Origin of the sequence: Mycobacterium sp. DL592 (assembly GCF_011694515.1) — a bacterium.
GTDB lineage: Bacteria > Actinomycetota > Actinomycetes > Mycobacteriales > Mycobacteriaceae > Mycobacterium.
Genome location: NZ_CP050192.1, coordinates 1,127,063 through 1,183,365, shown reverse-complemented (window position 1 = coordinate 1,183,365; position 56,303 = coordinate 1,127,063). Strand labels below are relative to the sequence as shown.

Below are 56,303 nucleotides of genomic sequence, written 5' to 3'. Positions count from 1 at the left end.
CTGGCCATCAGATCGGCCGGTCCGAGCACCAGCGCCTGCACCCGGCGTGCGGCCGCGATCGCGTCGATGTTGCGCAGTCCCCTGGCGTCCTCGATCTGGGCGTCGACGCCGATGCGGCCGACGGGCAGACCGTGGGTGCGTTCGAGCTGGGTCAGCAACAGGTCCAGGGCGTGCACGTGGCTGGCGTCGGTCACCTTCGGCAAGACGATCACGTCGAGGTGCGCGCCGGCTGCCGACACCACGTCGATGACGTCGGTGTAGGTCCACGGTGTGGTCCAGTCGTTCACGCGAACCCCGCGCAGCTGACCCGACCAGCCGGGCCCGGCCAGCGCCGCGGCAACCTGGGTGCGCGCCTGCGCCTTGGCATCTGGTGCAACGGCATCCTCGAGGTCCAGGAACACCTCGTCGGCGGCCAACCCCTTGGCTTTCTCGATCATCTTCAGGTTGCTCCCGGGAACCGAAAGGCACGTTCTACGGGGTCGATACGCGTTATCCACGCCTACACTCCTACTCTTTGAGGCATGGCGTCGGTGAACAGGGTGTACGCGGCGCGGCTCGGAGGCATGGTGGTCCTCGGGCCCGACGGGGAATCGCTCGGGCGCGTGCGGGATGTCCTGATCAGTATGAGCATTGTGCGCCAACAACCCCGCGTGCTCGGCTTGGTCGTCGAATTGCTCACGCGCCGAAGGATTTTCGTTCCGATTCTGCGTGTCACCGCGATCGAGCCCAATGCTGTGACGCTCACCACCGGCAACGTGTCGCTGCGCCGATTCGCCCAGCGCCCCGGCGAGGTGCTGGTGCTGGGCCAGGTCCTCGACACCAGGGTCCGGGTCAATGATCCCGAGCTGCCGCAGCTGGCCACGGTCGACGTGGTGGTCGTCGACCTGGGCATCGAGCAGACCCGCACCCGCGACTGGGTGGTGACCCGGGTCGCGGTGCGCAGCATGCGCCGGCTCGGCCGTCGCTCCACGGTCCAGGTGGTGGACTGGCAGAACGTCCAGGGGCTCACCCCGTCGGCGCTGGCGATGCCCGGCCAGGGGGTGGCCCAGCTGCTGCACCAGTTCGAAGGCCAGCGCCCCATCGCGGTGGCCGACGCGATCCGCGACCTGCCGGCCAAACGCCGCACCGAGGTGATCAACGCCCTCGACGACGAGCGGCTGGCCGACATCCTGCAGGAGCTGCCCGAGGACGACCAGACCGTGTTGCTCAAGCAGCTGGACACCGAGCGCGCCGCCGACGTGCTCGAGGCCATGGACCCCGACGACGCGGCGGACCTTCTCGGTGTGATGAACCCGACCGAGGCCGAAGTGCTGCTGCGCCGGATGGACCCCGAGGACTCCGAGCCGGTGCGCCGCCTGCTCGCCCACTCGCCGGACACCGCAGGCGGTCTGATGACCTCCGAGCCGGTGGTGCTGGCCCCCGACACCACCGTCGCCGAAGCACTGGCCCGGGTCCGCGACCCCGACCTGACGCCGGCCCTGTCGTCGCTGGTGTTCGTCGTGCGTCCGCCGACCGCCACCCCCACCGGGCGCTACCTGGGCTGCGTGCATCTGCAGGCGCTGCTACGAGAGCCGCCGGCCAACCTGGTCAGCGGCATCCTCGACTCCGACCTGCCCAGCCTCACGCCGACCACCCCGCTCGGCGCGCTGACCCGCTACTTCGCCGCCTACAACCTGGTCTGCGGTCCCGTGGTCGACGAGGAGAACCATCTGCTCGGCGCGGTGACCGTCGACGACGTGCTCGATCATCTGCTGCCCCACGACTGGCGCGACGACTATGAGGAGCCGCACTTTCCCGACCAGCTGGCCGGTGCGGAGCGCGAGCTGTGAGCGAGCTCTCGGCACGCCAGCGCCTCGACACCCCGCGCACCGGGCGGCGGCTGGGCTTCACCGTCGACCCGGAAGCCGTCGGCCGGTTCAGCGAGTCGATCGCCCGGTTCCTGGGCACCGGCCGCTACCTGGCCTGGCAGACCATCCTCGTCATCGTCTGGATCGGGCTGAATCTGTTCGCCGTGAGCCTGCGGTGGGACCCCTACCCCTTCATCCTGCTCAACCTTGCCTTCTCCACCCAGGCGGCCTACGCCGCGCCGCTGATCCTGCTGGCGCAGAACCGGCAGGAGAACCGCGACAAGGTGTCGTTGGAAGAAGACCGCCGGCGAGCCCAGCAGACGAAGGCCGATACCGAGTTCCTGGCCCGGGAGCTGGCCGCGTTGCGCCTGGCCGTCGGCGAAGTCGCCACCCGCGACTACCTCAGGCGCGAACTCGAGGAGATCCGGGAGTTGCTGGAAACGCTGCAGGCGGACAACGGTGGCAAGCTCAAAAAGGACAAAGCGAAGAAAGCCAGGCCGGCGATCGAGTCCGACCACGAGGAACCTGGTTCGTGACCAAGGTGACCATTGGATACCACTGTGGTCACGAAGGTATGTATGGTGACTTGGTTCACAGGCACGGATTTTTTCTCGCGAAGGACGGGCGAGTCTGTTGAGGACGGAAGAGTGGGCATAGGCAACCGCGTGGGCCGGATGGTGCGGACCCCCGTTTTCGGTATCGCGATGCTTACGCCGATCGTCCTCGCCGGCGCCGTGGGCGCCGCCCCCGGCCGCCAGAGCGCACCCGTCTACGGCGCCGATGTGACCCCGCTGGCCGCCGTGTCCCCGTCGCAGCAGGACACCTCCGGCGTCACCGTCGTCGCACTGACGAAGCAGCCCAGCAACTTCCGGGTCGCCGAGGCCACCGTGTCCGCACCGCCGCCGTCGATCGTGGTGAACTCCCCTGGCGCCATGCGGATTCCGGCGGTCGCGCTGGCCGCCTACCGCAACGCCGAGGCGATGATGGCCAAGGCCGCACCCGCCTGCGGCATCAGCTGGAACCTGCTCGCCGGGATCGGCCGCATTGAGTCCATGCATGCCAATGGCGGCGCCACCGACTCACACGGCACGGCCGTCACCCCGATCTACGGGCCGGCGCTGGACGGCACGCTGCCCGGCAACGAGGTGATCGTGCAGACCGTGCAGGCCGGGCGGGCGGAATACGCGCGGGCGATGGGCCCGATGCAGTTCCTGCCGGGCACGTGGTCGAGGTACGCCTCCGACGGCGACGGCGACGGCAAGGCCGACCCGCAGAACATCTACGACGCGGCCCTGGCTGCCGCGCGCTACCTGTGCAGCGGCGGACTGAACCTGCGCAACCAGTCGCAGGTGCTCACCGCGATCCTGCGCTACAACAACTCGATGGCCTACGCGCAGAACGTGATGGGCTGGGCCGGCGCGTACGCCACCGGCGTCGAACCCGTGGCGCTGCCGCCGATCGTCGGACCCGTCCCGGCCCTGGCCGATGCGCACCTGGAGAACCCGGAGGGCCTGGGCCCCGGTATGCCGCTCAACGCGATCGGCCTGCCGTCGTCGGATCCGCTGGCCCAGATGCCGTTGGTCAACTTCGGCAACACCGAGACCGCCGGCCAGCTGGTCACCGGCCCGCTGCCCGGACCTGCAGGCATGCTGCCCGGACAGGCCCCGTGCCAGGTGATCTGCATGGGTCCTGCGATCGCCACCCCGGCACCGGAGGCAGCCTCCCAGGTCCCCGCCGAAGCACCGCAGCCCTGGCAGCCGCCGTGGCTGCTGCCGCCACCGGCACCGGCTCCGGCTGCCGAGCCTGCGGCACCGCTGCCGCCGACGTTCGGGGCGCCGCCCGGACCGGCCGCCTGACCAACGGCTGGTCGCGCGACCTAGACTCGGCCTCGATGTCTGCAGAACTTGAAACCGCCGTCCGCGCTGCCCTCGGCAAGGTGATCGACCCGGAACTACGCCGCCCCATCACCGAACTCAACATGGTCAAGAGCGTCACGGCCGGCGCCGACGGCGCGGTGCACGTCGAGGTCTACCTGACCACCTCAGCCTGCCCGAAGAAGACCGAGATCACCGAGCAGGTGCGCCGGGCTGTCGCTGATGTGCCGGGCACCGGTGCGGTCACCATCACCCTCGACGTGATGAACGATGAGCAGCGCACCGAACTGCGCAAGATGCTGCGCGGCGATGCCGCCGAACCGGTGATCCCGTTCGCCCAGCCGGGCTCGTTGACCCGCGTCTACGCGGTGGCCTCAGGCAAGGGCGGGGTGGGCAAGTCCAGCGTGACGGTCAACCTGGCGGCGGCGATGGCCGCCCGCGGTCTGTCGGTCGGTGTGCTCGACGCCGACATCTACGGCCACTCGATCCCGCGGATGCTGGGCACCGACGAACGGCCCACCCAGGTCGAGTCGATGATCCTGCCGCCGATCGCCCACGACGTGAAGCTGATCTCGATCGCCCAGTTCACCCAGGGCAACGCGCCGGTCGTGTGGCGCGGGCCGATGCTGCACCGGGCGCTGCAGCAGTTCCTCGCCGACGTCTACTGGGGCGACCTGGACGTGCTGCTGCTGGACCTGCCGCCGGGCACCGGCGACGTGGCGATCTCGGTGGCGCAGCTGATCCCGGGCGCAGAGATCGTCGTCGTCACCACCCCGCAGCTGGCCGCCGCCGAGGTCGCCGAGCGGGCCGGTGCGATCGCTCTACAGACCCGCCAGCGCATCGTCGGCGTGGTCGAGAACATGTCCGGGCTACTGCTGCCCGACGGCACCACCATGCAGATCTTCGGTGAGGGCGGCGGCCGTCAGGTCGCCGAGCGCCTGTCCCGCGCGGTCGGCGCGGATGTGCCTCTGCTGGGCCAGGTTCCGCTCGATCCCGCCCTGGTCGCCGCCGGCGACTCCGGTGTGCCGCTGGTGCTTTCGGCGCCGGACTCGGCGGCCGGCAAGGAGCTTCGCGGTATCGCCGACAAGCTCTCGGCGCGCCGCCGCGGACTGGCCGGGATGTCGCTGGGCCTGGACACCACCCGCCGCGGCTGATCGCAGACTCGGCGAGCCTCAGGTGGCGTCGGCGTCGAACGGCGCAGGCGTACCGGGCGGCAGCGGCTCAGGCCTGGGAGGCATCGCCGCCGGCGGCGGTGCGCTGTGCGGCTTCTCCCCCGCCGGGGTGTCGGTAGGCGGCTGGAAGGCCTCGGTGAGCCAGGAGTCGTCGCCGTCGAGCAGGTGTTTGGTCAGCGCAGCGCGCGGTGTCATCCCCCGCAGCTTCTGCAGCTCACTGAGCGGCTGACGCAGATCGTCGAATTCCGGGCCGAGGTCGTCGCGCAGCTGGCTGGTGGCTCCACTGATGTACTCGCGCGCCTGGCGAAGTGTGTTCGACGTCCATCTGATGGCGCCGGGCAACCGCTCGGGGCCGAGGATCACCAGACCCACGACCACGAGCAGCAGCATCTCGCCCCACCCGACATTGGCGAACATGGCGTCAGTTGTCCGGCGCCGGGTTCACCGTCAGCACGACCTTGCGGCCGTCGCGCATGACCTCGATCGGGGCGTCCTGGCCGATCTTGAGCTGACGCACCGCGACCACGAACTCGTCGGCGTCGGCCACCTTGCGGTTGCCGACCTTGACCACCACGTCGTTCTCCAGGATGCCGGCCTTCTCGGCGGGTCCGCCCGCCTTGACGTTGGCCACCTGGGCACCCTGGGCGAGGTCGTTGCTCACCGAACGCGCCGACAGCCCCAGCGTCGGGTGCGTGATCTTGCCGTCCTTGATCAGCGTCTCGACGGTCTGCTTGACCTCATTGACCGGGATGGCGAAGCCCAGACCACTTGCACTGTCCGACAACGACTTTCCGGCCGTGTTGATGCCGATCACCTCGGAGTTCATGTTGATCAGCGGGCCACCGGAGTTGCCGTGGTTGATCGAGGCGTCGGTCTGGATGGCGTCGATCACGGTGTCGGTGTCGGAGCCTTCGCCGGACAGCGGGACCGGCCGGTGCAGGGCGCTGATGATGCCGGAGGTGACGGTGCTGCGCAGGCCGAGCGGAGCGCCCGCGGCGATCACTTCGTCGCCGACGTGGACCTTGTCGGAGTCACCGAACTTGGCGACGGTCAGGTTGTCGACGTTGTCGACCTTCAGCACGGCGAGATCGGTCTTGGGATCGCGGCCGACGAGGTTGGCGGGCACCACCTTGCCGTCGTTGAACACCACCGTCGTCTTGAACTTGCCCGGGTTCTGGGCGGCGTCGGAGATGACGTGGTTGTTGGTGACGATGTAGCCGCGGCCGTCGACGACGACGCCGGAGCCCTGAGCACCCTCGTCGGCGCTGACCGACTCGATGGTGACGACGGAGTCGGCCACCGACGCAGCGACCTTCGCGAACCGGCCGACGGGCACTTCACTGTTGCTGTCGGTGGACAGGGTGACCTTCGAGGTGGTGAACGCCTCGACGACCTCGGCCGTCTTACGTCCGACCCAGCCGCCGACCAGACCGATCAGCAGGGCGGTGATGCCCAGGATGGCCAGCGCGACATAGGACACCCGGCCGCCGAAGAGGACGTCGCGCACCCCGAGCTTGCCGGTCGGACCGGAGACCGCGACAGGCACCGGCTTCTCGACGGCCGGCGTGCCCAGCGCCGCGGGGGCATTCGGATCGCGCCACGGATCGTCAGGCTCTTCGGGACCCTCGGGACCGGCGTTGAGGGCGCCGGCGTCGGCGGGATGGCGCTGCAGCGACTCACCGCCGGGGAAGGGCCGGGAGAACGCCTCCTGCAGGACCGGGTCGGACGGCTTGTTCGTCGGCGTGAAGTCGACGTCACCGCGGTACTTGGCGGGGCGCAGCTCCTCGGCTACGAACGAACCGTCGACGCCCTTGGGCCGGCCGAAGGTACTGGTGGCCTGTGGATCGACCGGAGGACGCGAGATCGGGCGCGGGGCCAGGCGGGGGCTGCTGCCGGAACTGTCCTGATTGGGGCTCAAGTTCAACCTCTATCCAGGCGCTCAGAAGAGAACGCGTGCTACGGGACCGAGCACCTCGCTGCTCGCTGTCACATCCACCCTACCGGCGCTTACGACGGTCACGAGGCGTGCCGTCAGCTAACTGCTCGGCGAGTCCCGGCGGGGGCGGCGGGTCGTCGGGTGCGGAATGTGGAATCTGTGACAGCAGGCCCAACAAGCTGGTGGGAGTGCTGATCGGGCAGGAATCCCGCAGCGCCTCCCTGGCCTGGCTCTGGCCGTCGACCTCGGCGGCACACTGCGGACACAGCGACAGGTGATGCGCGGCGCGCAGATAGGACTTCATCCGCAGCTCGCCGTCGACATACGCGGCGATCGCCTCGGTCGACAGGTGCTCGGTGGAGCCGAACTGGCGCGGGGCGCCGACCGGGGCATCGCTCTGCGACGCGAACTGGGCGGGTAGCCAGGAGAAGGCCCGACGGAACATGTGTCCACGGTCGACCATCACCGGCTCCTCTCCATGGGTCGCGTCGAAGTTTCGCGGCGCTAGGTCGAATGTAGCGCGCGAACCCGTGAATGACATGCCGTGACGACCACTTCGGGCGGCTGTCCCGGTGTGCCGGCGCCGCGGACCGGTCAAGCCGATTCGGCGGTGAAGTCGCTGATGCTCCGCTGACCGGAGTGAGTGGCCAGGTAATCCCGCAGCGCCTGGCGGCCGCGGTGGATGCGGCTGCGCACGGTACCGAGCTTCACACCGAGGGTGGCACCGATCTCTTCGTAGGACAGACCTTCGATATCGCACAAGACCACCGCGGCGCGGAACTCCGGCGGCAGCGAGTCCAGCGCGTTCTGCAGGTCAGGGCCCAGTCGTGAGTCGTGGTAGATCTGCTCGGGGTTGGGCTCGTCGGCCGGCACCCGGTCGTAGTCCTCCGGCAGCGCCTCCATGCGGATGCGGCCGCGGCGACGGACCATGTCCAGGAACAGGTTGGTGGTGATGCGGTGCAGCCAGCCCTCGAAGGTGCCCGGCTGATAGTTCTGGACCGAGCGGAACACCCGGATGAAGGTCTCCTGCGTCAGGTCCTCGGCGTCCTGCTGGTTACCCGACAGGCGGTAGGCCAGGCGGTAGACCCGGTCGGCGTGCTGACGTACCAGCTCGTCCCAGGACGGCATGGCCGCCCTGTCACCCGTTGCGTCGAACACCGCGGTGCCCTGCAAGTCGTCGGACGGTTCAACCCACTCGGCATCAGCGAGCTGCTCCAGATGAGCCATGCTCGTGGGGGCCGTCAATGTGGTGGCCGTGGGATCCTCCTGGTTGATCTGCGATAACGGCTGTGTGCCGTCAAACGCATCATGCGTCACAACACGAGCGCCCTCGGGCGTATTCCCCGACCAGCGTTCCCGGTGTTCCATGCCCGCTACCGTTCCCCATCGCGGTGTGGGGAGGATGTGAGCAAACTGAGCTAGCTATGAGAAATACTTTCGTTACCTTTTGTGCGCTGGGCCGATGCCCGCACCTTCGAGGTTCCTGTGTGCCCACCAGCATCGGCGTGTCGGAGATCGCGTCGGCGCCGGTCCCCGGACCGGGCGCGCCTGCCCGCGTGGGGAACGAGTTGGCCCTACGCTGCTGAGAATGGCCACCACCGACGACAATTCAGGCCAGCGGGAGCCGAGCCAGGCCGATCGGATTCTCGCGCATGCCGAGGGATCGATCTCCGAGGACGTCATCGTCGCGGCCGCCCGGGAGCGGGCCGTCGACGCCGGCGCGGGCGCGGTGACACCGGCCGTCGGCGCACTGCTGAGTGTGCTGGCCCGACTGTCGGGCGGCAAAGCCGTCGTGGAGGTAGGCACCGGCGCCGGGGTCAGCGGGCTGTGGCTGCTCTCGGGCATGCGCGAGGACGGCGTGCTCACGACGATCGATATCGAACCTGAGCACCAGCGCATCGCCAAGCAGGCATTCTCCGAGGGCGGCATCGGCCCGTCGCGGACCCGGCTGATCGCCGGGCGAGCCCAGGACGTGCTGACCCGGCTGGCCGATGCGTCCTACGACCTGGTGTTCATCGACGCCGCCCCGAGCGACCAGGCTGATTTCGTGGCCGAGGGCATCCGGTTGCTGCGCTCCGGCGGCGTGATCGTTCTCCACCGGGCCGCACTGGGCGGCCGGGCCGGCGATCCGGCGGCCAACGACGCCGAGGTCTCCGCGGTACGCGAGGCCGCCCGGCTGATCGCCGAGGACGAGCGGCTGACACCCGTGCTGGTGCCGCTGGGCGACGGCATCCTGATCGCCGCGCGCGACTAGTTCCCTTTCTCTCTCCGGCGAGCGTGCGCTGGCTGCACGCTGCGTCGGCGTGTCTGCGTGCCGACACGCACGCTCGCGACGGATACCCCTTGACCGCTGATTGAACAAGTGTTTAGCGTACTGAACATGCGTTCAGCAGACTTGACCGCCGCCTCCCGAATCCGGGATGCCGCCATCGAGTTGTTCGGCTCTCGCGGGTTCGACGTCGGAGTACGTGCGATCGCAGAGGCCGCCGGGGTCAGCCCCGGGCTGGTGATCCACCACTTCGGTTCCAAGGACGGACTGCGCAAGGCCTGCGACGACTACGTCGCCGAAGAGATCCGCAGCGACAAGTCACAGGCCATCCAGAGCACCGACGCGGCCAGCTGGCTGGCACAGGTCGCCGAGATCGAGTCGTACGCGCCGCTGATGGCCTACCTGGTGCGCAGTATGCAGACCGGCGGGGAACTGGCCCGCCACCTGTGGAACACGATGATCGCCAACGTCGAGAGCTATCTGGACGACGGGGTGCGGGCCGGGACCATCCGGCCCAGCCGGGACCCCGCCGGGCGCGCCAAATACCTGGCCATGGCCGGCGGCGGGGCGTTCCTGCTCTACCTGCAGCTGCACGACAACCCGACGGATCTGCGCGCCGTACTGCGCGACTACAGCAACGACATGATGATGCCCGCCCTCGAGGTCTTCACCGAGGGCCTGCTGACCGACTCCACGATGTTGGAAGCCTTTGCCGCACAAGAAGATCTGGTTTCACCCCCCGCAGGAGACAGCGATGGCGACACCCCGCACTGACAACGCCGTGGAAATCCACGGTTTGGTCAAGACGTTCGGCCACACCCGGGCACTCGACGGCCTGGACCTGGTGGTCCGGCCCGGCTCGGTCACCGGATTCCTCGGTCCCAACGGCGCCGGCAAATCGACGACCATCCGGGTGCTGCTGGGCATGTTGCGCGCCGAGGGCGGCAGCGTGCACCTGCTGGGCCGCGACCCGTGGCGCGACGCCGTCGAACTGCACCGGCGGGTCGCCTACGTCCCCGGCGACGTGACCCTGTGGCCCAACCTCACCGGGGCGCAGTCCATCGACTTCCTGTGCGGGCTGCGCGGCGGGGCCGACGCGCGCCGCCGCGACGAGCTGATCAAACGCTTCGAACTCGATCCGCACAAGAAGGCCCGCACCTACTCCAAGGGCAACCGCCAAAAGGTCGCCCTGGTGGCGGCGTTCGCCACCGATGCCGACATCTACATCCTCGACGAGCCGACCTCGGGTCTGGACCCGTTGATGGAGCAGGCTTTTGCGCACTGCGTCCAGGAGGTCGCCGCGCGCGGTGCGGCGGTGCTGCTGTCCAGTCACATCCTCGCCGAGGTGGAAAAGCTGTGCGACAAAGTAACCATCATCCGCGCGGGACGCACCGTGCAGTCCGGCTCACTGGCCCAGTTGCGGCACCTGATGCGGACCACCGTGACGGCCCGCACCCGCGGGGACGCCACCGATATGCGCGGCTGGCCGGGGATACACGACGCGCAGTTCCGCGATGGGCAGATCCGATTCTCGGTCGAGCGTGAGCAGTTGGACCCGACGATGGCACGGCTGACCCGGCTGGGCATCCTCGACCTGACCGTGACGCCTGCCTCCCTGGAAGACCTCTTCCTGCGCGAATATCAAGGCGCGCAACGATGAACGCGCCCGTGGCCGTCGGCCGCCACCACGCCGAACCGGCGTCATCGCTGTCCGGGGTGGCCGCACTGCTGCGTTTCGCACTGCGCCGCGACCGAGTGCGGCTGTCGGTATGGATCGCGGCGCTCACCCTGATGATGGTGTACGCCCCCAACGGCATCAAACTGGCCTACCCGGAAGAGGCGCAACGACAGGCCCGCGTCAACCTGCTCAAGACCCCGGCCGGAATCATGCTGGGCGGCCCCATGTTCGGCGGCAACGAGACCGACCTGGGTGCCATGATGGCCAACGAGCTCATGCTGACGCTCATCATCGCGGCCTCGATCCTGGCCATCCTCACCGTCATCCGCCACACCCGCGCCGAGGAGGAGAACGGCGCCGCCGAGCTGATCCTGTCCTCGCCGGTGGGCCGTCACGCCCGCACCGCGGCCGCGCTGATCCTGATGGGCGCGGTCAACCTGACACTGGCCGTGACGATGACAGCCGCCATGGCGGCAGTGCCGGCAGCGGGGTTCGCCGTCGTCGACACCGCCGCGATGTGCCTCGGTGTCACCGCGGTCGCCACGGTCTTCGGAGCGACAGCCGCGCTGACCGCCCAGCTGTGGCGCCAGGCCCGCACCGCCACCGCGGCGGCCATGGCAGCGCTGGGCGCCGCGGTGCTGATCCGCGGCGCCGGAGACGTGATCGACAACTCGGGCAGCACGCTGAGCTGGTGCTCCCCCATCGCCTGGGCCCAGCAGATGCGGGCATTCGTGGCACTGCGCTGGTGGCCGCTGGGCCTTGTCCTGTTACTGATCGCCGGATTGGTCTGTGCCGCAGTCGTGTTCGAGAGCCGACGGCAGTACGACGACGCCGTGCTGGCATCGGTGAACGAGCATCCCGGCGCCCGGCCGGTCGGCGGGGTGTTCGGCCTGCAGTTGCTGACTCACCGCGGGTTGACGATCGGCTGGTCGGTGAGCCTGCTGGTGGCGGGCGCAGTCTTCGGTTCGATGACCAAGTCACTGCTCGAGGCCGCGCGCGGCAACGAGTTGATCGCCCGGGTGCTCTCGGCGCAGGGCACCGACGGGGTGTATACGACGATGACGCAATTCCTGGCCGCAGCGACGACGGCGTATGTGGTGACGGTGGTGGCCGGGCTGAGCCGCGACGAGCAGTCGGGGCTGGGCGAGGCGGTGCTGGCCGGTGCGGTGTCGCGCTGGGTGTGGCTGTTGTCGGCGGTCGGCGCGGCCGTCACCGGGGCGGCGGTGCTGCTCGCGTTCGCCGGGCTGGGCAACGGGCTGGGTGCGGGGCTCACTCTGGGCGAGCCGCAGACGATCCTGCGGCTGACACTGGCCGCGCTGGCGTTCCTGCCTGCGATGGCAGTGGTGGCGTCGATCGCCGCGCTGGGGGTGGCGCTGCGCCGCCCCGGTCTGGGCTGGGTCGCTGTCACGTTCGTGGCGGCGGCGCTCTATCTGGGTGCACTGCTGCGGCTGCCGCACTGGCTGATCGAGGCCTCACCGGTGGGGCGGACCACCGCGCCGTCCTCGGTTTCGGTTGCGGCACTGGGAGTTATGAGCGCGATTGCCGTCATGCTCACACTGAGCGCGGGGTGGCTCTACCGCCGCCGCGATGCCGTCTAGGAGTTGACCATGCCGAACACACTGCGGGTGACACTGTCGTCGCTGGCCAGCCTGGCCGGGTTCATGGTGCTGCTGTTCGTGCCCGCGGGCACGCTGCACTACTGGCAGGGGTGGCTGTTCCTGGGCGTGTTCGCGGTGGTCTCGCTGGTTCCGACGCTCTACCTGGGGCAGCTCGATCCCGCCAACGTCGAGCGCCGCATGCATGCCGGGCCCAAGGCGGAGACCCGCACGGTCCAGAAGCTCGTAGTGGTGGGAATCCTGGCGTGTTTCACCGGCATGCTCGTGGTGTCCGGCGTCGACCACCGGTTCGGCTGGTCCGATATGCCCGCCGCTCTGTCGGTGCTGGGCGCTGTGCTGGTGACCGTCGGGTTGGGCGTGGCCATGCTGGTGGTCGTCCAAAACCATTACGCGGCAGCCACTATCACCGTCGAAGACAATCAGCCGCTGGTCACCACGGGGCTCTACGGAATCGTGCGGCACCCGATGTACTCGGCCAGCGTGGTGATGATGCTCGGGATACCGCTGGCGCTGGGCTCCTACTGGGCACTGCTGATCGTGCCCGCGGTCCTGGCGCTGCTGGTGATCCGCATCGCCGACGAGGAGAACATGCTGCGCGAGGAGCTGGCCGGCTACCGCGACTACATGGCCGCGGTCCGCTACCGATTGATACCGCTGGCCTGGTGAGCCGTCTAGGGTGAACCTCGTGACAGGGCCCGTGGACACACCATGGCGGCGGCACGGCAGGCTGCGGTACGCCGCTACCCGATTACGCAGCGCGATACGCCCGCCGGTGACCGTGACCGACCCACCCCCCGACATCGTCGTCGAGCGCGACGTCGCGGTGCCGACCCGCGACGGAACTGTGCTGCGCGCCAACGTCTTCCGCCCACCTGGTGACAAGCCCCGGCCGGTGCTGCTGTGTGCCCACCCGTACGGCAAGGACGACCTCCCCCGTCGCAAGCGGGGCAGGTGGACGTTCTCGGCGCAGTATCGCGCACTGCGCCAGCCGAGTCCGGTGACCTTCTCGGCGTACACCTCGTGGGAAGCGCCCGATCCGGCGTGGTGGGTGGCGCAGGGATTCGCGGTGGTCAACGCCGACCTACGCGGCTGCGGCACCGCAGGCGGCACCGGCAAGCTGCTGAGCCCGCAGGAGGCCGAAGACACCTACGACATCGTGCAGTGGGCCGCCGAACAATCCTGGAGCGACGGCAAGGTGACGATGTCAGGGGTTTCGTACCTGGCCATCAGCCAGTACGCCGTGGCCGCCCTGCGCCCGCCCGCACTCAAGGCGATCATCCCCTGGGAGGGATTCACCGACGTCTACCGCGATCTCGCGTTCCCGGGCGGTGTGCGGGAGAAGGGCTTCATCAGGATCTGGGCGGCCGGGATCAGACGCACCACCCGGCAGAGCTACGACATCATCGCGATGGGTGACCAGCATCCGCTGCGCGACGAGTTCTGGCAGTCCCTGGTGCCCGACCTGTCGGCCATCACCGTGCCGATGCTGGTGTGCGGCAGCTTCTCCGACCACAACCTGCACAGCCGCGGCTCGATCCGCGCCTTCGCGCAGACCAGTTCGCGGTTCGCCCATCTCTACACCCACCGCGGCGGCAAGTGGGCTACCTACTACTCGGCAACCGCCAGGGCAGCGCAGCTGGCGTTCCTGCGTGCCGCACTGGACGGCACTGAATCCGAAAGACCGCCGCGCACAGTGCGATTGGAGGTGCGTGAGGATCGCGAGACCGTCGCCTCGGTCCGCGAGGAACTCAGCTGGCCGCTGGAGCGCACGGACTGGCGCCGGCTGCACCTCGCCGGGTCCGGCGAACTGAGCACCGAGGTGCCCGGTGGTCCGGGCAGCGTCGAGTTCGCCGTCCGCTCACGGGCCGCCGCGTTCACCTGGACCGTGCCGCAGGACACCGAGATCAGCGGACCGATGGCGGCGCGGCTGTGGGTGGAGGTCTGCGATGCACCAGACGCGGACCTGTTCGTCGGCGTCGAGAAGCTGCGCGACGGCCGGGTCGTCGACTTCGAGGGTTCCTACGGATACGGCCGCGACCGGGTCAGCACCGGCTGGCAGCGCGTGTCACTGCGGGCGCTGGACGCCGAGCAGTCCCGCCCCTGGCTGCCGGTGCCCGCCTGCACCGAACCGCAGCCCGTCTCCCCCGGACAGGTCGTCGCCGTCGATGTCGCCCTGGTGGACTCGGCCACCCTGTTCCGGGCCGGCGAGCAGCTGCGGCTGGTGGTGGCCGGGCGCTGGCTGGCACCGCGCAATCCGCTGACCGGACAGTTCCCCGCGAACTACCCCACATCCAAGCGTGGACGCATCGTCCTGCACTGGGGGCCGTCCTACGACGCGCACCTGTTGGTACCCGTCATCCCGGGCTGAGACTCGCTACGACAGGAGCAGAAGTGCGGCCGTGACGAGCATGACCGCCGCCGTGGCGCCGTGGACTCCCCAGGCGGTGGTCTTGGCGCCGCCGTTGCCGAGCACGATCGCAGCATCGGCGATCGGAATGATCGTGGCCGCCAACAACACCCAGCCGACCAGGTGGGCCGACCCGGCGATCATCAGGATGACGACGATCAGCCCCGAGGCGATATCGCGGACTCCCTTGACACTCAGGTAGGCGTTTCCGGGCGGCTGATCCTGAGCCCAGGCAACCCCGTAGCCGGCTGCGGCGACTCGGGGTGCAAGCAGGAATCGAGCACCGATGACGATGATTGCCGCCGCGATCACACTGGCGAGCGCATAGCCGACGACGATGGTGGACATGTCGAATCTCCTTGAATCGCTATTGAATCGGTGAACACGCAGCGGGGTCGAGCAGTACTGCCTCGACCGTGACGATGCCGTCGGCGGTGAAACCGGCCATGTCGGCGGCGAACTCGGGACTCGCCATGAAGTCGCGTGTGACGCGTTCGGGGTCGGCGCCGGGCGGATACCTGACCAATGCGGCGAGACGATGCTCCCCGCCGGATCGCTGCGTCCAGACGCCGACGGTTTCCACGCCGTAGGCGGCCAACGAGGTCAGGTGGCGGGGCCAGTGAACTGTCGCATACTGCTGCAACGCTTCCGGCGACCGCAGGGTATAGGTCCTGAGTTCGAACATGTGAATCACCGTTCCTCTCCGATCAGTGCTAGCAACGCTAACCCCGGATCGCAGCCGGGTCAATAGCATTGCTAGTGTCACTAGCAATGCTATAGTTCGGCATGGCCATCGAGGATCGCCGGGAACGGGAGCGGGCCGCCCGCCGACAGCTGATCGTCACCACGGCGCGCACCCTGGCCGAGGCCGAAGGCTGGGATGCGGTCACCACCCGTCGGCTGGCCACCGAGATCGAATACAGCCAGCCGGTTCTGTACAAACACTTCACCGGCATGGAACACATCGCCGACGCGGTCGCCGTCGAGGGGTTCGGGGAACTCGCCGATGCCATGCGGACCGCCCGCACCGGGGCCGTCGAACCCAGCGCCTCGCTGACCCGAATTGCCCACGCGTACCTAGACTTTGCCCGCGACAACCCGGCCGTGTACGACGCCATGTTCACCCGCCCGACCACGTTCGGCTTCGCGGCCGACGACACCCCGGCCCAACCGGCGGCGGCCTTCGCCGAACTGCGTCAAGCGGTCGCTCATACCGCAGGCGAACACGATGCCGACACTCTCACCGAAGTGTTCTGGGCCGCCCTGCACGGGCTAGTCACTCTCAGCCGCACCGGGCGATTACGGCCCAGCCACCATGAAGACCGTCTCGAAATTCTGATCAGTCGAGTCACCGGCAGCCAGCCGGCAGCCCACGCCGACTGAAACCATCGGCGGCGATGCGCCCCGCACGTCATCCTGTACTGGTGAACGTCCCGCGACGCGCGTCCGCCGGCGCCCGTCGACCCGGCCCGAGGAGGCCCGCGTGGAGTTGATGACCGGATTCGGGCTGGCCAGCGCCGCCGGGCTGAACGCCTACATCCCGCTGCTGGCGATGGGGCTGCTGGGCCGCTTCACCAACCTGGTCAACCTGCCGCACGGCTGGGCCTGGCTCGAGAACGGCTGGGTCATCGGCATCGTCGCGGTGCTGCTGCTCGTCGAGATCGTCGCCGACAAGGTCCCGGCACTGGATTCGGTCAACGACGCCGTGCAGACCTTCGTGCGGCCCACCGCGGGTGGCATCGTGTTCGGCTCGGGCACCGCGGCGCAGACCGCGGCCGTCACCGACCCGGGCGAATTCGCCCGCACCGGACAGTGGGTGCCGATCGCCATCGGTGTCGTCACCGCGTTGGTGGTGCACCTGACCAAGACGGCGGTCCGGCCGGCCGCCAACGTGGCCACCGCCGGGGTGGCCGCACCGGTGCTGAGCACCATCGAGGACGTCACCAGCGTCGGGCTGGTGTTCATCGCGATCCTGCTCCCGGCGCTCGTGCTCGTGGTGCTGATCGCACTCGCGTGGGGCGCGTTCACACTGCTGCGAAAACGGCGCCGCAAGAAGCGCGCCCGCGCCGGGACCGACACCTGACGGTGCTCACAGACCGAGGTGGATCTGCACCCCGCGCGCACGAAGCTGACCGAAGCTGTAGCTGAACTCCCCGCGGTGGCCCACCGAGATGACGTAGCGGTCCTGGCCCTCGGTGATGGTGAAGCTGAACGAGAACGTGCACGTGGCGGTGTCGCCCTTACCCGCGCCGAGCGCCGTGGTGGCCAGGATCTCGCCCTTGCCGTTCTTCACGGTCACCGCGGTGCTGGGGCCGACGTCGGCGTATCCACCCGCCCCCGAACACGAACCCCCGTCAGTGCTGATCGCCTGTGTGCCCATGCTGTCGGTGAGCACGAAAACCCCTGGCACCGTTGCTGATTCCAGAACACGGAAGCCCTTGTTGAACTGGGGGCAGAACGCGTCGACCGCGATCTTGTCGGCCGGTAGCCCCTGCTGCGGGCCACCGTCGTCGAGCGCACGACACACCGCACGGCCATGGGCGATGGCATTGGCCTCGGAGCTGAACTCGTTGCTCAGGTCGGCGCTCTTGAGCGCCTCGAGATAGCCGACTTCCGGTGGCGGCGGCGATGTGTGGCGACCCGTCCACAACACCCACTCGACCGCGGCCACCATGACGATGATCGCGGTGGTCGCCCCGGTCGCCAGCCACGTAGAACGCACACTGGATCGGGCGGCAGGCAGTTCGACGTAGTCCGGCAGCATCGCACCGCCGACCGGATCCGTCGACTGGGCCCGGCCGTTGCGCACCCGGTTGGTCGGCCGGCCGGTGACGTAGTAGCGGCCCTCATGCCGCGCGGTCGGGTCCGGCCGCCAACCGGTCGGCGGTGTGGGCGCGTGCAGACCGCCGCAGCGCGCACACGTGCCACTGGCATCCAGGGGCGACTGGCAGTACGGACAGGCCGGCGGCCCACCCTCGGCGGAGCGGCGACGGCGCCAGCGGATCATCGTGTACCGCGCTGCCGCAACGGGCTAGATCCAGACGCCCTTGCCGACGGCGACGATGCCGCCGGAGCTGACCGCGAACCGCTCACGGTCCTTCTCCAGATCGACACCGACCATCTCGCCGGGGCCGACGACGACGTTCTTGTCCAGGATCGCCTTGCGAACCACCGCGCCGCGGCCCACCCGCACGCCCGGCATCAGCACGGAGCCTTCGACGATCGCGCCGTCGTCGATCACGACATTGCTCGACAACACCGAGTTACGCACCGAGGCCGCCGAGATGATGCTGCCCGCGCCGACGACCGACTCCTGCGCGGAGCCGCCGTTGACGAACTTCGCCGGTGCCAGGTTGTCCGACTCACCCCGGATCGGCCAGCGCTTGTTGTACAGGTTGAACACCGGATGCACCGACACCAGATCCATGTGGGCGTCGTAGAACGCGTCCAGCGTCCCGACGTCGCGCCAGTAGCCGTGGTCGCGTTCGGTGGCGCCGGGCACTTCGTTGTTCTTGAAGTCGTAGACCGCGGCCATCCCGTCGGACACCAGGCGCGGGATGATGTCGCCGCCCATGTCGTGATCGGAATGGTCGTCGTCGGCGTCGGCGCGGATGGCGTCGATGAGCACCTTGGTGGTGAAGATGTAGTTGCCCATCGAGACGAACGTCTGCTCCGGGTCATCCGGCGTGCCCGGCGGGTCGGCCGGTTTCTCGACGAACTCCTTGATGCGCCCGGACTCGTCGGCGTCGATGCAGCCGAACGCGTGCGCCTCGGCCCGCGGCACCCGGATGCCGGCAACCGTTGCGCCGGCACCGCTCTCGATGTGGAAGTGCAGCATCTGCTCGGGGTCCATCCGGTACACGTGGTCGGCACCGAACACCACGATGTAGTCGGGGTCCTCGTCGTAGATGAGGTTCATCGACTGATAGATCGCATCGGCCGAGCCGGTGTACCAGCGCGGGCCGAGCCGCTGCTGGGCGGGCACCGGGGTGATGTACTCGCCGGCCAGACCTGAGAGCCGCCAGTTCTGCGAGATGTGGCGGTCCAGCGAATGCGACTTGTACTGGGTGAGCACGCAGATACGCAGGTACCGGGCATTGACCAGATTGGAGAGCACGAAGTCGATGAGGCGGTAGGCACCGCCGAAGGGAACCGCAGGCTTGGCTCGGTCAGCGGTCAGCGGGTACAGACGTTTGCCCTCCCCGCCGGCAAGGACGATGCCCAGCACGTGTGGCAATTCCCTCATGATGCAAACCTAATGGCAGCTGCCGTAGACGGCTAGGCCATTGGCACTTTTGCGCGCCGGTGTCGCGCCGGTGTCGCGCGGAAAGACAGACTTCCGCTCAGCCTCAACCACGTTGACCACAAAGCTGCAATCGCGCGCCGGGCCTACTACGGTCGGTTCCATGCGGGTGGCGATGATGACTCGGGAGTACCCACCCGAGGTTTACGGCGGGGCCGGAGTGCACGTGACAGAGCTCGTCGCGCAGCTGCGGCGGCTCTGCGAAGTCGATGTGCACTGCATGGGAGCCCCTCGCGCAGGGGTTTTCGTACACCAGCCCGACCCCGCCCTGCGGGGCGCCAACGCCGCGCTGTCGACGCTGTCGGCGGATCTGGTGATGGCCAACGCCGCGGCGGAGGCGACGGTGGCGCATTCGCACACCTGGTACACCGGCATGGCCGGCCACATCGCCTCGCTGCTGTACGGCATTCCGCATGTGCTGACCGCACATTCGCTCGAACCGCTGCGGCCGTGGAAGGCCGAACAGCTCGGCGGCGGCTACCGGGTTTCACTCTGGGTGGAGCGAACCGCCGTCGAGGCCGCCGACGCGGTGATCGCGGTGAGTTCGGGAATGCGCGAGGACGTGCTGTCGGTGTACCCGGGCCTGGATCCCAACCGGGTGCACGTCGTCAAGAACGGCATCGACGCCGACGTCTGGTACCCGGCACCGCCCGAGAGCGGCGAGTCGGTGCTCGCCGAGCTCGGTGTCGACCCGTCGCGTCCGATGGTGGCGTTCGTCGGCCGCATCACCCGCCAGAAGGGTGTGCCGCACCTGATCGCCGCCGCGCACCGCTTCGACCCCGAGGTACAACTGGTGCTGTGCGCTGGCGCCCCCGACACCCCGGAGATCGCCGCCGAGGTCAGCGCCGCGGTGCAGGAGCTGGCGGCACAGCGCAGCGGTGTGTTCTGGGTGCAGGAGTTCCTGCCGATCGGCAAGATCCGCGAAATACTTTCGGCGGCCACGGCTTTCGTGTGTCCATCGGTGTACGAGCCGTTGGGGATCGTCAACCTCGAGGCGATGGCGTGCGGCACGGCGGTGGTGGCCTCCGATGTCGGGGGCATTCCGGAGGTGGTCGATGACGGGGTGACGGGCACGCTGGTGCACTACGACGCAGCCGACCCGGCGGGCTTCGAAGTCCGCATCGCCGAGGCCGTCAACTCCCTCGTCGGGGATCCGCAGCGGGCGAAGCGCTACGGGCAGGCGGGCCGACAGCGCTGCATCGACGAATTCTCCTGGGCCCATATCGCCGAGCAGACGCTGGAGATCTACCGCAAGGTCTCGGCGTAGGCAGCACAAAACCCCGCGACATCACGCGGGGTTTCGTGGACTGATCAGTTAGCTGGTGACGCCTTTGAGTTCGTCACCGAGCGCGGCGGCTTCCTCCGGCGTCAGCTCGACAACGAGCCGGCCACCGCCCTCCAGTGGTACCCGCATCACGATGCCGCGCCCCTCCTTGGTTGCTTCCAGCGGACCGTCACCGGTCCGGGGCTTCATCGCCGCCATCGAGTACTCCCTCCAGATTCGAGCCGGCCCGCGAACACGGACCCGGATCGGTGCCAGACCGCCTGGCTGGTGCGTCCCGGCACTGAACTGCCTGTTTTCAGATTCCATTGTTCCTTATTCGGGCGCATGCGTGTGGAAGACCCGTGGCAGCAAGTGCGATCAGGGCCGATTCGGCACTCCCGACGGGGGCACCCAGCACGCCTGGACGTGGTCGTCGACCATGCCTGTGGCCTGCATCAACGCGTACGCCGTGGTCGGTCCGACGAACCGGAAACCGCGCTTCTTGAGGTCCTTGGCCATGGCCTGGGACTCCGGGCTCAGCGAGGGCACGTCGGCCAGTGTCGCGGGCCGGGGCCGCGCCGGCGGGGCGTAGGACCACAGCAGATCAGACAGGTCGACGTCGCGGTCGGCGGCCACCCGGGCGTTCGTGATGGTGGCCTCGATCTTGGCGCGGTTGCGCACGATGCCGACGTCGGCCATTAGCCGGGTGACGTCGCGGTCGGTGTAGCGGGCCACGGTCTCGATGTCGAAGCCGTCGAAGGCCGTCCGGAAGTTGTCCCGCTTGCGCAGGATGATCAGCCACGACAGCCCGCTCTGGAAGGCCTCCAGGCTCATCCGTTCGAACAGCGCGACACGGCCGCGCAGCTGCCGTCCCCACTCCTGGTCGTGGTAGTCGCGGTAGAGCAGGGTTTGCCCGCCCGCCCAGCCGCAGCGGATACGCCCGTCGTCGTCGGGCTCGCTCACACCGATTCCTCGTCGGCGGCGTGATGGGTCACCGCGGGTTCGTCGAGGCCGGCGACGGCGCGCACCGCGGCCAGCTCGGCACGCAACTGGTCGAGTTCGGCGCCGAGCCGATCGAGCACCCAGTCCACCTCGCTGGTCTTGTAGCCGCGCAGCACCTGGGTGAACTTGACGGCCTCGACGTCGGCGGCGGTGACCCCGGAGGCCGGCAGCACGCTCGCGGTGGTGGCCCGCGGCAGCGGCGGCAGCTCCTCCCCGCGTCCGAACACCAGGCTGGCCACCCCGAACAGGACGGTGCCGATCAGGATCAGCACCACCAGGTACAGCAGGATCAACGTCACGACACGAGGTTACTTCGTGCCGAGATCGACGTTATGCACGCTTTCACTCGAACTTTCGCGCCCGTTTGTCGGTTTCGGCGGTAGGGCGCCGTCAGCGCAGGGTGTTCATCGGCGGGCGGTCGGCCAGCGAGACCGACGTGGTGCGCGGCAGGTACTCGTCGCCCTCCGGTAGGAACTGGGTGAGCCCGACACCGGAGTCGGCGATCCCGCAGCGCGACAGCAGGGTCGCGATGACCTGGCGGCTCATCGCCCCCAGATCGGTCAGCGGCCGGTTGCGGTGCGCCCGCACACCGAGGTTGACCTGGGCTATCGCGTCCAGCCCCAGCTTGTCGTAGGTGTCGATCAGAATGCCGATCTCCACGCCGTAGCCCGGGGCGAACGGCACCGAGGTGAGCAGTTCACGGGTTCCGGCGTATTCGCCGCCCAGCGGCTGCAGCACACAACCCAGTTCGGGGCGCAGCGCCGCCAGCAGCGGGCGGGCGACCAGTTCGGTGACGCGGCCGCCGCCGTTGGGGTCCTCGCCCTTGCCGACCGTCAACGGCCGCCGGTAGAAGCCCTTGACCAGGTGGATGCCGTCGCCGGTGAGGATCGGGCCGACCAGCCGCGGCACGAACATCGGGTCGGGGTCGATGAGGTCGGAGTCGACGAACACGATGATGTCGCCGGTGGTGGCGGCCAGCGACCGCCACAACACCTCGCCTTTGCCGGGCTGCGTCTCGATCTCCGGCAGTGCCTGCTCGCGGCTGACCACGCGGGCCCCGGCCGCGACGGCCACGATCTCGGTGTCGTCGGTGGACCCGGAGTCCAGCACGATCAGTTCGTCGACGAGGCTGCCGAGCATCGGGCTGATGGTCTCGATGACGGACCCGACGGTCTCCTGCTCGTTGAGCGCGGGCAGCACCACCGAGATGGTGCGGCCGCGCTTGGCGGCCACCAGATCCTCGATCGTCCAGGTGGGATGCGACCAGGTGTGGTCGGAAAGCCAGGTGTCACCGGGGAGGGTGTCTTTGGCCGCGAGTTCGGTCATGCCAGTCCCCTCACCGTTCGCGTCGGCGGACGATCCCCCCGGATCGACGCGACCATCTCCAGCACGCGCCGGGTGGGCCCCACCTCGTGCACCCGGAACATCCGGGCGCCGTCGGCGGCGGCCAGGGCCGTTGCCGCCAGGGTCCCCTCCAGCCGTTCGGTCAGCTCCACACCTAGAGTCTCCCCGACGAAATCCTTGTTGCTCAGTGCCATCAAGACGGGCCATCCGGTCTTAACGAGATCGTTCACATGGCGCAACAAAGTAAGGCCGTGATAAGTGTTCTTGCCGAAATCGTGGGTCGGGTCGATCAGGATCGCGTCGCGGGCCACCCCGATGGCCACCGCCCGTTCAGCGGCGGCGGTCACCTCGGCGATGACGTCGTCGACGACACCGGTCACGGTGGTGCCGTAGTTCACCCGGAACGGCCTGGTTCGCGGCACCGCGCCGCCGGTGTGCGAGCACACCAGCCCGGCCCCGAATTCGGCGGCGACCTCGGGTAATGCCGGGTCGGCGCCGGCCCAGGTGTCGTTGATCAGGTCGGCTCCGGCGGCGCAGGCCTGTTTGGCCACCGAGGCCCGCCAAGTGTCCACGCTGATCAGCTGATCAGGGAATTCGGCGCGCAGCCACTCGATGAACGGGACGACGCGGGCGACTTCCTCGTCGGCGTCGACGACCGTTCCCGGTCCGGCCTTGACCCCGCCGACATCGACGACGTCGGCTCCCTCGGAGATGACGCGGTAGGCGGCCGCCTTGGCGGCCTCGTCGGTGAACGTCGCGCCGCGGTCGTAGAACGAGTCGGGGGTGCGGTTGACGATCGCCATGATCAAGGCGCGATCGCCGGCCACCGGCCGTCCGCAGAACGTCGACTTCACTCCACCATGGTGCCTGGTCACGCCGAGATCGACGAAATGGTGTGATCCAGTCGAGGGCTCAGCCCTTGGGGCGTTTGCCGGCCGCGACGTCCCCGGGGTACTCGTCGTAGAACGGCACATAGCCCTCGTCACGGCCGTTGAGCACGTACAGCGGGTCCTCGACCTCGGAGCCGTAGGCCTGTTTGCGCAGGTCGACTTTGCGGCTCTTGAAGGTCGAGGTGGTCTCGAGCGACTCGACCACCCGCACGAACAGCGGCGCCGCGTAGCCCGGCAGGTTGCTGTACACCGTCTCGGCCAGCGCCTTGCCGTCGAACTCCACGCCGTCGCGCAGCTTGACCGCGGCCATTCCGGCGCGCCCGCCGGTGTCGGGCACCTCGACGCCGAACACGGTGGACTCCTCGATGTTCTTGTCCGCCCCCAGCGCGGCCTCGACCTGGGTGGTGGCGACGTTCTCACCCTTCCAGCGGAACGTGTCGCCGAGCCGGTCGGAGAACGCGGCGTGGCCCATCCCCTGCGGGCTCATCACGTCGCCGGTGTTGAACCAGACGTCGCCCTCCTTGAAGACATTGCGCACCAGTTTCTTCTCGCTGGCCGCCTTGTCGGTGTAGCCGTCGAACGGCGAGAGCTTGCTGACCGGGCTCAGCAGCAGCCCAGGTGTGCCCGACGGCACCCTGCGCACCCGGCCGTTCTCGTCGCGCACCGGCTCACCGGTCTCCGGGTCGTATTCGACGTAGGCCAGCGGCAGCGGGCTGATGCCGGTCGTCTTCGGGATGTTGAAAATGTTGATGAAGGCGGTGTTGCCCTCACTGGCGGCGTAGAACTCGGCTACCCGGTCGATGCCGAAGCGGTGGGTGAACTCCTCCCAGATCTCCGGGCGCAGCCCGTTGCCGGCGATCACCCGGATCTTGTGCGCGCGGTCGGTGTCCTTGGGCGGCTGGTTGAGCAGATACCGGCACACCTCGCCGATGTAGATGAAGGCGGTGGCCTCCATCTCGATGACGTCGTCCCAGAACTTCGACGCCGAGAACGACTTGCCAAGCGCCAGTGTGCCGCCCGCGTTGATCACCGACGACACCGCGACCGTCAGCGCGTTGTTGTGATAGAGCGGCAGCGGGCAGTACAGGGTGTCGTCGGCCTTGAGCCGAAGCCCCAGCCCGCCGAACGCCGCCAGCGCACGCAACCACCGGTGGTGGGTCATCACGCTGGCCTTGGGATGGCCGGTGGTGCCCGAGGTGAAGATGTAGAAGGCGGTGTCTTTGGCCTGGACCTCGGCGGCCGACGCGGGGTTGTCGGCCGGCTTGCCGTCGGCCTGCTGTGCCACGTCCTCGATGGTCATCAAGTTGGCTAATTGCGCGCCGCTGTCGGTGATCGCCTCGACGAGGTCGGATTCGGCGACGAGCACCTTCGCCTCGAGCAGACCGATGCTGTGCGCCAACACATCTGAGCGCTGGTGGTAATTCAGCATGCCGGCGACCGCGCCGCACTTGACCGCGGCCAGCATCATCAGCACCGCGTCGGGCGAGTTGCGCAACATGATGCCGACGACGTCGCCGCGGCGAACACCCTTGTCCGCCAACACCGCCGCGTAGCGGTTGGCGGTCTCGTTGGCCTGCCGGTAGCTGACCTTCTGCGCACCGAACCGGATGAACACCCGGTCGCCGTAGCGGGCGGCGCGATCCTGGAACACCTTGCCGATCGAGGCCTTCGACGTCGGCAACGCCAGCAGCCCGGTCAACGCACCCCGCACGATCACCGGGGCGTCCATCACCACCGCAGGCAACCGGGTCGCCAGATCGAGCAGACCGACCGAATGCCTCCGCGATCCTGAGTCCTCACCAGGCACCAGCGTCACCTCTCATCGATGGGGTGGGAAAAGCCAGCCTATCCCCGGCCAGGACGACCCCCGGCCGAGCAGAGTGCCAGCGCGGCTTCGACGTCGTCGGCCACCAGGAGCCGGTCGAGTGCCGCCGATGCGACGTAGCCGGTGTCGACCAGCGACGCCAGCCAGGTGCGCAGGCCCTCGTAGTGGCCGCCGGGGTCGAGCAACACCACCGGCTTGTCATGCATCCCCAGATACCCAGCCGTCCACGTTTCGAAAAGCTCTTCCAGCGTGCCGATTCCACCGGGCAGTGCGATGAAGGCGTCGCTGCGGTCCTCCATCACCTGCTTGCGCTGGCGCATGGTGTCTGTGACGACCAATTCGTCGGCGTCGACGTCGGCCAGTTCCCGGTGCACCAGGGCCTTGGGGATGACGCCGACGGTGCGGCCGCCGCGCGCACGCGCACCCTGGGCCACCGCGCCCATCGCCGAGACGTTGCCGCCGCCGGAGACCAGGGTCCAGCCGCGGGCCGCGATCCCCTCACCCACCCGCCGGGCCAAGTCGAGCAGTTCGGGATGGCGCGGGCCAGATGCGCAGTACACGCACACCGCCCAGTCGTCGCGGGTTTCGGGTTGGGGCGTCACCTGAGCAACCTAGCGCAGAGCGGCTCGCGCCGATGAGCGCTGGCGCGCGGAGCATTTCGCTTTGCCTGGGGCGGCCGAGTCATACACTGCGGCGGTGTCACTGTCGCTGGAAGCCACGCTCGCCAAAGCGCAGGAGCTGGCGTGGCAGGGCCTCGGACGGGAGGCCGCCGATGTGCTCGCCGGCGTCGACCCCGCCACCCTCACCGAGTCCGAACTGATGGCGTGGGCGCTGCCGCGGGCGGCCAACCAGTTCTGGATGCTCGACGAGCCTGAACGCGCGACGGCATTCCTGCGCACCCTGCGCGGCCGGGTGTCCTCCGGCCCGTCGGTCGCGACGGTCGACGCACTACTAGGCACGTTCGCGATGAACGCGGGCAGTCCCGGACGGGCGATGGAACTGGCGCGTGCGGTGCTCGCATCCGACGAGGCCGACGACCAGGCCATCGGGTGGGCGGCCGCGGCGGCCGCGCTCTGCGCTGCCCGCACGGGCTCCTTCGCCGACATCGACGAGCTCGCCGAGCGGGCCATCGCTGCCGGGCATCCGGGGCTGCTGCGGTTCACCTCCGCCTACGGCCAGACGACGGCGCTGGTGCTCTCCGGTGAGCTGGACCGGGCCCAAGCGCTGGCGCAGCAACTAGTAGACGCCGCAGAGCGCGGGCAGCCCGCACACGCGATCGGCACGCTGCTCGTCGCCGACGTGCTGATCGCCCGCGGTGATCCCGCGGCGGCCGCCGACCTGCTCGAGCAGTCGGCCGCCGCACTGGCCCCGACCGGCTACTCGTGGGGACCGCTGGCATGGATGCTGTTGGCCCGCGCCCTGGCGCAGGCGGGCCGCCTCGCCGATGCCGGCCGGATCCTCGCGCGTGCGGAGTCCAAGCACGGCCTGAAGTCGATGCTGTTCGCACCGGAGCTCGGCCTTGCGAAGGCGTGGACGGCGGCCGCCCGCCGCGACGGCGCGGAGGCGATCGCCGCAGCCCGCGACGCCGCCAAGACCGCGGAACGCGGCGGGCAATCAGCCGTCGCGCTGCGGGCACTGCTCGACGCGGTGTGCCTCGGTGACACCCGGGCAGCCGATGCACTCGAGCGGCTGAACCTTGACACCCTCGTCGGACGGCTGGCCGTCGGCTACGGCAGGGCGCTGCGCGCACGGGACGCCGACGGGCTGCGGGCGGCGTCGGCGGCTTTCGCCGGAATCGGGATGGCGGGCGTCGCCGCGGACGCCGCGCGGCAGGCTCAGGACCTCGAAGGTTAACCCGCCAGGTAACGCCGCAGCACCTCGGTGACCGCGGTGATCTGCGCGACGGCGACCCGTTCGTCGCGCCGGTGCGCCAGGTTCGGGTCACCGGGGCCGTAGTTGACCGCCGGGATTCCCAGGGCCGCGAACCGCGCGACGTCGGTCCACCCGTATTTCGCGCGCACCATCCCGTCGGCGGCCGCCACCAGCGCCGCGGCGGCCGGATGCTGCAGGCCGGGTAGCGCACCGGCGGCCACGTCGGTCTGCTCCAGAGTCACGTCGAGCCCGTCGAACACCTCCCGCACATGGGCCAGCGCGTCCTGCGGCGAGCGGTCGGGGGCGAAGCGGAAGTTGACCGTCACCGACGCCGCGTCCGGGATGACGTTGCCGGCCACTCCCCCGTCGATCCGCACCGCCGAGAGGCCTTCGCGGTAGGTGCAGCCGTCGATGTCGACGATGCGCGCCTGATAGCCGGCCAGCCGGTCCAGGACGGCACCGAGTTTGTGAATCGCGTTGTCGCCCAACCACGATCGCGCGGAATGCGCACGGGTTCCGGTGGCCGAGATGACCACCCGCAGGGTGCCCTGGCAGCCGGCTTCGATGTAACCGCCGGACGGCTCGCCGAGGATCGCGACGTCGGCGGCCAGCCAGTCGGGCAGCTCACGCTCGATGCGGCCCAGACCGTTGGCCGCGGATTCGATCTCCTCGCAGTCGTACATCACCAGCGTGATGTCGTGCGCCGGGTCGGCGATGGTGGCAGCCAGGTGCAGGAAGACGGCGTCACCGGACTTCATGTCGGAGGTGCCGCAGCCGAAGAGGTGATCACCGTCGAACCGCGAGGGCAGGTTGTCGGCGATCGGCACGGTGTCGAGGTGACCGGCCAGCAGCACCCGCGACGGGCGACCCAGGTTGGTGCGGGCCAGCACCGCGTCACCGTTGCGGACGATCTCGAACCCGGAAGTCTGGGCGCGCAGGGCGGCCTCGACCTCGTCGGCGATGCGGGCCTCGTCGCGCGACACACTGGGGATGTCGACGAGGGCGGCGGTCAGCGCGATCGGATCGGCACTCAGGTCTAGTAAAGGGTCCGGCACAACTTCCCAGGCTAGCGGGCCTGCGCCATCGACTACCCTCTAGCACCGTGACTTCTGCTGCAGGTTTTGGACTGGCCACCGTTACCGAGGACGGCACCGTTCTGGACACCTGGTTCCCGGACCCGGAACTGGGCGCCTACAGCCCGGCCGGCACCACCCGGCTCTCGGACGCCGATGCGCCCGACGAATTCGCCGACCTGACCGGGCCCGACGCCGCTCGCGGTGTCGAGGTGGTGGCGGTGCGCACCGTAATCGCCGACCTGGCTGACAAGCCGGCCGACACCTACGACGCGTATCTGCGGCTGCACCTGATCTCGCACCGGCTCGTCGAGCCGCACGGCTGCAACCTCGACGGCATCTTCGGCGCGCTGACCAACGTGGTGTGGACCAACTACGGCCCGTGTGCCATCGAGGGTTTCGAGCAGACCCGGCTGCGGCTGCGCCGCCGCGGAACGGTGACGGTCTACGGCGTCGACAAGTTCCCCCGGCTGGTCGACTATGTGGTGCCCACCGGGGTGCGCATCGCCGACGCCGACCGGGTGCGCCTGGGTGCGCACCTGGCCCCGGGAACCACCGTCATGCACGAGGGATTCGTGAACTTCAACGCCGGCACCTTAGGCGCCTCGATGGTGGAGGGCCGGATCTCGGCCGGTGTGGTGGTCGGCGACGGCTCCGACGTGGGCGGCGGCGCGTCGATCATGGGCACGCTGTCCGGCGGTGGCACCGAGGTGATCTCGGTGGGCAGGCGCTGCCTGCTGGGCGCGAACTCCGGTCTGGGCATCTCGCTGGGTGACGACTGCATCATCGAGGCGGGGCTGTACGTCACGGCGGGCACCAAGGTCACCACCCCGGACGGCACCGTGGTCAAGGCACGCGAGTTCTCGGGCGCCAATAACCTTCTGTTCCGCCGCAATTCGGTGACGGGCGCAGTCGAGGTGGTGGGGCGCGACGGCAAGGGCATCGCGCTCAATGAGGCGCTGCACGCCAATTAGGCGGAGGCGTTGCACGCCGATTGGGCACTCATCGATTCTGCGCTCAGATCGCAGTTCACCGCCCCGAACGCGATCTGTGCGCAGAATCGGCGAAGTCGGGCGCTATTGCGCTGACAGGATGCAGAATTCGTTGCCTTCGGGGTCGGCGAGCACCACCCAGCTCTGCTCCCCCTGGCCGATGTCGACGCGCCGCGCCCCGAGAGCGAGCACCCGGTCGACCTCGGCCTGCTGGTCGGTGGGCGTGAAGTCGAAATGAATCCGGTTCTTGACGACCTTGTCGTCGGGGACTTCGAGGAACAGCCAGTCCGGGCCTGCCCCCGCGGGGGCACGCAACGCCACATCACCGTCGTCGGTCGGCTCGGCCGGCCAACCCAGCACACCCGCCCACCAGGCCGACAAGCCGTCGATGTCGTGCGCGTCGATGCAGATCTCGCTGAGCCTCAACCCCATGTCATCAGCTCCTTCTTGACGACCTTGCCCATCGCGTTGCGCGGCAGTGCATCCACCAATCGAACCTCGCGTGGTCGCTTATGCGCCGAAAGCTGTTCGGCCACAAGGGAAATCAGGGCAGCCGGGTCGGCGTCACCGACCACGAACGCGACGATCCGCTGGCCGAGATCGGCATCGGGCAGGCCCACGACAGCGGCCTCGGACACCCCCGGATGGCCCAGCAGCACCGTTTCCACCTCGCCGGCGCCGATCCGGTAGCCACCCGACTTGATCAGGTCGACCGACTCACGGCCCACGATCCGGTGCATACCCGCCTCGTCGATCACCGCGGCGTCACCGGTGCGATACCAGCCGTCGGCATCGAAGGCCGCAGCGGTGGCGTCCGGCCGGTTGAGGTAGCCGTCGAACAGTGTCGGAGCCTGAACCACAAGGCTGCCAATGGTTTCCCCGTCGTGCGGCACCGGCGAGTCATCCTCGGCGCGTAGCCCGGTCTGCACCCCGGCCAGCGGCAGGCCCACCCAGCCCGGGCGGCGCTCGCCGTCGGCCCGGGTGGACATGGTGATCAGCGACTCGGTGCTGCCGTAGCGCTCGACGGGCGCGTGCCCGGTCAGTTCGGTGAGCCGGTCGAAGACCGGGACGGGCAGCGCCGCCGAACCCGACACCAGCAGCCGGGCGCCTGCCAGCGCGGCGGCGGCCGCCGGGTCGGCGACGACCCGCGACCACACCGTCGGTACGCCGAAGTACAGCGATCCGGCAGCGGCGGCGTAACTCTCCGGCGTCGGTTTTCCGGTGTGCACGAAGCGATTTCCCACCCGCAGCGATCCGAGCAGCCCCAGCACCAGGCCGTGGACGTGGAACAGCGGAAGCCCGTGCACCAGGGTGTCCTCCGGGGTCCACTGCCAGGCCTGCGCCAGCGCATCGATGTCGGCGGCGACGGCGGCGCGGCTGATCAACACGCCCTTGGGCAGCCCGGTGGTACCCGAGGTGTACATCACCATCGCCGTGCTGCGCGGCGAAGGTTCGGGGTAGCGGTGCCAGGACCGGGCATGCAACCGCACCGGCACATGTGGCAGGCCGCCGGTGTCGGCGGGGCACTCCCCCAGCCACGCCTGGGCGCCGGAATCGGTGAGCATGTGGGCCCGTTCGGCCGCGCCGACGTCGGCGGGCACCGGTACGAACGGCACGCCGGCGATCAGGCAGCCGGTGACGGCGAGCACCGTCGCCGCCGTGGGTGTCGCCAGGATCGCGATCCGCTGCGCACCACCGACCCGCTCGGCGACCGAGGTCGCTGCGCCGACCAGATCACTGCGCGACAACGTCGTACCGTCGATGCGCACCGCATCACCCAGATCAGCCCCGGCGGCCACCGCGGCCGGGTTCAGCGAGGCCAGAAGCACAGCAGGGAGGCTACCCCGATACTGTTCGGGTGAAGCCCATCACCGCGATCTCCTCCCGCGAGGTCTACCGCAACGCCTGGATGACGGTGCGTGAGGACGTCGTTCGCCGTCCGGACGGCTCGACCGGCATCTACGGCGTCGTCGACAAGCCGTCCTACGCCCTGATCATCGCCGTCGACGGTGACCGGATCGCGCTGGTGGAGCAGTTCCGCTATCCGCTCGGCGAGCGGCGCTGGGAGTTCCCGCAAGGCACCGCGCCGGAGCGCGCCGAAATGGAACCCACCGAACTGGCGGTCCGCGAACTGCGCGAGGAGACCGGGCTGAGCGCCGCATCGTTGGTCAAGCTGGGAACCCTCGACATCGCCGCCGGGATGAGCAGCCAACGCGGCTGGGTGTTCCTGGCCACCGAGCTCACCGAGGGCGATCCCGACCGTGAACACGAGGAGCAGGACATGCACTTCGCCTGGTTCACCAGGACCCGGGTCGAGGAGATGATCCGCAGCGGTGAGATCACCGACGCGCAGTCGATCGCCGCCTACGCGCTGCTGCTGCTCGCCGAGGGACGGTAACGATCCGGTCAGGGTTGCGTCACGATCGGACGTGACACCCCTTGGGGCGCCACGGGTTCGGTCCTAACTGACGCCTAGGCTACTTCTCCGGAGGACAAGACGTTAGAGGGGTTATGGGGACCGGCCAGCGCAGCATGGGTGTCACGCTCGTCACCCTGGCGACCGTCTGCTCGGCAGGTCTGGTGAGCCCGGCGTCCGCGCACGGCCAGCCACAGGCGTGGAGCGGTCGGTACCAGATGATCACCTACGCCTCGCAGAAAGCGGGCACCAGCCCGGCGACGCATCAGAAGGAGAACGACTTCGGCGCCACCTTCACCCTGTCGACAGCCTGTTCGGGCGGTGCCTGCGTGGCGACTGTCGTCGACGGCCCGGCGCCGGGGAACCCGACGATCCCGCAGCCGACGCGCTACACGTGGAACGGCTCGGAGTGGACCACCACATACGACTGGGCCTGGGACTGCTTCCTGGGTGACGGCTATCAGAAGCAGTGGAGCCCGGCGACATCGTGGGCGTTCTACGCGCCCCAGCCCGACGGCTCACTGCGCGGCACCTGGCACACCGACATCGCGTCTGGCCCGTGCCGCGGGAGTGTCGTGATGCCGGTCGTCGCGTTGCCGGCCTGACCGATGACGGGCACCCGTAACCACGCCGCCGACCTCTATCGGGTTCTGGCCCTGGTGATGGTCGTCATCGGGCACTGGATCGCTGCGGCCCTGACGTTCCGCGACGGTGCCTTCTATCGGGAGAACCCGCTGGTGGAGCTGCCGTGGACCCAGTGGCTGACCTGGCTGTTCCAGGTGGTTCCGGTGTTCTTCGTGGTGGCCGGCTATGCCAGCGCGGTGTCGTGGAGCAGACTTGGCGACGACGGCCAGTCGCGGCAGGCGTGGATCCGCCACCGGCTGACCCGGCCGCTGGGCCCCACCGCGGTCTACGTCGTCATCGTGCTGCTCATCGTGGCGGCGCTGGCCGCGGCCGGGGTGGCCGGCACTGAACTGGACTTCGGCGCCTGGGCGGTCGCCATGCACCTGTGGTTCCTCGGCATCTACGTGCTGGTGATCGCGTTGACACCCGTCGCAGTGGCCGCCCACCGGCGCTGGGGTCTGTGGGTGCCGCTCGGGCTCGTAATGGCCGTCGCCGTCGTCGACGCGGCGAGCATCGGCGCCCACGTCCCGTACGTGGCCTGGCTGAACTACCTGCTGCCGTGGGCGGCGCTCTACCAACTCGGCATCGCCTGGCAGGACGGGCTGGTGGGCCGCCGCGGCGCGCTGGTGGGAGCCGCGGTGTCGGCGGTCGCGCTGGTGCTGCTGGTGACCGTCGGGCCGTACCCGATCAGCATGATCGGGGTGCCAGGCCAGGCACTCAACAACACCTCGCCGCCGAATCTGGCGCTGCTGGCCCTGGGCCTCACCCAGAGCGGGTTGGCGCTGGCCGCCGCGCCCGCAGTGAACCGGGCACTGAATTCGGCTTGGGCGCAACGTATTCTGGCGGTGGCCAACGACAACGTGATGGCGCTGTACCTCTGGCACATGATCCCGGTGGTGGTCGTGGCACTCGTCGGCTATCCCACCGGACTGCTGCCCAGGCCGGAGCTGGGCACCGCCGCGTGGTGGTGGTTCCGGTTGGGCTGGGTGGCGATCCTGGCCGTCGTCGCACTTGTCGAGCTGGTCTTGCTGTGGCGGGGGCGGGCATTCTTCGCGGCCCCACTGCCGTCGGTGACGGTTCCGATACCCGCGCCGCTGGGCGCGGCGCTGATGGCGGCAGGCACACTGGCGATCGCCGCGGCGCTGACGAAGATCTCAATCGGCGGCTTCGCCCCCGACGGCCGCGTTCCGGTCGGGACGGCCGCATGGTTCGCCGCCGGCCTGGTGCTGGTGGCGCTGACGCCGTCGGTCAGCGATACGCCTCGACGCCGAGCTTGATCGCCAGGATCACCCCGGCGACGCCGATCAGGATCCGCAGCGGTGTGGCCGGGGCGTGGCGCACCACGATCGGGCCCAGCCGCGAACCGACCAGGCCGCCCGCGCCCAGCGCGATCATCGCCGGCCAGTTCACCGGCGCCAGGAACACGAAGAGCACCGCGGCCACCGTATTGGCCAGCCCCAGAAGAACGTTTTTGGCCGCGTTGGCGTGAGCCAGGCTGTCCGCGCCGGCATTGAGCAGCAACGCCAGGAACATCACTCCTGCCGCGGCGCCGAAGTACCCGCCGTAGACGGCGATTCCGACGATCGCGGCCATCTCCGCGATCACCACTGAGCGCCGCCGCGCGCCGCTGCGGTGGCCGGGTCCCCGGGGGATCACGATCGCCGCCGACGCCACCGCGAGCAGGATCGGCACCAGCTTCTCGAACGCCTCCGGCGGGGTGGTCAGCAGCAGCACCGCGCCGATGCCGCCGCCGAGCGCGGCCAGCGGGGCGCTGCGCGCCAGCCAGCGGCCCTGCCCGGCCAGCTCCGGCCGGGATCCCCACGCGGATCCGACCCCGTTGAACACCAGGGCGACGGTGTTGGTCACGTTGGCCGCCACCGGCGGCAGGCCGACGGCAAGGAGCGCCGGATAGGTGGCCACCGACGCGAAGCCGGCGATACTGCCCGCCAAACCGCCCAGCACACCGGCGATCACCAGGGTGACAACGTCCAGTGCGCTCAGGGTGCCTTCTCTAGCTAGCTTCTGTGGGCCAATGCTCGTAGGAAGAACATCAGGTTTGCCGGTCGTTCGGCAAGTCGGCGCACGAAATAGCCGTACCACTGCGTGCCGAACGGGACGTACACCCGCATATGATCGCCGCCGTCAGCGAGCCTGCGCTGTTCGCCGTCGCGGATGCCGTAGAGCATCTGGTATTCGAATCCGTCTGTGTCACGGCCGAATTCGTGTGCCAGCGCAGGGACTGCCGCGATGATCGCCGGGTCATGGGAGGCCACCATCGGGTATCCGGTGCCGGCCATCAACGTCCGCAGGCAGCGCAGGTAGGACTCGGTGACCTCGCCTGCGTCGCGGTAGGCCACCGACGCCGGCTCGTCGTAGGCGCCCTTGCACAGCCGGATGCGGGCGCCGGAGGCCGCGAACTCTGCGCAGTCGGCTTCGGTGCGGCGCAGGTAAGCCTGCAGAACCGTGCCCAGCCAGGGAAAGTCGGTGCGGAGTTCCCGCACGATCGACAGTGTCGAGTCGGTGGTGGTGTGGTCTTCGGCGTCCACGGTGACCCAGGCGCCGACCTGTTGGGCCCGCGTGCAGATCGTATGGGCGTTCTCGTGCGCGATCTTGTCGCCGTCCTTGGGCAGCGCCTGGCCCAGTGCGGACAGTTTCAGCGACACCTCCAGGGCGCGCACCGGGCCGGCACTGTCGAACCGGGCGCCGAGGGCGTCGAGCAGGCTCAGGTAGGCCGTGACGGTGGCCTCGGCCGCCTCGGCGTCGGTGACGTCCTCGCCGAGGTAGTCGATGCTGACCAGCCGGCCGGTGTCGCGCAGCACGGTGACGGCGGACAGCGCGTCCTCGACCGTCTCACCGGGGACGAACCGCCGCACGACGTCGCGGGCGATGGGCATGCGTTCGGCGGTGTGGCGCAACCGGTCTGAGCGGCCGGCAGCGAGGATGGCGGGCCGGGCGGCCTTGGTGAAGACGGCACTCATGTCACTGCACCTCCATATGCGGGTAGCGGTGTTCGGTCGGCGGGACGAACGTCTCCTTGATCGACCGGGCCGAGGTCCAGCGCAATAGGTTCAGCGGGGAGCCGGCCTTGTCGTTGGTGCCCGAGGCCCGCGATCCGCCGAACGGCTGCTGACCGACGACCGCTCCGGTGGGCTTGTCGTTGACGTAGAAGTTGCCTGCCGCGAACCGAAGTCGCTCGGCGGCCTTGCCCACCGCGGCGCGGTCGTCGGCGATCACCGCGCCGGTGAGCGCGTAGCGGGAGCCGCCGTCCACCACCGGAAGGATGTCGTCGAACTGGTCGTCGGGGTAGACGTGCACGGCCAGGATGGGGCCGAAATACTCGGTGGAAAATGCCTCATCGCCCGGGTCGTCGGACAGCAAGACGGTCGGACGGACGAAATAGCCTTCGCTGTCGTCACATTCGCCACCGACGGCGATCGTGACCCCCGGTGCGCTCTTGGCACGCTCGATGGCCTGGGAGTTCCTGGCGAAGGAGCGGGCGTCGATGACCGCACCGCCGTAGTTGGCCAGATCGGTGACGTCGCCGTAGGTCAGTGCCTCGGTGGCGGCCAGGAACCCGTCGCCCATTCGACGCCACAGCGAGCGCGGGATGAACGCCCGCGACGCCGCCGAACACTTCTGGCCCTGGTAGTCGAAGGCGCCGCGAATCAGGGCGGTGCGCAACACATCCGGATCAGCTGAGGTGTGGGCGAGCACGAAATCCTTGCCGCCGGTCTCACCGACCAGACGCGGGTAGCCGTCGTAGTCGGCGATGCGGGTGCCGACCTCACGCCACAGATGCTGGAACGTCGCCGTCGAACCGGTGAAGTGGATGCCGGAGAGCCGGCGGTCGGCGAGCACCACGTCGGACACCGCGTAGCCGTCACCGGCGACGAGGTTGATGACGCCGGGCGGCAGGCCGGCCGCCTCGAGCAGCTGCATCGTGAGATAGGCGGCGAAGGTCTGGGTGATCGACGGCTTCCACACCACGGTGTTGCCCATCAGGGCCGGCGCGGTGGGCAGGTTGGCGGCGATGGCGGTGAAGTTGAACGGGGTGATCGCGTAGACGAAGCCGTCCAGCGGCCGGTAGTCGGTGCGGTTCCACACCCCGGGGCCGCTGATCGGCTGCTGGGCCAGGATCGAGCGGGCGAAGGCGACGTTGAACCGCCAGAAGTCGACGAGTTCGCAGGGCGCGTCGATCTCGGCCTGGTACACCGTCTTGGACTGGCCGAGCATGGTCGCCGCGGCGATCTTCTCCCGCCACGGCCCGGCCAGCAGGTCGGCGGCGCGCAGGAACACCGCGGCGCGCTCGTCGAACGGGGTGGCGGCCCAGTCGGCCTTGGCGGCCATGGCGGCCTCGACCGCGGCAGCGGCGTCGGCGCCCGTCGCGTTGGACAGGGTGCCCAGCCGGGCGCTGTGCCGGTGCGGCTGGACGACGTCGATGCGTTCCCCGGTACCCATCCCATGCCGACCACCGATCACGTGCGGCAGGTCGATCGGGGTGGCGGACAGGTCGCGCAGGGCCGCGGTGAGGCGGCTGCGTTCGGCGGAGTGCGGCGCGTAGTCGTGAACCGGCTCGTTGACCGGGGCGGGTACATCGGTGCGGGCGTCCATCGCATAAGGATCACCCGGCCGACCCGCCAAACTGTTGGCTGATCAGCTAAGGATGGCGGGTATCGCTAGTAGGATCGGACAACATGCGGGCGACCGGTGTCGGGCTGGGCCAACTGGTGTTGGCCCTGGATGCGACGCTGGTCCGGCTCGTCGAGGCACCGCGCGGGTTGGACATACCCGTCCGCTCGGCCGCCTTGATCGACTCCGACGACGTGCGGCTGGGCTTGTCGGTGAGCGCCGGCTCGGCCGACGTGTTCTTCCTCCTCGGGATCAACGCGGCGGACACGGCCCGCTGGATCGACCGGCAGACCGCCGCCCACGGCGCGCCGGCGGCGGTCTTCGTCAAGGAACCGTCCGACGCGGTGGTCAACAAGGCCGCCGCGGTGGGCGCCGCCGTCGTGGCCGTCGACCCCAAGGCTCGCTGGGAACGGTTGTATCGCCTGGTCAACCATGTTTTCGAGGCGCGGCGGGCCGATCCGGTGTCGGACTCCGGCACCGATCTGTTCGCGCTGGCCCAGTCCGTCGCGGACCGCACCCACGGCATGGTCAGCATCGAGGACGCCCAATCCCACGTGCTGGCCTATTCGGCGTCCAACGACGAGGCCGACGAACTGCGCCGGCTGTCGATCCTCGGCCGCGCCGGGCCGCCGGAACATCTGGCGTGGATCGCCCAGTGGGGCATCTTCGACATCCTGCGTGCGGGCAGCGAGGTGGTCAGCGTCGACGAGCGGCCCGCGCTGGGGCTGCGGCCCCGCCTGGCGATCGGCATCCACCGGCCGGACGCCCGGTTCATGGGCACCATCTGGGTGCAGCAGGGTTCCCGGCCGCTGGCCGACGACGCCGAGGATGTGCTGCGCGGCGCCGCGGTCCTGGCCGCCCGGATCATGGCCCGGCTCGCGGCGCGGCCGTCCGCTCATCTACTGGCCGTACAGCAGGTCCTCGGCCTTGCCGAGGCCGACAACGACACCGCCGCACTGGCCCGCGAGCTCAGCGTGACTGCCGACGGGCGGGTGGCGGTGATCGGCTTCGACAGCCACACCGAACATCAGCGGCTCGTCGATGTTCTGGCGTTGAGCGCCAGCGCTTTTCGGCCCGACGCCCAGGTCGGCTCGAACGGTTCGCGGGTGTACGTGCTGCTGCCGGATTCCGGGCGCCCCGCGCCGATCGTGTCCTGGATCCGCGGGACCATCGCCACCCTGCGCACCGAGCTGGGGCTGGAACTGCGAGCGGTGATCGCCGCGCCGGTGGCGGGGCTGGCCGCGGCGGCGGGCGCCCGCCGCGAGATCGACCGGGTCCTCGACAGTGCCGAGCGGCATCCGGTGGCTATCGGGCAGGTGACCACGCTGGCCGAAGCGCGCACCACGGTGCTGCTCGACGAGATCGTCACCATGGTCGGGGCCAGCGACCGGCTGGTCGACCCGCGGGTGCGCCGGTTGCGGGAGCGCGAGCCGGTGCTCGCCGCGACGCTGGAGGCCTACCTGGACAGCTTCGGCGACATCGCCGGGGCCGCGGCGGCCCTGCACGTGCACCCCAATACCGTGCGCTACCGGGTGCGCCGGATCGAGCAGGTGATGGCCACCTCGCTGGCCGACCCGGACGTGCGGCTGCTGCTGGCGCTGAGCCTGCGGGCCACCGCCTGAGAGTCCGCTGAAGAAAATTTCTTCATGTAGGTAACGATGTGGTCAATGGTGCCGATGAGGCTTTTGTCATGACTGGCTGTGAGCCCGCTCACGCGCACCGTCAGTTGGGGCACCATACAAAAACCTCGGTGAACGCGGGTCGCTGCGACTCACCGTCGAAGCACTAAGGGGTCAGCATGAAATACATGGGTCGAGTGCTGGTGGCGTTGATCGCCGCCATGGCGGCGCTCTTCGTCGGAAACGGCACGTCGAACGCGGGCCTGGACAACCAGTTGAGCCTGGTCGACGGCGGTGGCCGTACGTTGACGATTCAGCAGTGGGACACCTTCCTGGACGGCGTGTTCCCCTTGGACCGCAACCGGCTGACCCGTGAGTGGTTCCACTCCGGCAAGGCTGTCTACAGCGTCGTGGGCCCGGGTGCCGACGAGTTCGCGGGCACCTTGGAGCTGGGCTACCAGGTGGGCTTCCCGTGGTCACTCGGTGTGGGTATCAACTTCAGCTACACCACCCCCAACATCCTGCTGGATGACGCGAACATCTCCCCGACGGGTTTCAATCCGCTGGGCTCGATCATCACCCCGAACCTGTTCCCCGGTGTGTCGATCAGCGCTGACCTGGGCAACGGCCCGGGCATCCAGGAAGTCGCCACCTTCTCGGTGGACGTCTCGGGCCCCAACGGCTCGGTGGCGGTGGCCAACGCCCACGGCACCGTCACCGGTGCGGCCGGCGGTGTGCTGCTGCGCCCGTTCGCCCGGTTGATCTCCAAGGCCGGCGACAGCGTCACCACCTACGGCGAACCCTGGAACATGAACTGACGCAAGCGCTCTGACTCCGCTTCGCAGTGGAGCGGCTGGGCCGGCCAGGACTACTGGGACTACTGGCTCAGCCGCTCCGCCGCGGCGGAAATGCGTTCGTCGGTGGCTGTCAACGCCACCCGCACGTGTTGGATCCCCCGCTGACCGTAGAACTCCCCGGGCGCGACGAGGATGCCGTGCTCGGCCAGCCACGCCAGCGTGTCCCGGCAGGGCTCACCGCGGGTGGCCCACAGATACAGGCCGGCCTCGGAATGGTCGACGGTGAAACCGGCCGACCGGACAGCGGCGAGCAGGACCTCGCGGCGCCGGGCGTAGCGCTCCCGCTGCACGCGTTCGTGCTCGTCGTCGTCGAGGGCAGCCACCATCGCCGCCTGCACCGGGGTCGGCACCATCATTCCGGCGTGCTTGCGCACCGCGAGCAGCTCGGCCACCACATCGGCGTCACCGGCGACGAACCCGGCCCGGTACCCGGCCAGCGACGAGCTCTTCGACAGCGAATGCACCGCGAGCAGCCCGGTGTGGTCACCGCCGCTGACGTCGGGATGCAGCACCGAGACCGGCTTGTCGTCCCACCCCAGCCCCAGATAGCACTCGTCGGAGACCACCAGGACGCCACGCTCGCGGGCCCACTCGACGACCTTGCGCAGATGGTCGATTCCCAGCACGCGCCCGGTCGGGTTGCTCGGCGAGTTGATGAAGACCACCGCCGGTGACTGCGGGCCGAGCTGGGTCAGCGAGTCCGCCGCAATCACCGCAGACCCGGTCAGCAACGCACCGACCTCATAGGTCGGGTAGGCCAGCTCGGGGACCACCACCACGTCGTCGGGGCCGAGGCCGAGCAACGTCGGCAGCCACGCGATGAGTTCCTTGGTGCCGATCACCGGCAGGACGGCCTGCTCGGGCAGGCCGGTGATGCCATAGCGGCGCTGCAGCGCCGCCACCGCAGCGGCCCGCAGGGCCGGGGTGCCTGCCGTGGTCGGATAGCCCGGCGCGCCGCTGGCTGCGGCCAGGGCTTCGCGGATGACCGGGGCCACCTCATCGACGGGGGTGCCGACCGACAGGTCGACGATGCCGCCCGGATGGGCCCGGGCGGTCGCGGTTACCTCAGCCAGGGTGTCCCAGGGAAAGACCGGAAGTCGTCCGGAGACCCGCCGGGCACGCAGGGGGTGCGCCGTCAGTCTTCTTCCTTGGGCGGCAGGTCCTTGACCACCTGCGGATCGTTATCGGTCTGGCCGACCTTCGATGCGCCGCCGGGCGAGCCCAGCTCGGCGAAGAAGTCAGCGTTGATCTGGGTGTACTGCGACCACTGGTCCGGGACGTCGTCTTCGTAGTAGATCGCCTCGACAGGGCAGACCGGCTCGCAGGCACCGCAGTCGACGCACTCGTCGGGGTGGATGTACAGCATGCGTGCGCCCTCGTAGATGCAGTCGACGGGGCACTCCTCGATACATGCCTTGTCTTTGATGTCGACGCAGGGTTCGGCAATCGTGTACGTCACGAACGTTCTCCTCGGTCTGCTGTTGGCTGTAGGTCTCTGGCGCGGTACTGAGGGCCCAGTATCCGATGTCGACACCCGGAACGCTGACTCAGTGTGCCCTAACTTACGGGTGGTTACTGATACTAGACGTTGCGTATATTAGCCACCCCTGGCCAGGAAGTTCGATCCGAATAGGCCGCGACTCGCCGGGGCCGCAGAAAGGGGACGGATGAGCCAGCCCTACCCCACCCTGTTGTCACCTCTGGACCTCGGCCACACCACCGTGCCCAACCGGGTGGTGATGGGCTCGATGCACACCGGCCTGGAAGACCGCGCCCACCACATCGACCGGCTGGCCCGGTACTTCGCCGACCGAGCCCGCGGCGGCGTCGGGCTGATCATCACCGGCGGTTACGCACCCAACCGCACCGGCTGGCTGCTGCCGTTCGCCGCGCAGCTGACCACCGCCGCACAGGCGCGCAGGCATCGCCGGGTCACCGGCGCCGTGCACGACGCGGGCGGCAAGATCCTGCTGCAGATACTGCACGCGGGCCGCTATGCGTATCACCCGCTCTCGGTCAGCGCGTCGTCGATCAAAGCTCCCATCAACCCGTTTCGGCCCCGCGCCCTCTCGCAGCGCGGCGTGCGCACGACCATCGACGACTTCGTGCGCTGCGCCCGGCTGGCCCGCACGGCCGGATACGACGGGGTCGAGATCATGGGCAGTGAGGGATACCTGCTCAACCAGTTCCTGGCGCCCTGCACCAACCGGCGCACCGACGCCTGGGGCGGCACCCCGGAGAATCGCCGCCGGCTGCCGGTCGAGGTCGTCCGGCGAGTCCGCGAGGCGGTCGGCCCGGACTTCATCGTCTGCTATCGGATGTCGATGGCCGACTACGTCGAAGACGGCCAGAGCTGGGACGAAATCCTCACGCTGGCAAGCGAGGTCGAGGCAGCCGGCGCCACCATGATCAACTCCGGCTTCGGCTGGCACGAGGCACGGATCCCGACGATCGTCACCTCGGTGCCCGGCGGCGCGTTCGTCGACATCTCCGATGCGGTGGCCCGGCACGTCGGTATCCCGGTGATCGCCAGCAACCGCATCAACATGCCGGAGGCCGCCGAGCAGATCCTGGCCGACACCGCGGTGTCGCTGGTCTCGATGGCACGCCCGCTGCTGGCCGACGCGGACTGGGTGGCCAAGGCGCGGGCCGGGCGGGCCGAGGAGATCAACACCTGCATCGCCTGCAATCAGGCCTGCCTGGACCATGCGTTCGCACACCGGACCGTGTCGTGCCTGCTCAATCCGCGGGCCTGCCACGAAACCGAGCTGGTGCTCTCCCCCACCCGGCGGGCACGCTCGGTGGCCGTCGTCGGCGCCGGACCCGCGGGGCTGGCGGCGGCGGTCAACGCCGCCCAGCGCGGCCACCGGGTGACGCTGTTCGAGGCTGCCGACGCCATCGGCGGCCAGTTCGACCTGGCCCGCCGCATCCCGGGCAAGGAGGAGTTCAGCCAGACCGTCCGGTACTTCACGGCGATGCTGGCCGTCCACCGGGTCGACGTCCGGCTGGGCACCCGGGCCGACGTGCAGGATCTCGCCGGTTTCGACGACGTGGTGCTGGCCACCGGGGTCAGACCGCGGGTTCCGGCGATTCCCGGTATCGACCACCCGATGGTGCTGTCCTATCCCGAGGCGATCACCGGTGCCAAGCCGGTGGGCAAGCGGGTGGCGGTCATCGGCGCCGGCGGAATCGGTTTCGACGTCGCCGAACTGCTCACCACCGCCGAGTCACCGACACTGAACCTCAAGGACTGGAAGTCACACTGGGGTGTCGTCGATCCTGCCGAGGCGCGCGGTGCGCTGAGCACACCCGTTGCGGCCGAGCCGGTCCGCGAGCTCTGGCTGCTGCAGCGCGGCAAGGGCCCCCAGGGTCGTGGGCTGGGCAAGACCAGCGGCTGGGTGCACCGCGCGTCCCTGCGGGCCAAGGGAGTCCACCAGCTGTGCGAGGTGAACTACGAGCGCATCGACGACGCGGGGCTGCACATCAGCGTCGGCGCCACACGTGCCCGCCCGCAGGTACTGGCCGTCGACAACGTGGTCATCTGCGCCGGCCAGGAGTCGGTGTGCGACCTCGCTGATGCGCTGCGCGCCAAGGGGATTGAACCGAAGATCATCGGTGGCGCGGCACTGGCGGCCGAACTGGACGCCAAACGGGCGATCAAGCAGGGGACCGAGCTGGCGGCAACGTTGTAGGTTCCGGCATCGCGACCGCGACGCCGAGAGCGACGACGAAGACCACGAACAACGCCCCGCCGAGGATGAGGTTCATCGGCCCGCCCGGGGCGATGAAACTGCCCACCGGGCCGATGATCGTGACCAGTTCGACGAACTGCTCGACAGCGAACACCGCGGCGATTACGGCCAGCCACTGCGGGAACCTGCCCTGGCGGGCGCCCCACACGATCGGCCCGGCCAGCATCAGGTCGGCGATCGTGAGCAGCGGGCCCCACATTGCCGCGACATCCATGACGGCTCGGGCAGTGGCCGGTTCCAGTCCGCCGGGGTGCAGCGTCAGTCCGGCGGTGAACCACACCTCGATGCCGACCTGGCCGACGAACACCGCGGCGCCGATGATGAAGATGTGCCCGGCAGGGCCGTCCAGGCGCTGCCGGGCGAAGCCGACCACGACCACCATGGCCAGCAGGCTCAGCGCAGTGAGCAACGCCTGCCATCGGATCGCCGATGCATGGCTGGTGAGGTGGTCGACGACGGCGCTGCCGGGCCGGTCGACCCCCGGCCCCGGCGGTGCCACGAGCAGGGCCGCGACCGACAGGACGGCGAATGCAACCCCCGCCGTCAGCGGCAGCCGATTCGTGCCCTCAGGCGGCACGCGTGGCGTAGGTCGTGGTGCGCTGACGCGCAGGCCTGCCGATGCCTTCGGCGATGGCGACCAGTTCGGCGACCGTCTTGGCCGAGCCGTACTCGGAGCCGGCCATCCGGGAGATGGTCTCCTCCATCAAGGTGCCGCCCAGGTCGTTGGCACCGCCGTTGAGCATCACCTGGGTGCGCTCGACCCCGAGCTTGACCCAGCTGGTCTGAATCTGGGAGATCCTGCCGTGCAACATGATTCGGGCCAGGGCGTGGACCGCACGGTTGTCGCGGTGCGTGGGCCCTGGCCGGGAGGCGCCCGCGAGATACAGCGGTGAGGACTGGTGCACGAACGGCAACGGGACGAACTCGGTGAAGCCGCCGGTGCGGTCCTGGATGCCGCGCAGCACGTTGAGGTGGCCCACCCAGTGCTTGGGGGTGTCGACGTGGCCGTACATCATCGTCGACGAGGACCGCAGCCCCACCTCGTGGGCGGTGCTGACGATCTCGACCCACAGCGAGGTGGGCAGCTTGCCCTTGGTGAGCACCCAGCGCACCTCGTCATCGAGGATCTCGGCGGCCGTGCCGGGGATGGTGTCCAGGCCGGCCTCCCGCAGACCGGTCAGCCACTCGCGAATGCTCAACCCGCTCTTGGTGACTCCGTTGGCGATCTCCATCGGGGAGAACGCGTGCACGTGCATCGAGGGCACCCTCGCCTTGACCGCACGCACCAGGTCGGCATAACCCGTCACCGGCAGCTCCGGGTCGATACCGCCCTGCATGCAGACCTCGGTGGCGCCGGCGACGTGGGCTTCCCACGCCCGGTCGGCCACTTCGCTGGTGGACAGCGAGAAGGCATCCGCGTCACCCTTGCGCTGCGCGAACGCGCAGAACCGGCAGCCGGTGTAGCAGATGTTGGTGAAGTTGATGTTGCGGTTGACCACGAACGTGACGTCGTCGCCGACGACATCCTTTCGCAGCGAATCAGCCAGTGCGGCAACGGCATCCAGCGCAGGACCGTCGGCGGTGGCCAGCGCCAGGTACTCGTCGTCGGTGCAGCCACCGGGGTTGCGTTCGGCGGCGCGCAGCGCGGCCATCACGTCGGTGTCGATGCGCTCGGGGGCGCGGGCGGCGAGCTCCCCCACCTGGGTGCGGATCGACTCCCAGTCACCGAACGCGCTGCCCAGATCGCTGCGGGTCTCGGTGAGCCGGCCCTCGCCGTCGATCGCGGTGTGCAGATCCGTGCGGCCCAGCGACTCGGCGGCCTCGTCGGGCTCCTGCCAGGGCCGCCCGACCGGGTTGACGTCGAGGGCCAATCCGGTGTCCGGATCTGCCAGTGCGGCAACGTGAGCGGCCACCCGGGGGTCGATCCAGGCCGCACCGCCCTGCACGTAGCGGGGCTGCGCGGTCAACCGCTGCACCAGGTCGAACCCGCCTTCGGCGGTCACCGCGGCGAGCTCGTCAAGTGCGGGCCACGGACGCTCAGGGTTGACGTGGTCCGGGGTCAGCGGGGAGACGCCGCCCCAGTCGTCGACGCCGGCGCCGAGCAGAGCCAGGCATTCGCTGCGCGACACCAGATTCGGCGGCGCCTGTATCCGCATACCGGGGCCGAGCACCAGCCGGCTCACCGCCACCGTCGCGACGAAGTCGTCGAACTCGGCGTCGGGCGCGGCCGCCATCGCGGTGTGGTCCTTGGCGCGGAAGTTCTGCACGATCACTTCCTGGATGTGCCCGAACTCCTTGTGCAGCCGCCGAATCGCTTGCAGTGTCTCGGCCCGTTCGGTGAGGTTCTCCCCGATGCCGACCAGCAGGCCGGTGGTGAACGGAATCGACAGCCGCCCCGCGTCGGTCAGCGTGCGCAGCCGCACCTCGGGGTCCTTGTCCGGGCTGCCGTAGTGCGCCAGACCTTTGGTCTCGAACAGCCGCCGTGAGGTCGTCTCGAGCATCATCCCCATCGACGGCGCGACAGGTTTCAGGCGCGAAAGCTCCGTCCAGCTCATCACCCCGGGGTTCAGATGCGGCAGCAGCCCGGTCTCCTCGAGCACCCGGATCGCCATCGCGCGCACGTAATCCAGCGTCGAGTCGTAGCCGCGTTCGTCGAGCCACTGGCGCGCCTCCGGCCAGCGGGTCTCAGGGCGGTCACCGAGGGTGAACAACGCTTCCTTGCAACCCATTTCGGCGCCGTTGCGGGCGATCTCCAGGATCTCGTCGGGTTCCAGGTACATACCCTTGCCCTCGGCGCGCAGCTTGCCGGGCACGGTCACGAATGTGCAGTAGTGGCAGGTATCGCGGCACAGGTGGGTCACCGGGATGAAGACCTTGCGCGAGTACGTCACCGGCAGTCGGCCGCCGGGCCCGCGCCGACCTGCCGTCTCCAGCCCCGCGTCACGCACGCGGGCAGCGCTGGTGCACAGGTCGGCCAGGTCCTCGCCGCGGGCCGTCATCGCGACCGCCGCTTCGTCGACGTTGAGCGCAACCCCGTCGCGGGCGCGTCTGAGCACGCGTTTCATCGCGGCCGGTGAGGGTGTGTCAGTCCGCGGCGGAACCGCAGGAATGGGCAGCGGACTGGGGTGCTGCGGGTTCAGGGCCACTCCCCGGTAACCATCGGCAGCAGGGAAATCATCCGCACGTCTCACAATCTGAAATTGGAGCGACTGACATGGTCCACACAGTAGTACCCGCGGCGGGCCCGTCGATCTCCCTACCGGGACTCGCGGCCGAATCTGTAACAACCAGCCGACGAGAACGTAAGTTACTGGTGTTCGCTGCACAGATGCTGGGAGTATGCACCATGACCGTCACCGCTCGTTCCTACCTGACCGCCGGTATGGCCGCCGTCGCCGTGAGCGCCCTGACCATCGCGCCGGTGCATGTTGCGGCACCCCAGACGTTCTCCGTGGAGACGCTCCGACTGAGCGCCGCGGTCGCCCCACTGGTCCAGCCCGTCACCACCGCTGCCGCCGCATTGGGCCTGGTCAGCGAGGCCCCCAAGCCTGCCGCCGCCGCGCCGTCCACGTCCACGCCGCAGGCGTCGGTGACGGCGTCGGCAACATCGGCGGGCTCGGTCATCATCAATGCCTACAACGCAATCGAACCGTGGGTTGCCTACGGCTTCGAACTTGGGCAGTACGTACTGGGCTTCATTCCGGGGCTGTGGTGGGTGGCCCCGGGCATCAGCCTCGTCTACTACACCGCTGAGCCAGTCGTACAGAGCCTCGTGTACAGCTTCGCCTACCTTATCGACGGCAACCTCGCCGCGATCGGGCCTGAGCTCGCCGCCGGCCTGAACCAGGCGGCGACCAACTTCATCAATTACGGCATCGCGTGGATCGGCAGCCTGGTGCCACTGCCGCCGCTGCCGCCCTTCCCGCCGCTGCCGGGTGCCGCGCTGACCTCGCCGCTGGCCGCGGCCGCAGGCGGCAAGTCGGCGGACAGCCAGACCGACAGCACTGCCCCGGCCGAGGCACCCAAGGCCGCCGGCCACTCCGCCCGCGGGCTGGCCGTCAAGGACACCCCCACGGTCGCGGCGGCCCGGTCCGCCCAGGTGGCCGACACCGCCTCGACGGAGCCCACCTCCACCGACACCAGCTCCCCCGCTGCCCCCAAGGCCGGCGACAACTCGTCGGACAACGGCGGCACCGGACAGGTCAGCACCGGCACCACGAAGAAGTCGGGTTCGACGGGCGGCTCGGCTCGCGCCCACAAGGCGAAGTCGTCGGGCGAGTAGGCGGGTCCTACCGCGCGCGGTCGCGCCGCCAGAGCAGCCAGCCTGGCGGCGCCGCACCGAGAACGAGGAACAGCAGCAAGCCGTAGGCCATCACTCCCGAGCCGCCGAACACGATGTCGCCGCCCGGCCCACCCAGCGTCAGCGCGGCGACCGTGAACAGCCAGGTGATCAATGGCAGCGCCGCCAGCCGGGTCGAGTCGGTCCAGTACATGGCCGCCCACACCAACACCGCGTTGAGCAGGCCGGTGCCGACGGCGCTGAGGGGAAACGGCACCGAACCCAGGTAGAGCGGCAGCAGCAGGGCACCGACCACGGCCGAGATCACCCCGTCGATGGCGAGCAGAACCAGCACGACGGTGCGGATGACGGGGTCCTCGTCGGCCACGGGCTAGGTCAAACCGGCCAGCAGGTCGGTTTCCCAACCGCGCGCGTCGGTGGGGCCGGGCTCGCCGTGCACCAGCACGTAGTGTTCGGCGCCCAGCACCGGCAACACCATCTTGTTGGACAAGGTGAAGGTGCGGCCGGTGGGCCCGACCTCCATCTGGGTGGCGTGCTCGGCGATCGCACCGACCTTGGCAGGCACCTGTTCGGGGGCCTCGACAACGGCGGTGATGCGATCGTCGGTGAAGCCGAACTCCAGCTCGGTGGGCGGCCAGATCCAGCCGGGCCGGATGTCGTCGTCACCGAGGGCGTCGATACCGGCCCGAAAAGCGCTGGCGCTCATGACAGTCCAGTAGAACTTGGGCACTTGCCAGGAGGAGGCGGCCAGCGCCGCCGTGGTGATCCGGTGGGTCTGAATGTGGTCGGGGTGGCCATAGCCGCCGTTGGGGTCGTAGGTCACCACGACGTGCGGGCGCAGTTCGGTGATGATCGCCGCGAGCTCGGCGACGGCTTCGTCGACATCGGCGTCGACGAACCGGGTGTGCCGGCGCGGCGGAGTTCCGGGCATTCCCGAATCGCGCCAGCGTCCGGCCCCGCCCAGAAAGCGCGGCCCCGCCAGACCCAGCCTGCCCAGCGCCGCGGTGAGCTCGCCGATGCGGTACCCGCCGAGCTGGTCGGACTCCTCGACCCCCAGGCGCAACCAGCGCTCGTCGATGATCTCGCCCTCTTCGCCCAGCGTGCAGGTGACGACGGTGACCTCGGCGCCCTGTCCGGCGTAGCGGGCGATCGTGACGCCGTTGTTGATGGTCTCGTCGTCGGGGTGGGCGTGTACGAATAACAGCCGCGGGGTCTCCTGCATTGCCACGGCGCCACCCTACCCAGAGATTCCGGTTAGATTCGGCCAGTGACCCGGCGCAACCTCGAGTTCGGCTGTGGCGTCGTGATGGTCGGCCTGCTGGCCGGGGTCGCCGGTGCGGCAACGACGTTGCTACTGCACTACGTCGAGCACCTGACCTACCACTACAGCTTCGGCACCCTGCTCGACGGCGTGACGGGCGCCAGCCCGGTGCGCCGCATGCTCGGTCCGATGATCGGCGGGGCGCTGGCCGGCCTGGGCTGGTGGCTGCTGCGGCGACGCGCCCGAATCCCGTCGCTGACCGCGGCGATCACCGGACATCAGCCGATTCCCCGGCTGGCGATGTCACTCGATGCCGGTCTGCAGGTGCTGCTCGTCGGGTCGGGGGCCTCGCTGGGCCGGGAAGGCGCCCCGCGGCAATTCGCCGCCGCGCTGGGCGATCTGGGCACCTCACGATGGGCACTGACCCCGGCCGACCGCGAGATACTGCTGGGCTGCGCGGCAGGCGCCGGACTGGCAGCGGTGTACAGCGTGCCCGCCGGCGGCGCGCTGTTCGCCCTGCAGATCGTCCTGCGCACCTGGCGCCTGCGAGCTGTCGGCACGGCGCTGATCACTTCGGCACTGGCGACCGCGGTCGCCGCACCGGTCACCCACCTGGCGACGCCGCTGGCGTGGCCCGCACCGGACCTGTCCTATGCCCTGACCGCGTTCGCGATCCTGTTGTCGCCGATCGCGGTGGTTGTCGGGCGCGGCTTCAACCGGCTGATGGACTACGCCCGGACCCGCACCGTCGGCGACTCGTGGCTGTTGATCCCGGCGATCGCCGCCGCAGGCCTTCTCGTCGGTGTGTGCTCCCGGTACTGGCCGGAACTGCCGGGCAATGGCAAGAGCGTGCTGACCATCAGCGTGAACAGCAGCCTGACCTTGGCATCGGCGGTGGCGCTGGTGGTCCTCAAGCCCCTGCTGACGGCGGTGTTCCTGCGGGCGGGAGCAGTCGGCGGCATGCTCACCCCCGCCCTGGCCACCGGAGCCGCGATGGGTTCGGTGGTGGCGCTGTGCCTCAACACCTGGACGCCCCTGCACGTCAACCTCGCGGCGGCATCACTGGCCTGCGCGGCGGGCGTACTGGCCATCACCCAGGGCGCTCCGATGTGGGCGGCGCTGTTCGTCTGGGAGTTGGCGCGACCACCGCTGTGGATGCTGATCGTCTTTCTCGCCGCGGCCACCGCCGCGCACCTGCTCGACAAGCAGCTGCACGCGCGCCGGGCGGCAGCCCACTGAGAGCTACCGGCAGAGGTCGGCGACCTGCTTGCGGGCCGAGTCACCTTCGGCCAACCGTGCGGCCTGCCCCGGGTCGCTGTTCTGCACACCTGCCAGAGCATTGATCCCGATGTCCTGGAGATCGCGGGCGAAGGCACTGACCGCGTCCGCAAGTTGGGCCGGCGTCGCCGAATCAACCTGGTGCAGAAGGTATTCCCCGCCGCCCACGAGCGCGAGGCGGGCATTGCCCGCCACTGCGGCCTGCGCGATGGGATCCTGCCCGAGGTCGTTGTGCGTCTGCAGGGCCACGCCCCTGCTGACGGTCTCGAATGCGTTGCACACCCGCATCTTCGGATCGCCCGGCAATGCGGTCATCGCCGGCTCCTTCGACGCCCCGGCTACCACTGCCCAGATCGACAGCCCGACGGCCACCACCCCGAGCAGAATCGCGAACGGGACGCCCCAGCGGGCCAGCCGCTGCAAGCCCGTCGGCACTTTGTACGCGGGCGCAGAATGGGTTTGGACATCTTCAGTGGTATCCGGCATGAGGTGATGATAGCGGCCGGTACTGGCGATTTGAACAAACCGGCGACATTTGCGCAGGCGAAAATTATTATCTGTCAACGTATTTCATTGCATACGCCGCTACATCGTCATTGCTGTGATGCGCCGCCCCCGACCGGTGACGGCCACGGTCGCGTCTTCAGCGCAGGCCGCAACACCGTCACCATAGTTTGCCAGGCAGCCGATTTCGCTTTTCCCGCAGCTTGTTTCCCGCCGGTCGAACCTGACAATGGTGCCCGACTGGTGTAGAAGAATTCTGTGGACCCTCAACCGCTCAATGTGATCCAGACACCATTGCTCCACGCGGCAATGGCGCGCCGCCTGCACCGACGCTCGATCGTCACCGGAGAGATCACACTGCCGGCTGTGCCAGGGCTCATCGACGAGTATGTCTCGATGTGCGCCAAGATTTTCGGCGCTGTCGGGCGGCCGTTCTCCGACGAGCAGCTGGCCCACCTGCGTGCGGTTCTCGAGAACCAGCTGGCCGAGGCGTACGGCGCCTCACCGCGGTCGAACATCGTCATCACCTACAACGCCCCGGTCGGCACCCTGCTGAACTACCACGTGAACTCGCAGTGGTTCACCGTCGAAGGGGCCTACGAGAACTGGACCGCCAACCGCCAACCACCGCTGTTCGGCTCCGAGCCCGACGCCCGGGTCGTGGCGCTGGCCGCCGAGGCGCTCGACCCCGGTGCCCATCCGGTGCTCGACATCGGTGCGGGCACCGGCCGCAACGCGCTGGCCCTGGCCCGCCGTGGGCATCCCGTGGACGCCGTCGAGATGACGATCTCGTTCGCCGACAACATCCGTGCCGACGCCGCGCGGGAGTCGTTGAATATCAACGTCATCCAGCGCGACATCTTCACGACCCTCGACGATCTGCGACGCGACTACAAACTGATCCTGCTGTCCGAGGTGGTGTCCGACTTCCGTTCCACCCGGCAACTGCGCGGCGTGTTCGAACTGGCTGCGCACTGCCTTGCACCGGGCGGTCGGCTGGTCTTCAACTCCTTCGTGGCCCACCGGGAGTACACCCCCGACGACGCCGCGATCCAGATGGGCCAGCAGTGCTACAGCACCATCTTCACCCAGCAGGACATGGCCGAGGCGCTGTCCGGCTTCCCACTGGTCCTGGTCTCCGATGTGCCGGTGTTCGAGTACGAGCAGGCGAATCTGCCCGACGGCGCCTGGCCACCCACCGGCTGGTACCCGGAATGGGTCAGCGGACAGGACGTTTTCGACGTCCCGCGCGGCGACCGGCCCATCGAGATGCGCTGGCTGGTCTACGAGAAACCGGATCGCATCACGCTCTAGAAGACCACTGTCTGGTTGCCGTAGCGGATGATCCGGTCCTCGCAGTGCCAGGAGACCGCCCGCGACAGCACCGCACGCTCGACATCGGCACCAAGACGCACCAGGTCCTCCACGCCGTGGCGGTGGTCGACGCGGACCACGTCCTGTTCGATGATGGGCCCCTCGTCCAAGTCATCGGTGACGTAATGTGCCGTGGCGCCAACCAGTTTGACGCCACGCTCCTTGGCGCGCCGATACGGTGCGGCGCCGATGAACGCCGGCAGGAACGAGTGGTGGATGTTGATCAACGGACAGCCGACCTCGGTGAGGAAACGCGGCGTGATGATCTGCATGTAGCGAGCCAGCACCACCAGGTCGACGTTGCCGCGTAACAGGTCGAGCTGACGACGCTCAGCCTCCTCGCGGATGTCCTTGGTGGCGGGAATGTGGATGAACGGAACCCCGAACGGCCGGACCTGGTCGGCCAGGTCTGGATGGTTGGCGATCACCATCACCACCGTCAGGTCCAGCTCGCCGCGGCGGTTTCGCCACAGCAGGTCCAGCAGGCAGTGGTCTTCCTTGGAGGCCAGGATCGCGACCCGTTTGGGTTTGTAGGCCTCGGTGAGCCGGAAGTCGATATCGAAGGGCTGGGCCACCTGCTCGGTGAAGTCGCGCTCCAGCGCGTCCCGGGCCGCAGCCAGACCCGGGAGGTGAAATATCGTGCGCTGCATGAAGGTTCCACCGGTCTGCGCGGTGGCGTGTTGGTCGAGGGAGACGATGTTGGCGCCGGCGCCGGCCAGGAAGGCACTGACCGCGGCCACCAGGCCTGGGCGATCCGCACACCGCAACAGCAGCCGTCCGACGTCCTTGGCCGCCAGCGCGTCCGGACCTTGCGGGTATTCGAGCGTCGACATGCCGTTGATGCTGACTGCACTCGTGGCAATCATCAACTCTTCCCTCATCTGTTGGGTGACCAAAGCAGGACACCGGGCCCACCGAAGTGGGCCCGGTACCTGTTGACAGTGCAATTACGGGGAACTCCCGGGAGCGCCGGGAACACCGACGCTCCCGGGGCCGATCCAGTATGGGACTCCTCCCAGACCCCAACCGGATCGAGCGGTGTTAGGCAGCGCCGCCGCCCGTACCCCCGTTGCCGCCGGTTCCACCGGTGCCACCGGCAGTCGACCCCGGTGCCGGAGCGCTACCGTCAGCGCCGGCCGTTCCCGAGGTGCCTGCGGTGCCGCTGCCGCTCAGGCCGCCCTTGCCGCCTGCGCCGCCCTTGCCGCCGGTGCCCGGGGTGCCGTCAGTACCGACAGTGCTTCCGGAGCCGCCCTTGCCTGCGCCGCCACCGTTACCGCCGGCGCCACCGCCACCGCCGCCGCCACCGATACCCGGGTTTCCGGGCGAGGTGAGGAAGGGCAGGAAGCCACCGGCACCCGGTGCGCCACCGTTACCGCCGTCGCCACCCTTGCCGCCGTCGGCGCCGAGGCCGCCGTTGCCGCCGGGTCCGCCGGCACCGACACCCGTGGTTCCGAGGCCACCGGTACCACCGTCGCCGCCGCGGCCGCCGTTGGCGCCGCTGCCACCCTGGCCACCCTGACCACCGTTGCCACCGCTACCACCGGTGCCGAAGATCAGGCCGCCGGTGCCACCGGCACCGCCGCTGCCGCCCTTGCCGGCGTCGGTGCCGTTGGCCGTCGAGGCTGCTCCGTTGCCGCCCGCGCCGCCGGCACCACCGACACCGGTCAGGCCGAGGCCACCGGCCCCACCGGCGCCGCCGTTGCCGCCTCCGGCAGTGGCGTCACCACCGTTGCCACCCTGCTGTCCGGTGGGTCCGGGCAGTCCTGCCGCGCCGTCGCCACCGTTGCCGCCGGCGGTCCCGCCGACGCCACCGGCCTGAGCCTGGGCACCCAGGGGCACAGCCCCCGGCAGTCCGGGCAGACCGTTGGACACGTTCGGGTCCAGCGGGGAGTTGAGCACCGTCGGGTTCTGGCCGTTGAGGCCCGGACGACCCGCGCCGCCCTGGCCACCCTGGCCGCCGCTTCCGATGAAGAACGACGCGTTGCCGCCGTTGCCGCCGTTGGTGGCCTCGACCGCCTTGCCGGTGGCCGAGTAGCCGCCGCTGACGCCGCTTCCACCGTTGCCGCCGCTTCCGAAGAAGAGGCCGGCGTTGCCGCCGTTGCCACCGTTGGTGGAGGTCTGGGTGAGCGGGTTGTAGCTGCCGTTGAGGCCGTTTCCGCCGTTACCGGCGAAGAAGCCCGCGTTGTACCCGTCCGGGTGCAGCGCGTTCCCGTCGGCCCCGTTCCCGACGAAGATGTTGAAGATCGGGATGGCACCGGCGATGTCGAGGAATCCGTTCGCGATCTGGTTGAACGGATCGACCGCGACAGCGAGCAGCGCGTTCGGGGACGGCGACGCCGCGCCGGCCCCGAAGATGCTGCCGAAGCTGCCGAGCAGGTCGTCGATCGGTGCCTGCGGCGCCACGATCGGAGCGGCCTGTGCAGCCGGAGCGAGCAGAAGCCCGGCCGCCGGAGCGCCCAGGATCATTCCGGCGCCGCCGATTGCGGCCGCCGTCGCCATCAGCGGGCGAGCGCGCCGGGAGCCGGTACCTCGCTTGCTGGTGACTTTCTCTGAATGGATGGACATGTAGGAAGTTCTCCCTTCGGGTGGTGCTCGAATTCCAAGCAGCAGCAACGTAACACCGCGGACTCTGGAGACGCGATATTTTTCACCGCCCAATACCGGGATACTTTCGGACCGAAAATAGCCGATTGTTTCCGTCGCAAAGGTCCGCTGAGAATCGCCCCGTAGAAACACAACTTCGCCCTTGCTCACGTTAAAACCACGTGAACTGCCAAGTCACAGAGTGTATTTACGCGAGAGTCATCGTGTTGCCAAGAACGTATCCCTAGGGAAAGTAGCGAACTTGCGCGGCCTTTTATCAGCATCTCCTCAGGGAGAAAAGGTCGCTGAGATTCGAATACGACCCGCCTGGACACGCCAGTAATCGTTGCGTTCGGAGGTCCTCGGGAAAGTCCTGGATAACGAGAGGCAAACGGCGCACAATAAATTGACAATTGCGACAAACTATCGCTTCTGCTAATTAATTCGACAATTGCCGCACCGTTGCCGGGATCACCCTGCAGCGCGCCCCGCAGCCTGGGTACCAACACAAATCAGCACGCCACCGCCTCCGCTTTACGCCTGCCGACCCCACCACCGGCAGGCGCGATACTTAGCGGCGGCCACACTGTGTGATCGCTCAGCTGACACTCAGTCTCGGACGCAACGATCGAGGGTGTGCTGACAAGGCGTTTCGCAACTCAAGAATCCCCGGCACCGGCCGCCGACCCGGTCAGATTCTCAGGATCGGAGTGCGTACTTATCAGCCTGCTCTCAGGTATGGTTGCTCGATAGCCGAGCCGCGACAGCGGGAGGAGGCGGCGTGCGAAAGGCGATGGGGCCAATCCTGACGACAGGAGTGGCGTTGGTTGCGGCCGCAGTGGTCGTTGCCAATCCCGTCGTACCCCCGATCAGGGACATGCAGATCTCCACCACGCAGTTGTCCACCAGCCCGCAGGCCCTCATCCCGTTTGATAAATCGCTGCTGAACTCGATCTCTCAGCAGACCGCACCGTTTGGTTCCGCGCTGGCTCAGATCCTCGGGGCCCTGGCCGCCGAAGCGGACCGGATCGGCAACGAGTTCAACTCGGCGACCTATTACGCAGCCCCCGCCGCCGCCGGCGCGCTGGTGCCGCCCGCGTACAACACGGCGCCCGCAGCGGAACCCATGGTCGAGCCCAGCGGCACGCCGTCGGCGGCGGCCGCCGCTGATACCCTGCCCGCCGCCAGCGTCACCGCCGACGTCCAGCAGGTGGTGACAAACCTCGTGCAGGACACCACCTATCTCGGCAGCAAGGTGGTCGAGGCCGCGTACGCCGCCGTCGACGTCCTGGTCAACACACCGAACCTGATCGTCAAAGCCATCCTGGCCCTGGTCAAGGGTGACCTCGTCTCAGCGCTGACCACGATCGTGCAAGCCATCAAGGCGTTCTTCAGCCCCGGCCTGATCCTCATCGGCGGCCTCCAGGACATCATCGACAACCTGACCGGCCAAAGTTCGATCCCGCTCACCCCGACGGCCGCCGCAAGCCAGCTGCCGGGGACCGAAACCGGCAGCGCTCCGGCGGGTACCGGCGGCACAGGAGCGAGCGCGACCGGTGAGGAGCCGCCGACCACGGTCGGTCAGAGCGGCCGTAGTCGCACTCCGAAGGCGCCACGCATCGTCGCCCGGGCAGCACAGACCGATCCGGCCGCGGGCGCCGCCGATCCGCAGAACAGCACCGACAGCGCCCCGCAACCGGGCTCCACGCCAACCCGCACCTCGGTTGCCGAAAGCGCCCGCG

At 69.1% G+C, this 56,303-nt stretch carries 55 protein-coding genes and 1 pseudogene (1 of these 56 cut by a window edge); 25 read left to right on the top strand and 31 right to left on the bottom strand.

What is annotated here, in order from left to right; translation table 11 throughout:
• Positions 1-497: the 5' portion of a CoA ester lyase gene (locus tag HBE64_RS05815; RefSeq protein WP_167098954.1), read on the bottom strand. The gene continues 460 nt to the left of window position 1, outside the view; 497 of the gene's 957 nt are visible here — the first part of the coding sequence; its start codon is at positions 495-497; its stop codon lies beyond the left edge, outside the window.
• Between the two features lie 24 nt (positions 498-521).
• Between HBE64_RS05815 and HBE64_RS05810 the strand changes: the two genes are divergently transcribed.
• The 4 genes from HBE64_RS05810 to HBE64_RS05795 all read left to right on the top strand — a co-directional run bounded on the left by HBE64_RS05810 (position 522) and on the right by HBE64_RS05795 (position 4,875).
• The gene (locus tag HBE64_RS05810; RefSeq protein ID WP_167098951.1) at positions 522-1,829 is read left to right on the top strand and encodes a magnesium transporter MgtE N-terminal domain-containing protein; all 1,308 of its coding nucleotides are present in this window, start codon (positions 522-524) and stop codon (positions 1,827-1,829) included.
• Positions 1,826-2,383 carry a DUF1003 domain-containing protein gene (locus HBE64_RS05805; RefSeq protein ID WP_167098948.1) on the top strand — a complete coding sequence of 186 codons (558 nt, stop codon included), beginning with the start codon at positions 1,826-1,828 and terminating at the stop codon, positions 2,381-2,383. Before HBE64_RS05810 ends, HBE64_RS05805 begins: the two co-directional genes overlap by 4 nt.
• 138 nt (positions 2,384-2,521) lie before the next feature.
• Positions 2,522-3,703, top strand: a complete 1,182-nt coding sequence (locus HBE64_RS05800) for a lytic transglycosylase domain-containing protein (protein ID WP_167108771.1) — start codon at positions 2,522-2,524, stop codon at positions 3,701-3,703.
• 35 nt (positions 3,704-3,738) lie between these two features.
• On the top strand, positions 3,739-4,875 hold the full coding sequence (locus tag HBE64_RS05795; protein WP_167098946.1) for an Mrp/NBP35 family ATP-binding protein: 1,137 nt from the start codon (positions 3,739-3,741) through the stop codon (positions 4,873-4,875).
• A gap of 18 nt (positions 4,876-4,893) precedes the next feature.
• Here HBE64_RS05795 and tatB read toward each other — a convergent pair whose 3' ends face one another.
• The 4 genes from tatB to sigE all read right to left on the bottom strand — a co-directional run bounded on the left by tatB (position 4,894) and on the right by sigE (position 8,197).
• A complete protein-coding gene (gene tatB, locus HBE64_RS05790) occupies positions 4,894-5,310 on the bottom strand; it encodes a Sec-independent protein translocase protein TatB (RefSeq protein ID WP_167098943.1) in 417 nt (138 codons plus the stop codon).
• 4 nt (positions 5,311-5,314) lie between these two features.
• Positions 5,315-6,811, bottom strand: a complete 1,497-nt coding sequence (locus HBE64_RS05785; protein ID WP_167098940.1) for a S1C family serine protease — start codon at positions 6,809-6,811, stop codon at positions 5,315-5,317.
• 79 nt (positions 6,812-6,890) lie between these two features.
• On the bottom strand, positions 6,891-7,292 hold the full coding sequence (rseA, locus tag HBE64_RS05780; RefSeq protein ID WP_167098937.1) for an anti-sigma E factor RseA: 402 nt from the start codon (positions 7,290-7,292) through the stop codon (positions 6,891-6,893).
• A 131-nt stretch (positions 7,293-7,423) separates the two neighbouring features.
• Positions 7,424-8,197 (bottom strand): RNA polymerase sigma factor SigE, encoded by a 774-nt coding sequence (gene sigE / locus HBE64_RS05775; RefSeq protein ID WP_167098934.1) that lies wholly within the window; start codon positions 8,195-8,197, stop codon positions 7,424-7,426.
• Between the two features lie 220 nt (positions 8,198-8,417).
• On the opposite strand from sigE, the gene HBE64_RS05770 reads away from it, so the two are divergent.
• The 6 genes from HBE64_RS05770 (at position 8,418) to HBE64_RS05745 (ending at position 14,760) form a co-directional block, all read left to right on the top strand.
• The gene (locus tag HBE64_RS05770; RefSeq protein WP_167098932.1) at positions 8,418-9,083 is read left to right on the top strand and encodes an O-methyltransferase; all 666 of its coding nucleotides are present in this window, start codon (positions 8,418-8,420) and stop codon (positions 9,081-9,083) included.
• 126 nt (positions 9,084-9,209) lie between these two features.
• Positions 9,210-9,872 (top strand): TetR/AcrR family transcriptional regulator, encoded by a 663-nt coding sequence (locus tag HBE64_RS05765; protein WP_167098929.1) that lies wholly within the window; start codon positions 9,210-9,212, stop codon positions 9,870-9,872.
• Entirely contained in the window at positions 9,853-10,758 is a 906-nt protein-coding gene (locus HBE64_RS05760) for an ABC transporter ATP-binding protein (protein WP_167098927.1), read from the top strand. Before HBE64_RS05765 ends, HBE64_RS05760 begins: the two co-directional genes overlap by 20 nt.
• On the top strand, positions 10,755-12,374 hold the full coding sequence (locus HBE64_RS05755) for an ABC transporter permease (RefSeq protein ID WP_167098924.1): 1,620 nt from the start codon (positions 10,755-10,757) through the stop codon (positions 12,372-12,374). Before HBE64_RS05760 ends, HBE64_RS05755 begins: the two co-directional genes overlap by 4 nt.
• A 9-nt stretch (positions 12,375-12,383) precedes the next feature.
• Positions 12,384-13,058: an isoprenylcysteine carboxylmethyltransferase family protein gene (locus HBE64_RS05750; RefSeq protein ID WP_167098921.1), complete on the top strand. Its 675-nt coding sequence runs from the start codon at positions 12,384-12,386 to the stop codon at positions 13,056-13,058.
• Positions 13,059-13,089: 31 nt separating this feature from the next.
• Entirely contained in the window at positions 13,090-14,760 is a 1,671-nt protein-coding gene (locus HBE64_RS05745) for a CocE/NonD family hydrolase (protein WP_167108768.1), read from the top strand.
• Positions 14,761-14,766: 6 nt separating this feature from the next.
• Here the strand turns inward: HBE64_RS05745 and HBE64_RS05740 are convergent, their stop codons facing one another.
• Complete coding sequence (locus HBE64_RS05740; protein ID WP_167098919.1) at positions 14,767-15,147, bottom strand: DUF4267 domain-containing protein; 381 nt, start codon at positions 15,145-15,147, stop codon at positions 14,767-14,769.
• A gap of 19 nt (positions 15,148-15,166) precedes the next feature.
• Positions 15,167-15,484, bottom strand: a complete 318-nt coding sequence (locus tag HBE64_RS05735) for an NIPSNAP family protein (protein WP_167098916.1) — start codon at positions 15,482-15,484, stop codon at positions 15,167-15,169.
• A gap of 101 nt (positions 15,485-15,585) precedes the next feature.
• Between HBE64_RS05735 and HBE64_RS05730 the strand changes: the two genes are divergently transcribed.
• Together HBE64_RS05730 and HBE64_RS05725 are read left to right on the top strand one after the other, a co-directional pair.
• A complete protein-coding gene (locus HBE64_RS05730) occupies positions 15,586-16,182 on the top strand; it encodes a TetR/AcrR family transcriptional regulator (RefSeq protein WP_167098914.1) in 597 nt (198 codons plus the stop codon).
• A gap of 100 nt (positions 16,183-16,282) precedes the next feature.
• Positions 16,283-16,882 (top strand): DUF4126 domain-containing protein, encoded by a 600-nt coding sequence (locus HBE64_RS05725; protein ID WP_167098911.1) that lies wholly within the window; start codon positions 16,283-16,285, stop codon positions 16,880-16,882.
• A 6-nt stretch (positions 16,883-16,888) separates the two neighbouring features.
• Here the strand turns inward: HBE64_RS05725 and HBE64_RS05720 are convergent, their stop codons facing one another.
• Both HBE64_RS05720 and glgC read right to left on the bottom strand, forming a co-directional pair.
• Positions 16,889-17,806, bottom strand: a complete 918-nt coding sequence (locus HBE64_RS05720) for a DUF732 domain-containing protein (protein ID WP_167098908.1) — start codon at positions 17,804-17,806, stop codon at positions 16,889-16,891.
• 24 nt (positions 17,807-17,830) lie between these two features.
• On the bottom strand, positions 17,831-19,045 hold the full coding sequence (gene glgC, locus HBE64_RS05715; RefSeq protein WP_167098904.1) for a glucose-1-phosphate adenylyltransferase: 1,215 nt from the start codon (positions 19,043-19,045) through the stop codon (positions 17,831-17,833).
• Positions 19,046-19,205: 160 nt separating this feature from the next.
• Here glgC and glgA point away from each other — a divergent pair, with 160 nt between their 5' ends.
• Positions 19,206-20,369 (top strand): glycogen synthase, encoded by a 1,164-nt coding sequence (gene glgA, locus HBE64_RS05710; RefSeq protein WP_167098901.1) that lies wholly within the window; start codon positions 19,206-19,208, stop codon positions 20,367-20,369.
• 48 nt (positions 20,370-20,417) lie between these two features.
• On the opposite strand, the gene HBE64_RS05705 is transcribed toward glgA, so the two are convergent.
• The 7 genes from HBE64_RS05705 to HBE64_RS05675 form a co-directional block, all read right to left on the bottom strand.
• A complete protein-coding gene (locus HBE64_RS05705; RefSeq protein WP_003931055.1) occupies positions 20,418-20,585 on the bottom strand; it encodes a DUF3117 domain-containing protein in 168 nt (55 codons plus the stop codon).
• Between the two features lie 159 nt (positions 20,586-20,744).
• Complete coding sequence (locus HBE64_RS05700) at positions 20,745-21,329, bottom strand: DNA-3-methyladenine glycosylase I (protein WP_167098897.1); 585 nt, start codon at positions 21,327-21,329, stop codon at positions 20,745-20,747.
• The gene (locus tag HBE64_RS05695) at positions 21,326-21,667 is read right to left on the bottom strand and encodes a DivIVA domain-containing protein (RefSeq protein WP_167098894.1); all 342 of its coding nucleotides are present in this window, start codon (positions 21,665-21,667) and stop codon (positions 21,326-21,328) included. Before HBE64_RS05695 ends, HBE64_RS05700 begins: the two co-directional genes overlap by 4 nt.
• 91 nt (positions 21,668-21,758) lie before the next feature.
• Positions 21,759-22,694 (bottom strand): glucosyl-3-phosphoglycerate synthase, encoded by a 936-nt coding sequence (locus tag HBE64_RS05690; RefSeq protein ID WP_167098890.1) that lies wholly within the window; start codon positions 22,692-22,694, stop codon positions 21,759-21,761.
• The gene (gene folP / locus HBE64_RS05685; protein WP_243841612.1) at positions 22,691-23,515 is read right to left on the bottom strand and encodes a dihydropteroate synthase; all 825 of its coding nucleotides are present in this window, start codon (positions 23,513-23,515) and stop codon (positions 22,691-22,693) included. Before folP ends, HBE64_RS05690 begins: the two co-directional genes overlap by 4 nt.
• Positions 23,516-23,624: 109 nt before the next feature.
• Positions 23,625-25,409, bottom strand: coding sequence for a long-chain-acyl-CoA synthetase FadD6 (gene fadD6, locus HBE64_RS05680; RefSeq protein ID WP_167098887.1), 1,785 nt, complete (start codon positions 25,407-25,409; stop codon positions 23,625-23,627).
• A 38-nt stretch (positions 25,410-25,447) separates the two neighbouring features.
• Entirely contained in the window at positions 25,448-26,029 is a 582-nt protein-coding gene (locus HBE64_RS05675; protein WP_167098884.1) for a TIGR00730 family Rossman fold protein, read from the bottom strand.
• A gap of 91 nt (positions 26,030-26,120) precedes the next feature.
• On the opposite strand from HBE64_RS05675, the pseudogene HBE64_RS05670 reads away from it, so the two are divergent.
• Positions 26,121-27,281 (top strand): annotated as a pseudogene (locus HBE64_RS05670) (tetratricopeptide repeat protein); the annotation flags it as partial.
• Here the strand turns inward: HBE64_RS05670 and dapE are convergent.
• A complete protein-coding gene (dapE, locus tag HBE64_RS05665; protein WP_167098881.1) occupies positions 27,278-28,354 on the bottom strand; it encodes a succinyl-diaminopimelate desuccinylase in 1,077 nt (358 codons plus the stop codon). The pseudogene HBE64_RS05670 and the gene dapE sit on opposite strands and share 4 nt — an antisense overlap.
• 20 nt (positions 28,355-28,374) lie before the next feature.
• On the opposite strand from dapE, the gene dapD reads away from it, so the two are divergent.
• Positions 28,375-29,346: a 2,3,4,5-tetrahydropyridine-2,6-dicarboxylate N-succinyltransferase gene (gene dapD, locus HBE64_RS05660; RefSeq protein WP_243841611.1), complete on the top strand. Its 972-nt coding sequence runs from the start codon at positions 28,375-28,377 to the stop codon at positions 29,344-29,346.
• A gap of 102 nt (positions 29,347-29,448) precedes the next feature.
• Here the strand turns inward: dapD and HBE64_RS05655 are convergent, their stop codons facing one another.
• Together HBE64_RS05655 and HBE64_RS05650 are read right to left on the bottom strand one after the other, a co-directional pair.
• The gene (locus tag HBE64_RS05655) at positions 29,449-29,796 is read right to left on the bottom strand and encodes a VOC family protein (protein ID WP_167098875.1); all 348 of its coding nucleotides are present in this window, start codon (positions 29,794-29,796) and stop codon (positions 29,449-29,451) included.
• On the bottom strand, positions 29,787-31,193 hold the full coding sequence (locus HBE64_RS05650; RefSeq protein WP_167098872.1) for an acyl-CoA synthetase: 1,407 nt from the start codon (positions 31,191-31,193) through the stop codon (positions 29,787-29,789). Before HBE64_RS05650 ends, HBE64_RS05655 begins: the two co-directional genes overlap by 10 nt.
• Positions 31,194-31,273: 80 nt before the next feature.
• On the opposite strand from HBE64_RS05650, the gene HBE64_RS05645 reads away from it, so the two are divergent.
• From HBE64_RS05645 to HBE64_RS05635, 3 genes are all read left to right on the top strand, one after another.
• A complete protein-coding gene (locus tag HBE64_RS05645) occupies positions 31,274-31,762 on the top strand; it encodes an NUDIX hydrolase (RefSeq protein WP_167108745.1) in 489 nt (162 codons plus the stop codon).
• 134 nt (positions 31,763-31,896) lie between these two features.
• Positions 31,897-32,385 (top strand): hypothetical protein, encoded by a 489-nt coding sequence (locus HBE64_RS05640; protein ID WP_167098869.1) that lies wholly within the window; start codon positions 31,897-31,899, stop codon positions 32,383-32,385.
• Between the two features lie 3 nt (positions 32,386-32,388).
• Complete coding sequence (locus tag HBE64_RS05635; RefSeq protein WP_167098866.1) at positions 32,389-33,681, top strand: acyltransferase; 1,293 nt, start codon at positions 32,389-32,391, stop codon at positions 33,679-33,681.
• On the opposite strand, the gene HBE64_RS05630 is transcribed toward HBE64_RS05635, so the two are convergent.
• From HBE64_RS05630 to pruA, 3 genes are read right to left on the bottom strand one after another with little or no spacing between them, the layout of a single operon-like run.
• A complete protein-coding gene (locus HBE64_RS05630) occupies positions 33,653-34,405 on the bottom strand; it encodes a sulfite exporter TauE/SafE family protein (protein ID WP_167108742.1) in 753 nt (250 codons plus the stop codon). The two genes, HBE64_RS05635 and HBE64_RS05630, sit on opposite strands and share 29 nt — an antisense overlap.
• Positions 34,406-34,419: 14 nt before the next feature.
• On the bottom strand, positions 34,420-35,382 hold the full coding sequence (locus HBE64_RS05625) for a proline dehydrogenase family protein (RefSeq protein WP_167098863.1): 963 nt from the start codon (positions 35,380-35,382) through the stop codon (positions 34,420-34,422).
• 1 nt (position 35,383) lies between these two features.
• The gene (gene pruA / locus HBE64_RS05620; protein ID WP_167098860.1) at positions 35,384-37,015 is read right to left on the bottom strand and encodes an L-glutamate gamma-semialdehyde dehydrogenase; all 1,632 of its coding nucleotides are present in this window, start codon (positions 37,013-37,015) and stop codon (positions 35,384-35,386) included.
• Between the two features lie 83 nt (positions 37,016-37,098).
• On the opposite strand from pruA, the gene HBE64_RS05615 reads away from it, so the two are divergent.
• Both HBE64_RS05615 and HBE64_RS05610 read left to right on the top strand, forming a co-directional pair.
• On the top strand, positions 37,099-38,655 hold the full coding sequence (locus HBE64_RS05615) for a CdaR family transcriptional regulator (RefSeq protein ID WP_167098857.1): 1,557 nt from the start codon (positions 37,099-37,101) through the stop codon (positions 38,653-38,655).
• Between the two features lie 176 nt (positions 38,656-38,831).
• Positions 38,832-39,470: an MspA family porin gene (locus tag HBE64_RS05610; RefSeq protein WP_167098854.1), complete on the top strand. Its 639-nt coding sequence runs from the start codon at positions 38,832-38,834 to the stop codon at positions 39,468-39,470.
• A 59-nt stretch (positions 39,471-39,529) separates the two neighbouring features.
• Here the strand turns inward: HBE64_RS05610 and dapC are convergent, their stop codons facing one another.
• Both dapC and fdxA read right to left on the bottom strand, forming a co-directional pair.
• A complete protein-coding gene (gene dapC, locus HBE64_RS05605; protein ID WP_167108739.1) occupies positions 39,530-40,633 on the bottom strand; it encodes a succinyldiaminopimelate transaminase in 1,104 nt (367 codons plus the stop codon).
• A gap of 11 nt (positions 40,634-40,644) precedes the next feature.
• Positions 40,645-40,968 carry a ferredoxin gene (gene fdxA, locus HBE64_RS05600; RefSeq protein WP_135427132.1) on the bottom strand — a complete coding sequence of 108 codons (324 nt, stop codon included), beginning with the start codon at positions 40,966-40,968 and terminating at the stop codon, positions 40,645-40,647.
• A gap of 208 nt (positions 40,969-41,176) precedes the next feature.
• Between fdxA and HBE64_RS05595 the strand changes: the two genes are divergently transcribed.
• A complete protein-coding gene (locus HBE64_RS05595; protein WP_167098851.1) occupies positions 41,177-43,201 on the top strand; it encodes an NADPH-dependent 2,4-dienoyl-CoA reductase in 2,025 nt (674 codons plus the stop codon).
• Here HBE64_RS05595 and HBE64_RS05590 read toward each other — a convergent pair.
• Positions 43,167-43,838, bottom strand: a complete 672-nt coding sequence (locus tag HBE64_RS05590) for a hypothetical protein (RefSeq protein WP_243841507.1) — start codon at positions 43,836-43,838, stop codon at positions 43,167-43,169. The genes HBE64_RS05595 and HBE64_RS05590 overlap by 35 nt on opposite strands.
• Positions 43,828-46,326 carry a bifunctional FO biosynthesis protein CofGH gene (locus tag HBE64_RS05585; RefSeq protein ID WP_243841506.1) on the bottom strand — a complete coding sequence of 833 codons (2,499 nt, stop codon included), beginning with the start codon at positions 46,324-46,326 and terminating at the stop codon, positions 43,828-43,830. Before HBE64_RS05585 ends, HBE64_RS05590 begins: the two co-directional genes overlap by 11 nt.
• Before the next feature lie 281 nt (positions 46,327-46,607).
• Here HBE64_RS05585 and HBE64_RS05580 point away from each other — a divergent pair, with 281 nt between their 5' ends.
• Complete coding sequence (locus HBE64_RS05580; protein ID WP_167098845.1) at positions 46,608-47,543, top strand: hypothetical protein; 936 nt, start codon at positions 46,608-46,610, stop codon at positions 47,541-47,543.
• A 7-nt stretch (positions 47,544-47,550) separates the two neighbouring features.
• Here the strand turns inward: HBE64_RS05580 and HBE64_RS05575 are convergent, their stop codons facing one another.
• Both HBE64_RS05575 and mshB read right to left on the bottom strand, forming a co-directional pair.
• Positions 47,551-47,928, bottom strand: coding sequence for a hypothetical protein (locus HBE64_RS05575; RefSeq protein ID WP_208300572.1), 378 nt, complete (start codon positions 47,926-47,928; stop codon positions 47,551-47,553).
• 3 nt (positions 47,929-47,931) lie between these two features.
• On the bottom strand, positions 47,932-48,783 hold the full coding sequence (gene mshB / locus HBE64_RS05570; protein ID WP_167108729.1) for an N-acetyl-1-D-myo-inositol-2-amino-2-deoxy-alpha-D-glucopyranoside deacetylase: 852 nt from the start codon (positions 48,781-48,783) through the stop codon (positions 47,932-47,934).
• A 45-nt stretch (positions 48,784-48,828) separates the two neighbouring features.
• Between mshB and HBE64_RS05565 the strand changes: the two genes are divergently transcribed.
• A complete protein-coding gene (locus tag HBE64_RS05565) occupies positions 48,829-50,061 on the top strand; it encodes a chloride channel protein (protein ID WP_167098810.1) in 1,233 nt (410 codons plus the stop codon).
• Between the two features lie 3 nt (positions 50,062-50,064).
• On the opposite strand, the gene HBE64_RS05560 is transcribed toward HBE64_RS05565, so the two are convergent.
• Positions 50,065-50,586: a hypothetical protein gene (locus HBE64_RS05560; RefSeq protein ID WP_167098807.1), complete on the bottom strand. Its 522-nt coding sequence runs from the start codon at positions 50,584-50,586 to the stop codon at positions 50,065-50,067.
• Positions 50,587-50,913: 327 nt separating this feature from the next.
• Here HBE64_RS05560 and HBE64_RS05555 point away from each other — a divergent pair, with 327 nt between their 5' ends.
• A complete protein-coding gene (locus HBE64_RS05555; RefSeq protein WP_167108726.1) occupies positions 50,914-51,918 on the top strand; it encodes a bifunctional 2-polyprenyl-6-hydroxyphenol methylase/3-demethylubiquinol 3-O-methyltransferase UbiG in 1,005 nt (334 codons plus the stop codon).
• Here HBE64_RS05555 and purU read toward each other — a convergent pair.
• Positions 51,915-52,811 carry a formyltetrahydrofolate deformylase gene (gene purU / locus HBE64_RS05550; RefSeq protein ID WP_243841610.1) on the bottom strand — a complete coding sequence of 299 codons (897 nt, stop codon included), beginning with the start codon at positions 52,809-52,811 and terminating at the stop codon, positions 51,915-51,917. The two genes, HBE64_RS05555 and purU, sit on opposite strands and share 4 nt — an antisense overlap.
• 208 nt (positions 52,812-53,019) lie before the next feature.
• Positions 53,020-54,543: a hypothetical protein gene (locus HBE64_RS24605; RefSeq protein WP_167098801.1), complete on the bottom strand. Its 1,524-nt coding sequence runs from the start codon at positions 54,541-54,543 to the stop codon at positions 53,020-53,022.
• Between the two features lie 799 nt (positions 54,544-55,342).
• On the opposite strand from HBE64_RS24605, the gene HBE64_RS05540 reads away from it, so the two are divergent.
• Positions 55,343-56,303: hypothetical protein (locus HBE64_RS05540; RefSeq protein ID WP_167098798.1), on the top strand; the 961-nt coding region annotated here is incomplete at its 3' end.

What these genes read in the sequence shown, in the direction of transcription:
- folP (WP_243841612.1), bottom strand. Translation starts at nt 23,515, where the DNA reads ATGGCGATCGTCAACCGCACCCCCGACTCGTTCTACGACCGCGGCGCG.
- HBE64_RS05800 (WP_167108771.1), top strand. Translation starts at nt 2,522, where the DNA reads ATGGTGCGGACCCCCGTTTTCGGTATCGCGATGCTTACGCCGATCGTC.
- HBE64_RS05610 (WP_167098854.1), top strand. Translation starts at nt 38,832, where the DNA reads ATGAAATACATGGGTCGAGTGCTGGTGGCGTTGATCGCCGCCATGGCG.
- mshB (WP_167108729.1), bottom strand. Translation starts at nt 48,783, where the DNA reads ATGCAGGAGACCCCGCGGCTGTTATTCGTACACGCCCACCCCGACGAC.
- HBE64_RS24605 (WP_167098801.1), bottom strand. Translation starts at nt 54,543, where the DNA reads ATGTCCATCCATTCAGAGAAAGTCACCAGCAAGCGAGGTACCGGCTCC.
- HBE64_RS05720 (WP_167098908.1), bottom strand. Translation starts at nt 17,806, where the DNA reads ATGATCCGCTGGCGCCGTCGCCGCTCCGCCGAGGGTGGGCCGCCGGCC.
- HBE64_RS05735 (WP_167098916.1), bottom strand. Translation starts at nt 15,484, where the DNA reads ATGTTCGAACTCAGGACCTATACCCTGCGGTCGCCGGAAGCGTTGCAG.
- HBE64_RS05730 (WP_167098914.1), top strand. Translation starts at nt 15,586, where the DNA reads ATGGCCATCGAGGATCGCCGGGAACGGGAGCGGGCCGCCCGCCGACAG.
- HBE64_RS05555 (WP_167108726.1), top strand. Translation starts at nt 50,914, where the DNA reads ATGGCGCGCCGCCTGCACCGACGCTCGATCGTCACCGGAGAGATCACA.
- HBE64_RS05750 (WP_167098921.1), top strand. Translation starts at nt 12,384, where the DNA reads ATGCCGAACACACTGCGGGTGACACTGTCGTCGCTGGCCAGCCTGGCC.
- HBE64_RS05760 (WP_167098927.1), top strand. Translation starts at nt 9,853, where the DNA reads ATGGCGACACCCCGCACTGACAACGCCGTGGAAATCCACGGTTTGGTC.
- HBE64_RS05705 (WP_003931055.1), bottom strand. Translation starts at nt 20,585, where the DNA reads ATGGCGGCGATGAAGCCCCGGACCGGTGACGGTCCGCTGGAAGCAACC.
- tatB (WP_167098943.1), bottom strand. Translation starts at nt 5,310, where the DNA reads ATGTTCGCCAATGTCGGGTGGGGCGAGATGCTGCTGCTCGTGGTCGTG.
- HBE64_RS05655 (WP_167098875.1), bottom strand. Translation starts at nt 29,796, where the DNA reads ATGGGGTTGAGGCTCAGCGAGATCTGCATCGACGCGCACGACATCGAC.
- HBE64_RS05625 (WP_167098863.1), bottom strand. Translation starts at nt 35,382, where the DNA reads ATGAGTGCCGTCTTCACCAAGGCCGCCCGGCCCGCCATCCTCGCTGCC.
- HBE64_RS05635 (WP_167098866.1), top strand. Translation starts at nt 32,389, where the DNA reads ATGACGGGCACCCGTAACCACGCCGCCGACCTCTATCGGGTTCTGGCC.
- HBE64_RS05585 (WP_243841506.1), bottom strand. Translation starts at nt 46,326, where the DNA reads ATGAAACGCGTGCTCAGACGCGCCCGCGACGGGGTTGCGCTCAACGTC.
- sigE (WP_167098934.1), bottom strand. Translation starts at nt 8,197, where the DNA reads ATGGAACACCGGGAACGCTGGTCGGGGAATACGCCCGAGGGCGCTCGT.
- HBE64_RS05580 (WP_167098845.1), top strand. Translation starts at nt 46,608, where the DNA reads ATGACCGTCACCGCTCGTTCCTACCTGACCGCCGGTATGGCCGCCGTC.
- HBE64_RS05755 (WP_167098924.1), top strand. Translation starts at nt 10,755, where the DNA reads ATGAACGCGCCCGTGGCCGTCGGCCGCCACCACGCCGAACCGGCGTCA.
- HBE64_RS05640 (WP_167098869.1), top strand. Translation starts at nt 31,897, where the DNA reads ATGGGTGTCACGCTCGTCACCCTGGCGACCGTCTGCTCGGCAGGTCTG.
- HBE64_RS05645 (WP_167108745.1), top strand. Translation starts at nt 31,274, where the DNA reads ATGACGGTGCGTGAGGACGTCGTTCGCCGTCCGGACGGCTCGACCGGC.
- HBE64_RS05615 (WP_167098857.1), top strand. Translation starts at nt 37,099, where the DNA reads ATGCGGGCGACCGGTGTCGGGCTGGGCCAACTGGTGTTGGCCCTGGAT.
- HBE64_RS05560 (WP_167098807.1), bottom strand. Translation starts at nt 50,586, where the DNA reads ATGCCGGATACCACTGAAGATGTCCAAACCCATTCTGCGCCCGCGTAC.
- rseA (WP_167098937.1), bottom strand. Translation starts at nt 7,292, where the DNA reads ATGGTCGACCGTGGACACATGTTCCGTCGGGCCTTCTCCTGGCTACCC.
- purU (WP_243841610.1), bottom strand. Translation starts at nt 52,811, where the DNA reads ATGTCGACGCTCGAATACCCGCAAGGTCCGGACGCGCTGGCGGCCAAG.
- HBE64_RS05770 (WP_167098932.1), top strand. Translation starts at nt 8,418, where the DNA reads ATGGCCACCACCGACGACAATTCAGGCCAGCGGGAGCCGAGCCAGGCC.
- HBE64_RS05795 (WP_167098946.1), top strand. Translation starts at nt 3,739, where the DNA reads ATGTCTGCAGAACTTGAAACCGCCGTCCGCGCTGCCCTCGGCAAGGTG.
- HBE64_RS05740 (WP_167098919.1), bottom strand. Translation starts at nt 15,147, where the DNA reads ATGTCCACCATCGTCGTCGGCTATGCGCTCGCCAGTGTGATCGCGGCG.
- glgC (WP_167098904.1), bottom strand. Translation starts at nt 19,045, where the DNA reads ATGAGGGAATTGCCACACGTGCTGGGCATCGTCCTTGCCGGCGGGGAG.
- HBE64_RS05810 (WP_167098951.1), top strand. Translation starts at nt 522, where the DNA reads ATGGCGTCGGTGAACAGGGTGTACGCGGCGCGGCTCGGAGGCATGGTG.
- HBE64_RS05765 (WP_167098929.1), top strand. Translation starts at nt 9,210, where the DNA reads ATGCGTTCAGCAGACTTGACCGCCGCCTCCCGAATCCGGGATGCCGCC.
- pruA (WP_167098860.1), bottom strand. Translation starts at nt 37,015, where the DNA reads ATGGACGCCCGCACCGATGTACCCGCCCCGGTCAACGAGCCGGTTCAC.
- glgA (WP_167098901.1), top strand. Translation starts at nt 19,206, where the DNA reads ATGCGGGTGGCGATGATGACTCGGGAGTACCCACCCGAGGTTTACGGC.
- HBE64_RS05690 (WP_167098890.1), bottom strand. Translation starts at nt 22,694, where the DNA reads ATGACCGAACTCGCGGCCAAAGACACCCTCCCCGGTGACACCTGGCTT.
- HBE64_RS05595 (WP_167098851.1), top strand. Translation starts at nt 41,177, where the DNA reads ATGAGCCAGCCCTACCCCACCCTGTTGTCACCTCTGGACCTCGGCCAC.